We start from the raw sequence: 57671 nt of genomic DNA on the forward strand, positions 1-57671 counted from the left end.
CCGGGGGCTTTTCGGCCGGCGGCCGTGGAACGAGTCCGGTCCGTGATCGGTGGGTTGTTGTCTGGGCGGGGTGTTGGCGGCAGACTGCCCGTCACAAGATTGGTCCAGACCATCGGCGGACGGAAGGACTTCGGGGGACATGGGGTCGGACGGGTGGGGTGCGCCCGCGGGGGTGCGGCGGGCGGGCAGCACGGGGTGGTGCTGGGGGCCGCGGCGGTCACGGTGCTGGTGGCGGTGGCGGTGCTGACCGCGCTGACGGCGTTGACGGGGAGTTCGGTGACGCAGGGGATGCGGCACCGGCTGGTGGCGGATCCGCGGCTGTCGGTGTCGTTGTCCGGGCGGTACGTCGAGGGCGGGGACACGGCCGCGGACGCGCAGATGCGGGCGGCGTTGCACCGGGCGCTGCCGGGGATGCGGGCGGAGATCGACCAGGTGCTGCACGGGTCGATGCCGTTGCGGACGCCGTTGCCGAAGGCGGCGGGGGCGGAGGCGTCCTCGTTGGGGCTGGCGGTGGTGCCGCTGGCGGTGACGGAGCCGCAGCGGGTCGCGGAGCTGGCGCAGGGGGCCTGGCCGACGGGGCTGGAGCAGGTGGCGCTGTCGGAGTCGGCGGCGCGTTGGCTGGCGGTGTCGCCGGGGGCGAAGGTGCCGTTGGCGCTGTCCGCGGGTGGGGTGCTGTCGGTGACGGTGAGCGGCGTGTATCGGGAGTTGCCGGGTGCGGAGCGGTTGTGGCGGGCGTGGGGCGCGACGTCCTCGGTGGACTCGCCGGCGGGGTTGGTGCTGGCCTCGCAGGAGTTGCTGCGGACGCATCCGCTGCTGCGCGACCAGGTGGACGTGGAGTGGACGGCGGTGCCGGAGCCGGGGCAGTTGCGGCCGGAGTGGCTGGGGCTGCTGCGGGAGCGGGTGGAGCGGCTGACGGGGGGTGACGCGTCCCGCGCGGTGTTCCGGGGTGCGGAGCCGTCGTTGCAGGGGGTGCGGGCGGCGAGCGATCTGCCGGCGGCGTTGAACGATCTGCGGACGCCGATGATGGTGGCGCGGTCGGGGATGCTGGTGCCGGTGACGCTGCTGGGGGTGCTGTCGGCGGTGACGATGGTGCTGACGGCGCGTCAACTGACGGACTTCCGACGGGCGGAGCTGCTGTTGCAGCTGGCCCGGGGTGCGGGCCGGGCGAGGTTGCTGGGTGGTGCGGCGTTGGAGTGGGCGCTGTGCACGGTGCCGGCGGCGCTGCTGGGGGTGTGGGTCGCGGGGCCGTTGCTGCGGTTGCTGGAGCGGCTGGGGCTGCCGGTGGAGGGCGCGGCCGCGGAGGCGGCGGGTGCGGCGGCGTGGGCGGTGGCCGGGGTGGCGCTGGTGCTGCACGGGTGTGCGGCGCTGCTGCCGGTGGCGTGGACGGCGGACGGCGGCGAGCGGGAGACGCCGTCGCGCAGTCCGCGGCGGGCGGTGGCGCAGCGGGCCGGGGCGGATCTGGTGCTGGCGGCGGTGGCGGTCCTGGCGTATCTGCAACTGCGGCAGTACGAGGGCCTGTTGAGTCCGGCGTCGAGTGCGGTGGGGTTCGATCCGGTGCTGGTGGCGGCTCCGGTGGTGATGACGGTGGCGGCGGCGTTGCTGCTGCTCAGGCTGTTGCCGCCGGTGGGGCGGGCGTTGGAGTCCTTGGCGCGTCGCGGCCGGGGTCTGGTGGCGCCGTTGAGCGGCTGGCAGGTGAGTCGTGGCCGGGCGGGTCAGGCGGCGCCGGTGCTGTTGATGGCGTTGGCGCTGGCGGTGGGGGCGTTGACGACGACGGCGATCGCGGGTGAGGGGACGAGCGATCGGGACCGGGCGGCGTTCGCTCTGGGTGCGGATCTGCGGGTGACGGGCGGCGAGTTGCCGTCGGGGGTGCGGCGGGCGGCGCTGGCCGGGATTCCGGGGGTGGCGGGGGTGACTCCGGTGGCCTCGGTGGCGGGTCAGGTGCAGGGTGTGCAGACGTCGGTGCTGGCGGTGGATTCGGCGGCGGTGCAGCCGTTGGCGACCTCGGAGCGGATGGCGTCGGGGGCGTGGGTGCATGCGGTGCCGGCCGTCCGGTCGGATCTCGAACAGGGTTCGCTGGCGGGCCAGTTGGCGTCGCTGCGGGAGGAGCTGCCGGTGCACGGGATGCCCTTGCAGGGGCGTCCTTCGGAGGTGCGGGTGCGGTTGGCGGTGTCGGCGGCGGACCGGGTGGGTCCGGTGTGGCTGGCGGCGCAGGTGGAGGATGCGAGCGGCCTGGTGACGGAGGTTCAGGCGGAGCTGACGGCGGACGGGGCGGCGCGGACGGTGTCGCTTCCGTTGGCGTCCGGGTCGCTGAACTACCCGTTGCAGATCACGCAGTTGAGGTTGCGGACGGCGGCGCGGGGCTTTCCGCGGGCGACCTTCCGGCTGACGGTGTCGGCGGTCGAGGGAGCGACGGTGCCGGCCGGGGCGCGCTGGGTGAACGTGACGCGCGGGGACGTCCGGGTGGGCGGCCTGGGGTGTCCGGGGGCGCCGGGCGGGGAGCAGGAGTCGCGGCGGATCGACGCCGGGGTGTGCGAGGTGTCGCAGCCGTCGGAGGGTCTGCTGTCGGCGGTGGTGCGCGGGGCGGACCCGACGCAGGGCGAGGCGGTGGACGGGGTGGCCTTCGGGCTGGTGCCGCCGGGGACGCCGAAGCGGGTGCAGGGCATGCCGGTGGCGGGTTACGCGGTGCCGGCGCTGGTGAACGAGGCGTTCGCGCGGAAGGTCCGGTTCGGGATCGGCGGCGAGGTGCGGCTGACGGCCGGTGCGGAGGACCAGTTCGGGCTGCGGATCGTCGGTGTGCTGCCGGAGTTGCCGGGCGGTGGCGACCGGGAGCAGGCGCAGATGCTGGTGGATCTGCCGGCGCTGTCGGCGGCGCGGGCCGGGATGGGGCTGCCGCCGGTGTCGGACGAGGCGTGGCTGCTCGCTGCGGGGTCGAAGTCCGGGATGGCGCAGGCGGAGCGGGCCATCGCGGCGGATCCGCGGCTGGGTCGGGTGGAGAGTGTCGGGTCGCGGGCGGCGGCGATGGCCGAGGATCCGTTCCGCTCGGGTCGGCGCAGTGCGCTGGTGCTGTCGTTGGCGTTGTCGCCGGTGTTCGCGGTGGCCGGGTTCACGGTGCACGCGGTGGGTTCGGCGCGGTCGCGGCGGCGGGAGTTCGCGGTGCTGCGGGCGATCGGGGTGCGGCGCCGGCAGTTGGCCGGGGTGCTGCGGCTGGAGCAGTTGGCGGTGGTGGGTTTCTCGGTGTTGCTGGGTGGGGCGCTGGGGGTGGCGTTGGCGGCGGTGGTGCTGCCGTTGATCATGGTCGACGGCGGTGGCCGGGCGGTGTTCCCGGCGCTGGAGTTGACGGTGGGTTGGGGGTGGACGGCGCTGGTGGTGCTGGCGACCGGCCTCGGGGTCGGCACGGTGGTGCTGGTGCTGTCGCGGATGTTGGCGCGGGTCGATCTGGCGCGTGAGCTGCGGGCGGGGGAGAACGGATGAACGGGCGGGGCGGGTTCGGGGGTTGGCGTCCGGCGCTGCGGGAGGCCCGGACGGGGTGGCCGGTGCTGGTGGTGCTGGCGGTCCTGTCGGTGGTGCTGACGATGGCGACGCTGCTGTGGCCGCCGGTGTTCGACACCCTGTCGACGAAGGAGCTGGGCCGCCGGCTGACGGCGGCGCAGGCGGACGGTCCGCTGGTGACGGCGCGGGCGACGCTGAAGGCGCCGCGGGACTTCTGGGGGGCGTCCACGGCACCGCAGTTCGGGACGATGGACAGCGACCTGTCGCGGGTCGGGGAGGAGCTGCGGCAGGGTGCGTCGGGGGAGTTGGCGCGGGCCCTGGTGCGGGTGTCGGGCTGGGCGGAGTCCGGCGGCCTGGAGCTGTCGGGGGCGGGCGTGGCCCGGCCGCACGGCAACGCCGCGTCGCTGTCGCTGGCGTACGCGCAGGACGCCGCGGACCGGGTGCGGTGGGTGGCGGGCCGGGCGCCGGGCCGGCCGGACGCGGCGAAGGAGGCGCCGGTCGAGGTGGCGCTGTCCCGTGCGGGAATGGAGCAGTTCGGGCTGAGGGTGGGACAGCAGGTGCTGCTGTCCGGGCCGACGGGCGCCACCGGGGCGCTGGTGGTCGGCGAGTTCGCGCCGCTCGACGGCGCGGACGACCTGTGGCGTCAACTCCCTTTGCTGAACGAGCCGATGGACGCGGCGGTGCCGAGCGGGTACGTCCGCTACGGGCAGGCGATGGTGGCGCCGGCGGGGCTGGAGGCGCTGGAGGCGCGCGGCTCGCTGTCGGTGTCGGCGACCTGGACGTTCGGGGTGGCGGAGCAGCCGTGGGGGAACGGCGGCACGGCCGCGGGCGTGCGGGAGTTGGCGGCCGGGGCGCGGGGCTTCACCCGGGCGGCGGTGGACAAGGTGTGCGGCGAGATCGTGTCGGACGCGATGCCGTGTTCGGCGGGGGTGCGGACGGTGACGCCGCCGCAGGTGCAGCAGCGGCTGTCGGCGGTGGTGGACCGGTTCGCGGAGCAGCGGGCCCGGACGGTGTCGCTGCAGTCGTTCGCGCTGGCCGGGCTGTTGGCGATCGGGGTGTCAACGGCGGTGGCGGCGGCCCGGCTCGGGGCGCGGCGCCGGGAGGGGGCGCTGGCGCTCCAGCGGGCGCGCGGGGCGGGTGAGCCCGCGCTCGCGGCGGTGCGGCTGCTGGAGGCCGTTCCGGTCGTCCTGGCGGGGGTGCTGGCGGGTCGGCTGCTGTCCGGATCGCTGGTCGGGGAGCGGCCGTTGGGCGGTTGGTGGCCGGCGGTGGCGGCGGCCGTGCTGGTGGCGGGCGCGCCGGCGGCGGCGGTGTGGTGGCTGGGCCGGGCGGCCCGCCGGGCGGGCCGGGAGCCGGTGCGACGGCGGGGTGTGAAGCGGGTGTTGGGCCTGTCCGGGCGGGCGGTGCTGGAGGGCGGGGTGCTGCTGCTGGCGGGTGCGGGCGTGCTGCAGTTGCGGCTGCGCGGTGCGGTGCCGCCGGGGACGGCCGAGCCGGATCCCCAACTGGCGCTGGTGCCGGTGCTGTTGGGCCTGGCAGCGGTGGTGGTGGTGCTGCGGGTGTATCCGGTGCCGCTGCGGCTGCTGACGGGGTGGGCGCGGCGCGGGCGCGGCACGGTGGCGCTGGTCGGCCTGGCGCAGGCCGGGCGGCGGTCCGCGGCGGCGGCGACGGCGCTGCTGGTGCTGGTGCCCGCGCTGTCCTGCGCGGTGTTCGGCGCGCTGGTGTCGGGGACGGTGCGGCACGGCCGGGTGGAGGCCGCCGAGTGGCGCACCGGCGGTGACGCGGTCGTCCTGGGGCCGTCGCAACGGCCGCTTCCGCTGGAGGAGTTGGCGAAGGTGTCGGGGGTCGGCGGGGTGCTTCCGGTGCGCGGCGGCGTGGCGGCGCTGACCTCGGACGAGGACGGCGCGGTGGTCAAGGGGGTGGGTCTGGTCGGGGTCGACCAGGCGGTGCTGGCCGGGCTGGAGCCGGGCTCCCCGGTGGCGGCGGCGCTGTCCGCGGCGGGCCTGTCGGCGCCGCTGGTGGCGGGCGCGGAACTGCCCGCGCTGGCCGACGCGCGGACCGCGGCGCGGTTCCCGGACGGGTCGTTCGACGCGGACGCCGGGGCGACCCGGTTCCGGGTCCGGATCGTCGGGGTGCTGCCCGCGGGGGCGGAACGGGACCGGGCGATCGGGCCGGTGGTCGGCGAGGTCGGCGGCGGTCCGCTGCTGGTGTTCGGCGGTCCCGCCGCGGAACGGCTGCCCAAGCAGACCGGGCAGCGCAACGCGGCCGTGCTGTTCGCCGCGCCCGGGCAGCCGGGCTCGGCGGCCGGTGCGCAGCGGATCGACGGGGCGCGGCTGCGGGCCGTGGTGGCGGCCTCGGCGGCGACCGCGGGCGCGGGCGGGGCGGGCGCGGCCGGCGGTGCGGTGCTGCGCGGCGCGCCGGTCGAAGTGCGGGATCTGACGGGGGAGTTGGCGGAGTCCGCGGACGACGGCCTGGTCGCCGCGCTGGAGCTGGCGTTCCGGGCGGCGGCGGCGATCGGCCTGCTGCTGGGGCTCGCCGCGGTGGTGCTGGAGCTGCTGCTCGGCTCCGCCGAACGCGGCCGGATGCTGGCGTACCTGCGCACGCTGGGGCTGGGGGCGCGGGCCGCGGCCGGCGTCCAACTGGTGCAGCTGCTCCCGGTGATGGCGGCGGCGGTGATCGGCGGGACGGTGCTCGGCCTGGGCCTGCCGTGGCTGCTGGGCCCGGCGCTGGAGCTGCGCGCGTTCACGGCGGGTCCGGGCGCGCCGGCGTTCGCGCCGGACTGGGTGTCGATCGCCGTCGCGGCCCTGGCGCTGCTGGTCCTGGTGCCGTGCGCGGCGGCCCTGGAGGGGGTGACGGGGCGTCGGCGGGTGCCGCAGCTGCTGCGCCTCGGCGAGGGCGCGCAGTAGAGGGGTGTGGGCACCGGCGGGGCCGTGCGGCGGTTCGCACGGTCCCGCCGTGCGTGCGGAACGGCCCCGCCGTGTCGGTCGGGCGGAGTACCTTTCCTCGCGGCGGTGTGTCCTGATTGCGGGTGAGGTGTCCGGTGCAGCTGGCGCAGGTGGAGGGGGTCCTGGAGCGGATCACGTACGCCAACGAGGAGACGGGGTACACGGTCGCGCGGGTGGACACCGGCCGGGGCGCGAACGACCTGCTGACGGTGGTGGGGGCGCTGCTCGGGGCGCAGGTGGGGGAGAGCCTGCGGCTGTTCGGCCGGTGGGGCTCGCACCCGCAGTACGGGCGGCAGTTCACGGTGGAGAACTACACGACGGTGCTGCCGGCCACCGTGCAGGGCATCCAGCGGTACCTGGGCTCGGGACTGATCAAGGGGATCGGGCCGCGGTTCGCGGAGCGGATCGTGGAGCGCTTCGGGGTGGAGACCCTGGAGGTGATCGAGAACGAGCCGAAGCGGCTGATCGAGGTGCCGGGCCTCGGGCCGAAGCGGACGAAGATGATCGCCGCGGCGTGGGAGGAGCAGAAGTCCATCAAGGAGGTGATGGTCTTCCTGCAGAGCGTCGGGGTGTCGACCTCGCTGGCGGTGCGGATCTACAAGCAGTACGCGGACGCGTCGATCGGGGTGGTGAAGAACCAGCCGTACCGGCTGGCGGCGGACGTGTGGGGCATCGGGTTCCTGACGGCGGACCGGATCGCGCAGGCGGTGGGGATCCCGCACGACTCGCCGGAGCGGGTGAAGGCCGGCCTGCAGTACGCGCTGTCGCAGTCCACCGACCAGGGGCACTGCTACCTGCCGGAGGAGCGGCTGATCGCGGACGGCGTGAAGCTGCTGCAGGTGGACGTCGGGCTGGTGATCGACTGCCTGGCCGAGCTGGTCGCGGCGGAGGGGGTGGTGCGCGAGCGGCTGCCGGGCGGGGACGGGCAGGAGGTCACGGCGGTGTACCTGGTGCCGTTCCACCGGGCGGAGATCTCGCTGGCGGGCCAGCTGCTGCGGCTGCTGCGGGCGGACGAGGACCGGCTGCCGTGGTTCCGGGGCGTGGACTGGCCGGCCGCGCTGGGCTGGTTGGCGAAGCGCACCGGGGCCGAACTCGCCCCGGAGCAGGAGCAGTCGGTGCGGCTCGCGCTGACCGAGAAGGTCGCGGTGCTGACCGGCGGGCCGGGCTGCGGCAAGTCGTTCACGGTGAAGTCGATCGTGCAGCTGGCGCTGGCGAAGCGGGCGAAGGTGGTGCTGGCGGCGCCGACCGGCCGGGCGGCGAAGCGGCTGGCGGAGCTGACCGGCGCGGAGGCGTGCACGGTGCACCGGCTGCTGGAGCTGAAGCCCGGCGGGGACGCCGCGTACGACCGGGACCGGCCGCTGGACGCGGACCTGGTGGTGGTCGACGAGGCCTCGATGCTGGACCTGATCCTGGCGAACAAGCTGGTCAAGGCGGTCGCGCCGGGCGCGCACCTGCTGTTCGTGGGGGACGTGGACCAGCTGCCGTCGGTGGGCGCGGGCGAGGTGCTGCGCGACCTGCTGTCGGCCGGCAGCCCGATCCCGTCGGTGCGGCTGACCCGGATCTTCCGGCAGGCCCAGCAGTCGGGCGTGGTGGTGAACGCGCACCGGATCAACGAGGGCCTGCCGCCGCTGACCGACGGCCTGCCGGACTTCTTCCTGTTCGCGGAGGACGACGCGGAGCGCGCGGCCGGCCTGACGGTGGACGTGGTGGCCCGCCGCATCCCGCAGCGCTTCGGGCTGGACGCGCGCCGCGACGTCCAGGTGCTGGCCCCGATGAACCGCGGCCCGGCGGGCGCGGGGGCGCTGAACACGCTGCTCCAGTCGGCCGTCACCCCGGCCCGCGAGGGCCTGCCCGAACGCCGCTTCGGCGGGCGGACGTTCCGGGTCGGCGACAAGGTGACGCAGATCCGCAACAACTACGAGAAGGGGCGCAGCGGCGTCTTCAACGGCACGGTGGGCGTCGTGACCTCGCTCAGTGTGGACGACCAGCGACTGACGGTGATGACGGACGAGGACGAGGAGGTGCCGTACGACTTCGACGAGCTGGACGAGCTGGCGCACGCGTACGCGGTGACGATCCACCGCTCCCAGGGCAGCGAGTACCCGGCCGTGGTGATTCCCGTCACGACCTCGGCGTGGACGATGCTCCAGCGCAACCTGCTGTACACGGCGGTGACACGGGCGAAGAAGCTGGTGGTGCTGGTGGGATCCAGGAAGGCGATCGGGCAGGCGGTGCGGGCGGTGAGCGCCGGTCGGCGGCACTCCGCGCTGGACCACAGATTGGCTGCCGGGCGTGGTTCAGGGGGTACGGTACGTCCAGAGGTTGTCTTGACGTGAAGAGATTTAGGGCGGAACCTGGTCTGGTGCCGATCTTGTCCGGTTCGCACCGGCTGCGGCAGCAGAGTTTGTAGGCCCTGGTCCTTTCCGGGGTCACCCCCGGTGCGCGGCCGTCCTTCGGGTGGGGGATCGTTGAGACAGTCAGGGCAGTCGGATGAGGATCAAATTTCGTCGGTGAGGAAGACGTGAGCGACAAATCGGTAGTACTGCGGTACCAGGACGGCGAGTACGAGTACCCCGTCGTCGAGAGCACTGCGGGCAACGCCGGCTTCGACATCTCGAAGCTGCTTCCGCAGACCGGCCTGGTCACCCTGGACAACGGTTTCGGCAACACCGCCGCCAACAAGTCCGCGATCACCTTCATTGACGGTGACGCCGGAATCCTGCGCTACCGCGGCTACCCGATCGAGCAGCTGGCCGGCGAGGCCAACTTCATCGAGACCGCCTACCTGCTGATCAACGGTGAGCTGCCGAACGCGGAGCAGCTGTCGGCGTTCAGCACCGAGATCACCCAGCACACCCTGCTGCACGAGGACGTCAAGCGCTTCTTCCAGGGCTTCCCGCGGGACGCGCACCCGATGGCGATGCTGTCCTCGGTGGTCGGCGCGCTCTCCACCTTCTACCCGGAGAGCCACAACCCGTTCGACGCGGCCCAGCGCCACCTGTCGACGGTCCGCCTGCTGGCGAAGCTGCCGACGATCGCGGCGTACGCGTACAAGAAGGCGGTCGGCCAGCCCTTCGTCTACCCGCGCAACGACCTCGGCTACGTCGAGAACTTCCTGCGGATGACCTTCGCCGTCCCGGCCGAGGACTACGAGCTGAACCCGGTCGTGGTCAACGCCCTGGACAAGCTGCTCATCCTGCACGCGGACCACGAGCAGAACTGCTCCACCTCGACGGTGCGTCTGGTCGGCTCCTCGCACGCCAACCTGTTCGCCTCGATCTCGGCGGGCATCTCGGCGCTCTGGGGCCCGCTGCACGGCGGCGCCAACCAGGCCGTGCTGGAGATGCTGGAGCAGATCAAGAACGACGGCGGCGACGTCGACGCCTTCATCCGCAAGGTGAAGAACCGCGAGGACGGCGTCAAGCTGATGGGCTTCGGCCACCGCGTCTACAAGGCGTTCGACCCGCGCGCCGCGCAGGTCAAGGTGCTCGCCCACGAGGTGCTCGGCCAGCTCGGCAAGTCCGACGAGCTGCTCGACATCGCCCTCAAGCTGGAGGAGCACGCGCTCAAGGACGACTTCTTCGTCTCGCGCAAGCTGTACCCGAACGTGGACTTCTACACGGGTCTGATCTACCGCGCGATGGGCTTCCCGACCAGCATGTTCACCGTGCTGTTCGCGCTCGGCCGGCTCCCCGGCTGGATCGCCCACTGGCACGAGATGATCAAGGACCCGACCAGCCGGATCGGCCGCCCGCGCCAGATCTACACCGGCGTGGAGATCCGCGACTACGTGCCGCTCGACGCCCGCTGAGCGAACCGCAGCAGCACGAAGGGGCCCGGCCCCGCCACCCGATGAGGGGGCGGGGGCCGGGCCCCTCCGCGTATGACGAGGTGGGGCGCACGGCGCCCGGGACGATCCCGGGCGGGGAACGGCCGCTCAAAGCATCCCCGGGCTCCCGGATCCGGCCCGGCGCCGTGCGCGAGGACCGTCGACGAATCGACGACCCGTCGGGGCCCGCCGGAGCCCCGCTCTACAAAAGGTAAGACGTATCAGGGGGCGCAGAGTTACGCCAGGGGGGTGTGAGTTGCCTCTCTCCACTCTCCGTGTGCATCCGCGCACCCGGACGGCGGAGCGCATATCACACCGCACGCCGGGTGTGCGGCGTCACCCACCCCGCAGAGACCGCAACCCAGCGTGATAGGAATCGTGGCAATCCGGTACGGACCGCCTGCCATCCGCTGAGCGGTGAACGGTCAGGGAGGGAGCGCGCTATGGCCAGGAACGTCGTCGTCACCGGTGGAGGCACCGGCATCGGCCTTGAGGTGGCCCGGCGCTTCGCCGAGGACGGCGAGCGGGTGGTGATCGTCGGCCGCCGCCCCGGCGTCCTCGACCACGCCGCCGCGGAACTCGGACCCAACGTCACCCCGCTGGTGTGCGACCTCGCCGACCCGGACGCCGTGGAGGCCGCGCTGGACGCGCTGCCCGCCCGGATCGACGTGCTGGTCAACAACGCCGGCAGCCGGGAGACCGTGTTCGGCGCCGGCCCGCACGCCGTGCTGGCCCGCTGGCGCGGCGACTTCGAGCGCAACGTGCTGACCGCCGTGCTGCTCACCGAGTCCGTCCGCGACCGGCTCACCCCCGGCTCCGGCCGGGTCATCACCGTCTCCTCGATCGCCGCCCTGCGCGGGCCGGCTCCTACGGGGCGGCGAAGGCCTCGCTGCACGCCTGGAACCACTTCCTGGCGGCCCAGCTCGGCCCGTCCGGCATCACCGCCAACATCGTCGCGCCCGGCACCGTGGCGGGCACCGAGTTCTTCGGGCCGCGACTGGACGAGGCGGAGGTGGCCCGCCGCTCGGCGCGCACCCTGCTCGGCCGGATCGGCGAGTCCGGGGAGGTCGCCGCCGCCGTGTGCTTCCTCGCCTCCGCGGAGGCCGGGTTCATCACCGGCGAGATCCTGCACTGCAACGGCGGCGAACTGCTCGGCCGCTGACGGTCCGTCGCCGACGGCCCGTCAGGACGGCTGGAAGCCGCGCAGCCGCAGGCTGTGGGTGACCACGAAGACCGAGGAGAAGGCCATCGCCGCGCCGGCGATCATCGGGTTGAGCAGGCCGGCGGCGGCCAGCGGGATCGCGGCGACGTTGTAGGCGAAGGCCCAGAACAGGTTGCCCTTGATGGTGGCCAGGGTCCGGCGCGAGAGCCGGATCGCGTCGGCGGCGGAGCGCAGGTCGCCGCGGACCAGGGTCAGGTCGGCGGCCTCGATCGCCGCGTCGGTGCCGGTGCCGATCGCCAGGCCCAGGTCGGCCTGGGCGAGGGCGGCCGCGTCGTTGACGCCGTCGCCGACCATCGCCACGGTGCGGCCCTCGGCCTGGAGCCGCTGCACGGTGGCGACCTTGTCCTCCGGCAGCACCTCGGCGATCACGTCCTCGGCGGGGATCCCGACCTCGGCCGCCACCGACTCCGCCACCAGCCGGTTGTCGCCGGTCAGCAGCACCGGCCGCAGGCCCAGCGCCCGCAGCTCGGCGATCGCCTCCGCACTGGTCGGCTTCACCGCGTCCGCCACCTCCAGCACGGCCCGCGCCTGGCCGTCCCAGGCGACGGTGACGGCGGTGCGGCCGGCCCGCTCGGCGGCGGCGCCGACGGCGGCCAGGGCCGGCGGCACGGGCGGGCCGGCGAGCAGCGCGGCGCGGCCGGCCAGCACCCGGCGGCCGTCCACGGTGCCGCGGACGCCGAGGCCCGGGATGCTGCGGAAGCCGGTGACGGCGGGCAGCCCGCCGAGGCGCTCCTGCGCGGCGTCGGCCACGGCCCGGGCGATCGGGTGCTCGGAGGCGTGCTCCAGCGCGCCGGCCAGCCGCAGCGCCTCGTCCTCGGTGGTGCCGTCGGCGGTGTGCACGCCGACCAGCGTCATCCGGCCGGTGGTCACGGTGCCGGTCTTGTCGAGGAGGACGGTGTCGGCCCGGCGGGTGTTCTCCAGCACCTCGGGGCCCTTGATCAGGATGCCGAGCTGGGCGCCGCGGCCGGTGCCGACCAGCAGGGCGGTCGGGGTGGCCAGGCCGAGGGCGCAGGGGCAGGCGATGATCAGCACCGCGACGGCGGCGGTGAACGCCTCGGCGGGGTTGCCGGAGAGCGCCAGCCAGGCGGCCAGGGTGCCGAGGGCGATCAGCACGACGGCCGGCACGAAGACGGCGGAGATCCGGTCGGCGAGGCGCTGGGCGGCGGCCTTGCCGTTCTGGGCGTCCGCGACCAGCTTCGCCAGCTGCGCGAGCCGGGTGTCGCCGCCGACCCGGGTGGCCTCGACCACCAGTCGGCCGCCCGCGTTGACGGTGGCGCCGGTGACGGGGTCGCCGACGGACACCTCGACCGGCACGGACTCGCCGGTGAGCATGGAGGCGTCCACGGCGGAGCCGCCCTCGACCACGGTGCCGTCGGTGGCGATCTTCTCGCCCGGGCGGACCACGAACCGGTCCCCGACGGCGAGTTGCCCGACCGGGACGCGGACCTCGCGGCCGTCGCGCAGCACCGCCACGTCCTTCGCGCCGAGGTCGAGCAGGGCGTGCAGGGCGGCGCCCGCGCGGCGCTTGGAGCGGTCCTCCAGCCGGCGGCCGAGCAGGATCAGCGTGGTGACGCCGGCCGCGGTCTCCAGGTACAGGGCGGAGGAGGCGTCGGCCGGGCCGACGGTGAAGGCGAAGGAGTGCCGCATGCCCGGCATCCCGGCGTCCCCCAGGAACAGCGCCCACACGGACCAGCCGAAGGCGGCCAGGGTGCCGAGCGAGACCAGGGTGTCCATGGTGGCGGCGCCGTGCCGGGCGTTGGTCCAGGCGGCGCGGTGGAACGGCAGGCCGCCGTACACCACGACGGGGCCGGTGAGGGCGAAGGCCAGCCACTGCCAGTCGTCGAACTGCAGGGCCGGGACCATCGAGAGCAGCACCACGGGGACGCTGAGCGCGGCGCTGATCAGCAGCCGGTCGCGCAGCGGGTCGGGTGCGGGCGCGGGCCGGGCTCCGGCGCGGCGGGCTCGGGCGGGAGTTCGGCGGTGTAGCCGGTCCGTTCGACGGCGGCGATCAGCTCGGCGACGGTGGTGCCGGGGCCGAAGTCCACCCGGGCCTTCCCGGTGGCGAAGTTGACGCCGGCCGCGACGCCGTCGAGCCGGTTGAGCTTCTTCTCGATGCGGGCGGCGCAGGACGCGCAGGTCATGCCGCCGATCGTCAGCTCGACGCGGTCCCGGCGCCCGGCCGGGGCGGTGGGATCGGTGCTGGTGCTCATCGGCTCGTTCTTCCTGCCGGCGGTGCTGGGCGCCGGGGCGGCCGGGCCGCCCCGGCGGGCGGGTCAGGCGGCCCGGCCGACCAGTTCGTAGCCGGCCTCGTCGACGGCGGCGGCGATCTGCTCGTCGCTGAGCGCGGGCTCGGCGGTCACGGTGACGGTGCCGGCCTTGGCGTCCGAGGAGACCGCGGTGACGCCCGGCAGGGCGGAGACCTCGCCGTTGATCGCCTTCTCGCAGTGGCCGCAGCTCATGCCGGTGACGGTGTAGGTGACGGTGCTGGACATGGGGACCTCCGGGACGCTCGCTGCTGGTACCGACAGGGAACACCATACCCCCCTGGGGTATTCCGTCCAGGGGTGGGGGCGTTCCGCCGGCACGGACCGGGACTCCACCCCGAGCCTAGTCCGGACGGGGCGGAGCCGATGAACGTCCGATATGTTCGAAACATGGCCTTCTGGCGCCGGGACCGTGCGGCGGACACCGGGGACGGCGCACTGTCGCCCACCCGCCGCCGGAACGCGCTGCTCACCGCCGACCTGCAGGACCTCTCCCCGCTGCGCCGCGCCGCACCCTCGCTGCTGGCCATCGCCGCGGTGATCATGGCCGACGTCCTGGCCGGGCCGAACACCTACCTCGCGCCGCTCATGGTGGTCGTGCCGTCCATCGCCGCGCTCACCCTCAGGCCCCGCGAACTGCTGCTGGCCTGCCTGCTCGGCCTGATGGTGATGCTCGGCCTCAACCGCTACTACGACCGGGTCGGCGACCCGTCCGACAGCCGCTTCCTGTTCGGCGCGACGGTCAGCTACATCGTGGTGAGCGCGTTCAGCGCCTGGGTCGCCGAGCTGCGGATGCGCCGCGCCGAGGCGTTCGCCGCCGTCAGCTCCGTCGCCGAGGCCGCCCAGCGGGCGCTGCTGAGCCATCCCGCGCCGGCCGTCGGGCCGCTGCGGCTCGCCGTGCGCTACGTCTCCGCCGCGGACGCCGCCCGGATCGGCGGCGACCTGTACTCCGTCCTGGACACCCCGCACGGCACCCGGGTGCTGGTCGGCGACGTCCGCGGCAAGGGCCTCGGCGCGGTGCACACCGCCGCCGTCGTGCTCGGCGCGTTCCGGGAGGCCGCCTACGACGAGACGGGGCTGCCCGCCGTCGCCGCCCGGATCGAGGCCAGCATGCACCGGCACGTTGCCGACGGGGAGTTCACCACCGCGCTGCTCGCCGAGTTCCGCGACCCCGGCCACATCGACCTGCTGCACCTCGGCCACGTCCCGCCGCTGCGGGTCCGCGCCGACGGCCGCACCGAACTGCTGGAGGCCGCCGACCCGTGGCTGCCGCTCGGCCTCGCCGACCTCGCCGCCGGCGAGCCCCGGGCCGGCAGCGTCCCGTTCGGCCCGCGGGACGTGCTGGTGCTGTGCACCGACGGCGTCGTCGAGGCCAAGGGCCGCCGCGACGGCGCGTTCTACCCGCTCGCCGACCGCGCCGGACCGCTGGTCAAGGACGGCTGGCGGTCACCCGCCGAGCTGGAGGCCGCCGTCGGCGGGCTCTACGCCGACCTGCTGCTGCACACCGGCGGCGAACTCGGCGACGACGCCCTGCTGCTGCTCATCACCCGGCCCGGCGACCTGGTGCCGGACGGTCACTTCGCGTCGCCGTAGCAGTCCACCACGGCGGTGCTGAGCGGGAAGCGGACCGGGGTGTCGCCGAAGACCAGGGCGGTCGCCTCCTCGGCGGAATCGGCGACGGCGGCGGCGACCGCGTCGGCCAGGTCGGCGGGCGTGTGGACCACCACCTCGTCGTGCTGGAAGAACACCAGGTGCGGCCGGTCCGCGCCGGAGTGCAGCGCGGTCAGCCGGCGGCGCAGCGCGGCCAGCAGGGCCAGCGCCCAGTCGGCGCCGCTGCCCTGGATGACGAAGTTGCGGGTGAACCGGCCGCGGGCGCGGGCCGAGCGGCCGGCCGCCTCGCCGGACTCCGGGGCCTCGGTGAGGTCCAGCCAGTCCGCCGACGGCGGCGGGCAGACCCGGCCCAGCCGGGAGGAGACCACGCCGCCGTCCTCGCCGGTGCGGGCCGCGGCCTCCACGTAGCCCATCGCGTCCGGGTAGCGGCGGCGCAGCGTGTTCAGCAGCGGGCCGATGCCGCCGCCGGTCTGGCCGTACATCGCGCCCAGCAGGCCCAGCTTGGCCTTCTCCCGGTCGCCCTGGAAGGCGCTGGCGGCGAGCGCGGCGTACAGGTCGCCGTCGGCGGCGGTGCGGGCCAGGCCGCGGTCGCCGGACAGCGCGGCCAGCACCCGCGGCTCCAGCTGCGCGGCGTCCGCGACCACCAGCAGCCAGCCCGGGTCGGCGACCACGGCCCGGCGCAGCGTCCGCGGGATCTGCAGCGCGCCGCCGCCGCGGGACGCCCAGCGGCCGGTGACCACGCCGCCGACCACGTACTCCGGGCGGAACCGGCCGCCGCGCGCCCACTGCGCCTGCCAGGCCCAGCCGTGCGCGGCGTGCAGCCGGGACAGCTCCTTGTACCGGACCATCAGGGCCGCCGCCGGGTGGTCGACGGCCTTCAACTCCCAGGAGCGGGTGGAGGACAGCTGGACGCCGCGGTCGGCGAACGCCCGGATCACCTGCGTATGCGAGTCCAGGTTGAACGGCCGGGCGCCCAGCGCCTGCTGCACCTCCACCGCGAGTTCGGACAGCCGCGAGGGCAGGGTGCCCGGAATGGCCGGGCGCGGGCCGAGCAGCTCGGTCAGCAGTGCGTCGTGCACGTCCGCGCGCCACGGCAGCCCGTCGTGCGCCATCTCGCAGGCCAGCAGCGCACCCGCCGACTCGGCCGCCACCAGCAGCCGGAACCGGGACCGGGCCGCCGGGTCGGAGATCGCCGCGAGCCGCCGCAACTGCTCCGCGTGGACGGCCACGGCGGCCTCCAACGGGTCTGCGCCGGGCGGCAGTTGGAGCCGGTCCGGGGCGAACAGGCCGTCCTCGTCGGGCAGCGCGCCCTCCGGCAGGTCGGCCGGCACCGGAAGCCCGCGCAGCCGCGCCCAGGCCGCACCCAGCGAGCGCGGCGCCCCGAACCGGCCCTCCCGGCCGAGCAGCAGCGCCTCGGTCAGCCGCAGGTCGTGGCAGCGCGCCACCCGCTCGGGCAGCGCGCCCAGCAGCGGGCCGTACGCGGTGTCGGCCGTCGGCCACACCCAGCGCGGCGCGTGCCGGGCCTCCACCGCGGCCACCGCCTCGGCCAGCCGGGGCACCTGCTCGGCCGGGCCGAGCGGCGCGCCGTCCTCGGCGAGCGGGCGCAGCCGGCCGCCCGGGCCGTGCGGATCGGGCACCAGGGCGTAGCGCACGGGCGGCGGTTCCTCTCGGGTTCGATGCGAGGTGGCGGACCTTCCGACGGTAGCCGGTGCCTCCGACAGGTGCGGCCGCGGCGGTCCGGCGCAGGTGGGGATTCGGTGTTTCGCGCGGGCCCGGCGCCCCGTAGGGTCGGCGGACATGAGCGACAATCCCTTCTTCGCGCCCAGCACCCTGGCGTACGAGCTCCCGCCCTTCGCCGAGATCCGGGAAGAGCACTACCGTCCGGCGTTCGAGCGGGGCATGGCCGACCAGCTCGCCGAGGTCGCCGCGATCGTCGCCGACCCGGAGCCGCCGACCTTCGCCAACACCGTGGTCGCGCTGGAGCGTTCCGGCGCGGTGCTGCGCCGGGTGACCGTGGTGTTCGAGAACCAGGACGCCTCCGACACCACCCCCGGCGTCCAGGAGCTCGACGCGGAGATCAGCCCGCTGCTGGCCGCGCACTCCGACGCCATCCACCTCGACGCGGGCCTGTTCGCCCGCCTCGACGCGCTGTACCGCACCCGCCACGAACTCGGCCTGGACGCCGAGTCGCTGCGCCTGCTGGAGCGCCGCCACACCGCCTTCGTCCGGGCCGGCGCCCGCCTCGACGAGGCCGGCCAGCAGCGGCTGCGCGAGATCAACACCCGGCTCGCCGCCGACGCCGCCGCGTTCCGCAGGAACACCCACGAGGCCTCGCTGGCCGGCGCGATCACCGTGGACAGCGCCGACGCCCTGGACGGGCTGCCCGCCACCGCGATCGCCGCCGCCGCCGACAACGCCCGCGCGCTCGGCCAGGACGGCCGCTGGGTGCTCAGCCTGAAGAACTTCTCCAACCAGACCGAGCTCGCCCAGCTCACCGACCGCGCCCTGCGCGAGCGCCTGCTCACCGCCTCGCTGCGGCGCGGCCTGGACACCAACGGTCCGCTCGCCGCCCGGATGGCCGCGCTGCGCGCCGAACGCGCCGCGCTGCTCGGCTACGACAGCCACGCCGCGTACGTGGTCGCCGACGAGACCGCCGGCACCGTCGACGCGGTCGGCGCGATGCTCGGCCGCCTGGTCGGCCCCGCCGTCGCCAACGCCGAGCGCGAGGCCGCCGAGCTGGCCGCCGCCGCGGCCGCCGACGGCGTCGCCGAACTCGCCGCGCACGACTGGGCGTTCTACGCCGAGAAGGTCCGCGCCGAGCGCTACGACGTGGACACCGCGGCGCTGCGCCCCTACTTCGAACTGGAGCGGGTGCTCCAGGACGGCGTGTTCTTCGCGGCCGGCCTGGCGTACGGGCTGCGGTTCACCGAGCGCCCGGAGCTGACGGCCTATCACGCCGACGCCCGGGTGTTCGAGGTGACGGACGCGGACGGCTCCGCGCTGGGCCTGTTCATCGGCGACTTCTACGCCCGCGAGTCCAAGCGCGGCGGCGCGTGGATGAACGAACTGGTCTCGCAGTCCCGCCTGCTGGGCCGCAGGCCGGTGGTGGTCAACAACCTGAACATCGCCCGCCCGGCGGCCGGGGAGCCGGCGCTGCTCAGCTGGGACGAGGTCCGGACCCTCTTCCACGAGTTCGGGCACGCGCTGCACGGCCTGTTCTCGGACGTCGAGTACCCGTCGTTCGCGGGCACCGAGGTGCCCCGCGACTTCGTCGAATTCCCGTCCCAGGTCAACGAGATGTGGATGGTCCGGCCCGAGGTGCTGGCGAACTACGCCCGCCACCACGTCACCGGGGAGCCGCTGGACGCCGAGCTGGTGGAGCGGATGCTGGCCGCCGAGAACTACGGGCAGGGCTTCCGCACCGTCGAGTACCTGGCCGCGGCGCTGCTCGACCGGGCCTGGCACTCGCTGCCCGCCGGGACGGTCGTGGACGACGCGGAGGCGTTCGAGGCGCGGGCGCTCGCCGAGGCGGGCGTGGCGATGGCGACGGTGCCGCCGCGCTACCGGACCGGGTACTTCAACCACGTGTTCTCGAACGGGTACAGCGCCGGGTACTACGCGTACATCTGGTCCGAGGTGCTGGACGCCGAGACGGTGGAGTGGTTCGGCGGCAACGGGCGCGCGGTGCGGGACAGCGGCGAGCTGTTCCGGGCCGAGCTGCTGTCGCGGGGCGGGAGCCGGGACGCGATGGAGTGCGTGCGCGCGGTGCTGGGGCGGGAGCCCTCGATCGAGCCGCTGCTGGTGCGCCGCGGCCTGGAGTAGGGAGCGGCCGCGCGCAGCGGCCCCGCGCGGGGCCGCTGCGCGCGGCGGGACTATCCGGCGAACACCGGGCCGTAGCCGGGCGCGGGGGCGCCGGTGGGGGTGAGGGCGCAGTAGCCGCCGTTGCCGCGGCACCAGTACCACATGGTCCAGGCGGCGGCGAAGCCGTTCATCGCAGCGACCTGACGGCGGATCAGCTCGGCGTTGCCGGGGGTGGCGGCGCTGGGCGGGCCCCACTCGCCGACCAGCACCGGCAGGCGGTTCGCGCGGGGGTAGGCGGCGATGGCGTCCGTGTAGGCCTCGACGAAGCCGCCCGACGGGTCCCAGTCCCGGCCGGCCTCGACGGCGGTGTCGTAGAAGTGCGGGGCGTAGCCGATCCGGTCGGCGCCGGGTCGGGGGTCGGCGAAGGCGGGGAGCCGGGTGGGCACGCCCTGGCCGACCAGCACGGTCGGTTCGACGAACAGCCAGGCGTCGCGGTCGGCCTGCCGGACCGCCGCGATCAGCCGGCGGTACATGGCGGGCAACCGGCCCTGTTCGAGGGCGGCGGCGGAGGCGGCCAGGACCGCCGGGTCGGCGGGGTCGCCGTCCACCGGGCCGAACGGCTCGTTGAACAGGTCGTAGCCCAGCAGGGCGCGGTGGCCGCGCAGTTCGCGGGCGACGGTGGTGTACAGCGCGGCCTGGGCGCGCTGCAGGTCGCGGTCGTCGTACAGGTGGCGGAAGGCGGCCTGGACGGCGGGCTGGAAGTAGCCGGCGAACCAGTCGTCCGGGTCGGGCGTGAACGGCAGGCCGTCGTCGCGGGTGGCCCAGGAGGGGGCGCCGCCGGTGCCGCCGCCGAAGTACTGCCCGTAGACGTCCTGGTGGAAGTCGACGACGGCGTACAGGCGGTACTTCTCGGCCCAGTCCAGGATCCGGTGCAGGCGGGCGAGCTGGGCCCGGTCGTAGCGGCCGGGGGCGGGTTCGAGGCGGGCCCAGGAGACGGCGACCCGGATCAGGCCGAAGCCGTGCGCGGCGAGGTCGCGCAGGTCGGCCTCGGTGGTCTCGTCGTACTTGTCGAGGTTGAAGCCGCGCAGGTCGAGGACCCGGCCGTGCCGGTCGGTGAAGGCGGTGCGGCCGTCGGCGAGGGTGGTCGAGGAGACCTTCCGGGCGTCGAACGGGCCGCGGTCGGCGGGCAGGCCGGCCGAGACGGTGCCGAGGACGGCGGCGACGGTGAGCAGCAGGGCGGCGGCGGAGCGGCGGACGCGCACGGGGCACCTCGCGGCGGGGTGGAGGGTGGGGTGGGCCGATCCTGCCGGAGCCGCCCCCGCCGCACAAGAGGTGAGACCTGCTCATGTTTGACGGCGGGTCAGGTCGTCACGCCTCCGGGCGGGCCTCCGGGGCGGCCAGCATCGGCGGCAGGTCGGCGGCGGCCGAGAGCCGGCCCCAGAGCAGGTCGGCGAGGGCCTGCACCATCCGGGCCCGCGGGCACGGCCGGGTCTCCAGCCACCAGTCGCCCGCGGCCAGCACCATGCCGGTGATCGAGCGTCCCCAGGTCTCGGAGAGCAGCGGCCCGTCCTGGCCGAGGTCGATCTGCTGCTGGATGGCCCGGGTGATCTCCTCCGCGATCTGCCGCAGCGCGGGCGCCAGCGCGTTGCCCGCGCCGGTCGGATCGCCGGGCTCCGGGTGGGTGAGCAGCCGGTACACCTGCGGGCGGGCCTCGATCGCCGCCAGGTAGATGTCGAGGACGTGCTCGACCCGGTCGCGCCGCTCCAGCGGCTCGTTGAGGGCCGCCCGGACGGCCGCCAGCAGGCCGGAGGTGTGACGGGCCGTCAGGGCGCCGATCAGGCCGTTCCGGTCGCCGAAGTGCCGGTACAGGATGGGCTTGGTGATGCCCGCCTCGGCGGCGATGGCGTTCATGCTGGCGCCCGGGCCCTCGCGCTGGACCACCCGGTCGGCGGCGTTGAGCAGTTGTTCGCGGCGGGGTTCGGTGGTCATGCGCTGCTCCTCGTGCGGCGATGTGCGGCGGATCCGGGAGGGTCCGGGACGGGCGTTGACACCGGTTACCTATCGGTAGCAGACTCCCCACCATGTTACCGGAGGTAACAGCGCAGTGGCGCGGACGCTCCGGCCCGCATCCCCGTCTCCTGGAGGCCGACCATGACCACCTTCTCGCTCGACCCCGGGCCGGACCAGATCGCCGTCCGCGACTGGCTGCACGGCTTCGCCGCCGACGTGATCCGCCCCGCCGCGGCCGAATGGGACGAGCGCGAGGAGACCCCCTGGCCGATCATCCAGGAGGCCGCCAAGCTCGGCATCTACTCGCTCGACTTCTACGCCCAGCAGTTCTTCGACCCGTCCGGCGTCGGCATCCCGATCGCCATGGAGGAACTGTTCTGGGGCGACGCCGGCATCGGCCTCGCCATCACCGGCACCACCCTGGCCGCCGTCGCGGTCCTCGCCAACGGCACCGACGAGCAGATCGGCACCTGGGCGCCGCAGATGTTCGGCACCCCCGACGACGTCAAGGTCGCCGCGTTCTGCTCCTCCGAGCCCGACGCCGGCTCCGACGTCTCCGCGCTGCGCACCCGCGCCGTCTACGACCAGGCCAAGGACGAGTGGGTGCTCAACGGCACCAAGACCTGGGCCACCAACGGCGGCATCGCGCACGTCCACGTCGTCGTCGCCACCGTCGACCCCGAACTCGGCGCCCGCGGCCAGGCCTCCTTCCTGATCCCGCCCGGCACCAAGGGCCTCAGCCAGGGACAGAAGTTCAAGAAGCACGGCATCCGCGCCTCGCACACCGCCGAGGTCGTCCTCGACGACGTCCGGATCCCCGGCCACTGCCTGCTCGGCGGCAAGGAGAAGCTCGACGCCCGCCTCGCCCGCGCTCGCGAAGGCACCAAGGGCGGCGGCAAGAACGCCGCGATGGCCACCTTCGAGGCCTCCCGCCCCGCCGTCGGCGCCCAGGCCATCGGCATCGCGCGGGCCGCGTACGAGGTCGCCCTCGACTACGCCAAGACCCGCGTCCAGTTCGGCCGGCCGATCATCGAGAACCAGGGCGTCGCCTTCCAGTTCGCCGACATGAAGACCCGCATCGACGCCTCCCGGCTGCTGGTCTGGCGGGCCTCCTGGATGGCCGTCAACAACCAGCCCTTCACCAACGCCGAAGGCTCGATGTCCAAGCTGTACGCCGGCGAGACCGCCAAGTTCGTCACCGCCCAGGCCATGCAGATCCTCGGCGGCAACGGCTTCACCCGCGAGTACCCCGTCGAGCGGATGCACCGCGACAGCGCCATCTACACCGTCTTCGAGGGCACCAGCGAGATCCAGCGCCTGGTCATCGCCCGCGCCATCTCGGGCGCCCCCATCCGCTGACGCCCCGCCGGCGGGCACCCGATCGGCCCGTCGGCGGCGGCCACCCACCAGTGCAGCCGCCGCCGACGGGCTTCCCGTCAGAACCTCGGCTCGCGGCGTTCCAGGAAGGCCGCCAGGCCCTCGCGGACGTCCGGGGCGGTGCGGGAGGCGCGCTCCCAGGGGGCGATGGCGGCGGGGGCGGCGGCCGGGGGACGGAGAGGGCGGCCTTGACGGCGCCGATGGTCTGCGGGGAGCGGCGGGCCAGGAGGCGGGCGAACTCGCGGGCGCGGGCGTCGAGTTCGGCCGGCGGGAGGACCTCGTCGAGGAGGCCGTAGCGTTCCGCGCGGGGGGCCGGGACCAACTCGCCGGAGAAGAGCAGGTACTTGGCGCGGGCGGGCCCGACCAGGGCGGCCAGGCGGAGGGTCGGGACGGCCGGGTAGACCACGCCGAGCTTGGCCGGCGTGATGCCGAGGCGGGCGTCCGCCGCGGCGAAGCGCAGGTCGCAGGCGACGGCCAGCTGGCAGCCGCCGCCCACGCAGGCGCCCCGGATCACGGCGAGGGTCGGCCGGGGGAAGGCCGCCAGCGCCTCCTCGGCGGCCACGTTCTGCGCGTGGTAGGCGTCCGCGGAGGCCGGATCGGCGTACACCTCGGCGAGTTCGGCGATGTCCGCGCCCGCCGAGAAGGCGCCCTCCGCGCCCGTCAGCAGCAGCGCCCGCACGTCGGGGCGCCCGCCGAGCCCGGCCAGCAGGCCCGGCAGCGCCCGCCACATCGCGCCGGTCACCGCGTTGCGGCGCTCCGGCCGGTCCAGCAGCACCGTCGCCACCCGGTCCTCGCCCACCCAGCAGCGCAGGCCGTCCGCACCGGTCGGCAGTTCGACGTCCCCGGGGCCCGGGCGGTCGAGCGGACGGGTGCTCGCGGACATCACGGCCTCCGGGAGTGGGAGAGGGGACGGAGCGTCAGCCTTCCACAGCGCGCCGGGCGTTCACCATGTGACGCGGATCAAGCGGAGGCGCGCAGCTCCCGCCACTCCGGCGCGAGCATCGACCAGACCTCCAGGTCCAGCCGCTCGCCGTGGTGCTCGGTCGCCCGGCGCATCGTCCCGTCCAGCGTCATGCCCAGGCGCCGGGCCACGGCACGGCTGGCCGGGTTGACCGTGGAGTTCCACCACTCGGCGCGGTACAGGCCGCGCTCGACCAGCGCGTAGTCCAGCAGGCGCCCGGCCGCGGCGGTGACCAGACCGCGGCCCCGGCCGGCCGGCTCCGTCCAGGCGCCGATCTCGCACACCCCGTCCCGGGTGTCGAAGCGGACGTACATCACGCCGCCGACCAGGGTGCCGCCCAGCCGGATCCCGTAGATCCGGCCGGTGTCGGTGGCCTGCTTGTCGGCGTACCGCTGCAGGGTGTTGCGGGCCGAGTCCAGGTCCGTGCTGATGCCCGCCCACGGGATGAACGGGTCGACGGTGGCCCGGGCCCGGTCCATGTGCGCGAGGAACTCCTCGGCCTGCCACGGCTCCAGCGGGCCGAGCTCGGCGTCCTCGGCGAGTGCGACGGTGTACATGGGCGGCCCCTCCGGCGTCACGACATACATAACAAACGTTTGGTAGGTACCCTAGCGCGCATGACACCACCCGCCCGCGGAGACCACGAAGCACGACGCAGGGACGTCTCCGAAGCGGTCTGGCGGGTGCTCGCCGCCCGCGGCTTCGGCGGCCTCACGCTGCGCGCCGTCGCCGCCGAACTCGGCGCCTCCACCGGCCTGCTCACCCACTACTTCCCCCACAAGCGGGCCCTGGTCGCGCACGCGCTGGACGTCCTCGACCGGCAGGCCGCCGACCGGCACCGCCCCGCCACCGAGGCCGCCACCGCCGAAGCGGCCACCGCCCGCGGCCTGCCCGTGCTGCGCGCCGCCCTGCTCGACATCCTGCCGCTCGACGGGGAGGGCGCGGCCGGCAACCGGATCTGGGTCGGCTCCTGGGACGCCGCGCTCACCGACCCCGGACTGACCGAGGAACACGCCGAGCGCTACCGCCGGGCCCGCCGGCGGATGGCCGAACTCTGCGCCGACGCGCAGGAACTGGGCGAGCTCCCGGCCGACCGGCCGGCCGCGGACCTCGCCGCGCTGGCCCAGTCCTTCACGCTCGGGCTGGTGGTGCAGGCGCTGTTCGCACCCGCGGAGTTCCCGCCGGAGCGCCAGCGTGCACTGCTCGACGACTTCCTGGCCGGACTGGCGGCGGGGGAGCGGTAGGCGCGGGGCGGCAGCGAAGGGGCGAGACGGCTTCCCGCCGGGCGGCTTCCCGCGAGGCGGCTTCCCACAGGGCGGTTTCCCACGGGCGGGGAACGGCCGGGGCGGGGAGGGGGGCTCCTCGACGGGCCGACCGGTCGGAGCCTGCTGTGTGCCCCCAGCAGGATTCGAACCTGCGACCTACCGCTTAGAAGGCGGGTGCTCTATCCGCTGAGCTATGGGGGCCGGGGTGTGACCTCGGCCCGCTTGCCGGGCCTGGGCCGGGACGGGATGTTCCGGGACAGGATACGGGTGTTCAGTTCCGCCACCTGGACTTCGAAGACCGAACCGGGGTGTGTCGGCCTCCACGGGGCGGTCCGATAATCGCAGGTAGCGTCCTGGTGCGCAGCGCTCTGTGGGGTCCTGGAGCCGGACGTTGTGCACTCGTTACGGGGCTGTCGCCCCACCCGTTATGCATTCGGCGCGGCAATCCCCCGGTTCGGCCCGCGGGTGGGGGCATGTTTAGGGGTTCCTGCCGCCGGATGACATGGACGGGGCGAGTTGACGCCCACCCGTTCGGGGTTTCGTCGGTGGCGCCGAGGTGTCCTACGGGTGAGGTGCGGGGGCGGGGGCTCTGGCGTGCAGGTTCTTGTCGTGGACACGCCTCCCAAGTGGGCGGTTCCGGCCCGGAAATCGACGGCATTCACCCTCACGAGTTATCCGGGTTTTCCACAGGGCCGGGTTTTCCACAGGAATGGCGAAGCCGCTGGCCCTGATTTCCCGCCGGGCGCAGGATCTGCTCGCGACGGAAATTCCGTCGGTGAAAGGCGGACCGGCCGTCCGGCGGCCGGAGAGCGGAGGCGGAAATGGACGGCGCGCTGGTGACGATGGTCGGCAATGCGGCCTCGAATGTGACGTACCGGGAGACGACCGGCGGGGTGGCCGTCGCGAGCTTCCGGCTGGCCGCGACGGAACGGCGCTACGACCGGGAGCGCGGCGACTGGGCGGACGGCGAGACCACCTGGGTGACGGTGGTGGCCTGGCGGCGGCTCGCGGTCAATCTGGTCGGTTCGGTCAACAAAGGGGATCCGGTGGTGGTGAGCGGGCGGCTGCGGGTGCGCGAATGGGGAGAGGAGGCGAGCCGGCGCACCGAGGTCGAGATCGACGCCCGAGCGGTCGGCCACGATCTGACGCGCGGCACCTCCACCTTCCGGCGTGCGGTGGAGGCCCGCCCGGCGGACGCCAAAGCGGCGGCGGCGCAGGGCAGTTCGCCGGGCGAGTGGCCGGTCGCGGCGGCCGGCGGCGCGGGAAGGGGCGGATCCCGGGCGGTGTGCCTGGTGGAGGAGGCGGTGCCGGAGTGGATCGTCCGGGCAGTGGCGGCCCGCCGGGAAGCCGAGGCGACGGCCGGCGCGACGGCCCCGGCGGCGGGTGCGGCCGCGGCCCGGCGGGTGGCGCGGGCGGTGGGGCGGCCGGGGCTGCGGGGCCGGGAGGCTCGGATGTGACGGAGGAGGTTCTGAACTGACGGATTCTGGGCACGAGAGGCCCCGGGGAGTGCAATCCTGATTGCCCGCGCGGCGTGCCGTGACTTTATGTCGACTCATCAACTCCCGCTGACCGTCGGCTCCTTGATAACGAAACAGCCACGATATCGTCCTGATTTGCTACGGGCCCCGAGGGCTCCGATCGCGTCAATAGGATGCGTCTGGTCCACACACGTGCAGCGGTGCCACAGGGGGTGCCGCTTTGCAGGGGGCGGGTTGCCATCGGCACGTCGTCGCCCGGAGGGATCGCACATGTTCCACAAGCAGGGGCGGGCTGTCTCCCGCATCGTTTCTGTCATGCTCGCGTCCGGTCTGGTCGTCGGCTCCGGCCTGCTGGCCGCCGGCAGCGCCGCGGCGGCCGACGGCACGTCGGGCGTGACCGCGAAGCTGCAGGGCGGTGTCCGCTACGGCGAGCAGATCGAGCACGAGGTGAGCCCGGGCCACTGGCTGTCCATCCCCGCCGGGCAGTTCACCCTCGGCGTGGTCGGCACCGAGTCCACGCTGGACGTGTACTGCATCGACCTGCTCAACGACACGCTCAAGAACGCCACTTACCACGAGACCGACTGGGCCTCCACGTCGCTCTCGCAGCCGGAGAAGGTCAAGGCCAAGGCCGGCCCGAAGATCCAGTGGATCCTGGAGCACTCCTTCCCGAACCTCGACGAGGCCGCGCTCTCCAAGGCCTCCGGGATCGACGGCCTGAGCAAGGACGACGCCGCCGCCGCCACCCAGGTCGCGATCTGGCACTTCTCCGACCCGAACGTCGCCACCAAGCAGAGCGACAAGTACCCGAAGGCCAAGCAGCTCACCGCCTGGCTGATCGCCCAGGCCGACGCCAAGGGCGGCGCCGAGGAGCCCAAGCCCTCGCTGGCCCTCAACCCCGGCTCGGTCGCGGGCAAGAGCGGCGAGACGCTCGGCCCGATCACCGTCACCACTGGCGGCGGCGCCGCCGACGTGACGGTCGCCCTCGACAAGAAGGGCACCGACGCCGGCGTCACCCTGGTGGACAAGAGCGGCGCCGCGGTGAAGACCGCCAAGAACGGCGACCAGCTCTTCGCCAAGGTCCCGGCCGGCGCCAACGCCGGCACCGCGAGCATCACCGCCGACGCCACCGCCACCATCAAGCTCGGCCGCGCGTTCGTCGGCGCCGAGGACGGCAAGCACAGCCAGACGCTGATCCTGGCCGGCAGCAACAAGGTCAAGGTCAACGCGCTCGCCACCCTGGCCTGGGCGCCCACCGGCCCGATCCCGTCCGCCACCGCCAAGGTCGACTGCACCCAGGGCGCGCTGGTCCTCACCGTCGGCAACAAGGGCGACCAGGACTGGAAGTTCACCGTCGGCGGCAAGAACGTCACCGTGAAGCCCGGCACCACCCAGGACGTCACCCTGCCGGTCGCCGAGGACACCGCCTACAACTTCACCGTCACCGGCCCGGGCGGCTTCTCGCAGACCTTCAGCGGCGTGCTGAACTGCAAGACCGACAGCAACACCCTGCCGCCGGCCACCCCGACCGCCACCCCGTCGCCCAGCCCGAGCGGCCCTGAGCTGGCCACCACCGGTGGCGGCATGGGCACCGGCATCACCGCCGGCATCGCCGGCGCGCTGGTCGTCGCCGGCGCCGCCGCGGTCTACGCCCTGCGCCGCCGCGGCCGCCACAGCCGCGCCTGACACCCGCGCTGAACCCTCCCGGGCACCCCGCCGGTGAGGGGGACGGCCCCGCCCCCGTACCGACGGGAGCGGGGCCGTTCGCGTCACGGGCCGCCCGCAGCCGCGGCCCGGCCGTCCGCCGTGCGCCCCGAAGGGCGTTCGGGGCGGCACCGGCCTTACGGCACAATGGAACGCTGCAAGCCGATTAACTCGACGACGACGCCGGAGCGATCTCACGTGGCGGAATACATCTACACCATGCGCAAGGTGCGCAAGGCACACGGCGACAAGGTCATCCTTGACGACGTGACGCTCTCCTTCCTCCCCGGGGCGAAGATCGGCGTCGTCGGCCCCAACGGCGCCGGTAAGTCCACCGTCCTGCGGATGATGGCCGGCCTGGACCAGCCCTCCAACGGCGACGCCTTCCTCTCGCCGGGCTTCACCGTCGGCATGCTCCAGCAGGAGCCGCCGCTGGACGAGACGAAGACCGTGCTGGAGAACGTCCAGGACGGCGTCAAGGAGACCAAGGGCAAGCTCGACCGGTTCAACGAGATCGCCGAGCTGATGGCGACCGACTACTCGGACGCGCTGCTCGAGGAGATGGGCAAGCTCCAGGAGGACCTGGACCACGCCAACGCCTGGGACCTCGACGCCCAGCTGGAGCAGGCCATGGACGCGCTGGGCTGCCCGCCCGGCGACTGGCCGGTCACCAAGCTCTCCGGTGGCGAGAAGCGCCGCGTGGCGCTCTGCAAGCTGCTGCTGGAGCAGCCCGACCTGCTGCTCCTCGACGAGCCCACCAACCACCTGGACGCCGAGTCGGTGAACTGGCTGGAGCAGCACCTGGAGAAGTACCCCGGAACCGTCGTCGCCGTCACCCACGACCGGTACTTCCTGGACAACGTCGCCGAGTGGATCCTCGAACTCGACCGCGGCCGCGCCTACCCGTACGAGGGCAACTACTCCACCTACCTGGAGACCAAGCAGACCCGTCTCAAGGTCGAGGGCCAGAAGGACGCCAAGCGCGCCAAGCGGCTCAAGGAAGAGCTGGAGTGGGTCCGCTCCAACGCCAAGGGCCGCCAGGCCAAGTCCAAGGCCCGCCTCGCCCGTTACGAGGAGATGGCGGCCGAGGCCGACAAGATGCGGAAGCTGGACTTCGAGGAGATCCAGATCCCGCCGGGCCCGCGCCTGGGCAGCGTCGTCATCGAGGTCGAGCACCTCAACAAGGCCTTCGGCGAGAAGGTCCTGATCGACGACCTGAGCTTCACCCTGCCGCGCAACGGCATCGTCGGCATCATCGGCCCGAACGGCGCCGGCAAGACCACCCTGTTCAAGATGCTCCAGGACCTGGAGACCCCGGACAGCGGCAAGGTCAAGGTCGGCGAGACCGTCAAGATCAGCTACGTCGACCAGACCCGCTCCAACATCGACCCGAAGAAGACCCTCTGGGAGGTCGTCTCCGACGGTCTGGACTGGATCAACGTCGGCCAGGTCGAGATGCCGTCCCGCGCCTACGTGTCGGCGTTCGGCTTCAAGGGCCCGGACCAGCAGAAGCCGGCCGGCGTGCTGTCCGGCGGTGAGCGCAACCGCCTCAACCTGGCGCTCACCCTCAAGCAGGGCGGCAACCTGCTGCTCCTCGACGAGCCGACCAACGACCTCGACGTCGAGACGCTGTCCTCGCTGGAGAACGCGCTGCTGGAGTTCCCCGGCTGCGCCGTGGTCATCTCCCACGACCGCTGGTTCCTGGACCGAGTGGCCACCCACATCCTCGCCTACGAGGGCGACAGCAAGTGGTTCTGGTTCGAGGGCAACTTCGAGTCCTACGAGAAGAACAAGATCGAGCGCCTGGGCGCCGATGCGGCCCGCCCGCACCGCGCGACCTACAAGAAGCTGACCCGCGGCTGACCCGCGGTCGCACGGACGGCCCGGCAGTCCACCCTCGGGCGGACTGCCGGGCCGCGGCCCGTAGGCTTCCTGCGGGTCCACCTGAGCTTGAGGAGTACACCGTGGCACGTCACATCTACGCCTGCCCCCTGCGGTGGTCGGACATGGACGCCTTCGGTCACGTCAACAACGTGGTCTTCCTGCGCTACCTGGAGGAGGCCCGGATCGACTTCATGTTCACCCAGGCCGCCGAGGCCGGCGCCGGGGAGTTCGCGGGCGGGTCCGTGGTCGCGCGCCACGAGATCGACTACAAGCGGCCGCTGGTGCACCGCCCGGAGCCGGTGACCATCGAGACCTGGGTGACGAAGATCGGCGGCGCCTCGCTGACCGTCTCCTACGAGATCAAGGACGTCGCCGAGGACGGCACCGAGACGGTGTACGTCACGGCCTCCACCGTGGTCGTCCCCTACAACCTCGCCGAGGGCCGGCCGCGCCGGATCAGCGCCGTGGAGCGCGAGTTCCTCGGCCGCTTCATGGACGAGCAGCCGGCCGGCTGCGCCGCCTGACGGACCGTCGGCCCGCGCCGCCCCGAGCCCGCCGCACCGACAGGACCGACCCGGACCGGTACGCACCGACGTGCCGGGACGCACTGACGAATCGAGCTGAACCCCCGGTGACCGCGCAGCCCCGCCTCGACCTCGCCGACCAGGGGGAGGCCGCCGACCTGGCCGCCTTCCTGGGCCGGCTGATCCGCTTCGACCGGGCCGCCGCAGTCCGGCTGCAGGCGGTGCCGGCGGCGGAGGGCGGCGGGGTGCTGGCGGTGTTCGGGCGGCTGCCGCTGGGCGGTTCGGCGGTGCTCGCGCTGCGCACCGTGCGGCTCACCGGCCGGGTGGCGGACGCCGATCTCACCGTCTCCGCCGGGCAGTTGCTGGAGTCCGTGGACGAGCCGGCCGCCACGGTCGCGCTGCCCGCCCCGGTCACCGGCCCGTCCTGGGCGGGCCTGCTGCCGCCGCGCTCCGGCTGGCAGCCGCTCGGGCAGCCGCCGGTGGACCGGGTGATGGACGAAGTGCGGACCGCCGTCGCCGAGTTCAAGCAGCGCACCGCCGAGGTGCCGGAGCACCACCGGAGCCGGCAGGCGGTGGACGCGATAGCGGACGAGATCTGGTCCCGGCCGCTGGTCGCCGTCGAGGGCCTGCCGCTGCGGGCCGCGCACGCCGCCTACGCGATCGGCTTCCTGCGGCCCGGCACCCCGCTGCGGGCGCACCGGGCCGGGGCCTGGCTGCGGCTGGACGCCCCGGCGGGCTCGGTCGCGCTGCGGGCGGGCGGCGCGCCCGGTGCGGGCCTGGGGCTCAGCCCGCTGCGGTAACGGGCCGGTCAGCCGGCCGTGTTGATCATCGAGGCGGCGGCGTACGTCAGGTAGTGCCAGAGTTCGCGGTCGTCCTCGGCGGGCAGCGCGAGCTGGTCGAGGGCGGTGCGCATGTGCCGCAGCCAGGCGTCGTGCGCGGCCCGGTCGACCCGGAACGGGACGTGGCGCATCCGCAGCCGGGGGTGGCCGCGGTGCTCGCTGTAGGTGCGCGGGCCGCCCCAGTACTGCATCAGGAACAGCGCGAAGCGCTCCTCGGCGGGGCCGAGGTCCTCCTCCGGGTACATCGGGCGCAGCAACTCGTCCTGGGCGACGCCCTGGTAGAAGAGGTGGACCAGCCGGCGGAACGTCTGCTCGCCGCCGACGCGGTCGTAGAAGCTCTCCTCCGCCGCCGTCTGCTGCACGGTCTCCTCGTGTGCGGTGTCGCGCCCGGTGTCAGTCACCCGTCCATGGTCGCAGACGCCGACAGGGGTCGTACACCGGGACTTTCGGTGTACGACCCCTGCCGCGGGGCGGGCGGGAGCTACGCGTCGTCCCAGTTGAAGAAGCGCCAGGCGACGGCGCACAGGACCGCGGTGAAGGCCAGCAGGATGCCCATGGAGGGCAGTGCGTCGGCGATGCCGCCGCCCTGGCTGAGGACCGACTTGGCGGGGTTGATCAGGTAGCGCAGCGGCAGCACCTTGGAGACGTCCTGCAGCCAGCCGGGCGCGAAGTCCAGCGGGATGAACGCGCCGCCGAGGAAGGACATCGGCAGGATGATCAGCTGGTTCATGCCGTTCGCCGACTCCTCGGACTTCGCCAGCGAGCCGGTGACCAGGCCGATCGCCATGAAGGCGAGGGTGGCGCAGATCACCAGCGGGATCACCAGCCACCAGTTGCCGGTGAGCTTGAGGCCGAAGTAGTCGAGCTGTGCGACGGCGAGGAACAGCGCGGTCTGGGCGAGCGCCACCACCACGCTGATCAGCACCCGGGCGCCGACGATGGTGCCCGCCGAGATGGGCGCCAGCCGCAGGCGGCGCAGCACCCGCTTCTTGCGCCAGGTGACCAGGGTGAAGGAGGCGCCGTAGACGGCGCCCATGGCGATGGCGTAGGCGAGCAGGCCGGGCGTCAGGTACTGGATCGGCTTGGTGGAGTCGTCCTCGACCTTGGAGGCGTCCAGGGTGAACGCCGGGGCGGCGTGCGAGGCCTCCTGGTTGGCGGTCTGCACCAGGGAGTTCATGATGCCCTGGACGGTGCCGGCCTTGACCTGGTCGGCCTGGCTGAAGCGGAGCACCAGCCTGCCGTCGGCGCCCTCGGACACCATGCCGTCCAGGTCGCCCTTCTTGACCTTGGCGAGCGCGGCGTTCTCGTCGGTGTAGGTGGTGATCTCCAGGACGGACAGCGGGCCGTCCTTCTGGTCCTTCAGCGCGTCCAGCAGCTTGACCTGGCCGACCTCGGCGACCTTGACGTGCGAGGTGCCGCCGCCCTTGTAGAGGACGCCGAACAGCACCAGGAACATCAGCGGCAGGGCGAGGGTGAAGAACAGGGTGCCCTTGTCCCGGACGAAGCCGAGCAGCATGACCCGGGACAGGCCGACGAAGGCGTTGGCCTTCTCCGGTCCGCCGGCGGAGGCGGGCGCGGGGGCGGTACGGGGCTGGTCGTCGGTGGCGGTCATGCCCGGTACTCCCGTCCGGTCAGCTGGAGGAAGACGTCCTCCAGGGTGGCGCCGCGGACCTCGAGCCCGCGCAGCGCGTTCTGCTCGGCCAGCATGGAGAGCACCGGTCCGGGCGCGTCGGTGGAGAGGGCCAGCGTGACGCCGTCGTCCTCCAGGTTGGTGAACACCGCGCCTGCGGCGGTGAGCAGTTCACGGGCGCGGTCGGCGGTCAGCAGTCCGGATTCCACCCGGATCCGGACGGTGTCGTCGATCTCGCGGACCAGGGCGGCGGGGGCGCCGGTCCGCAGCACCTTGCCGTGGTCCATCACCGAGACGCGGTCGCAGAGGATCTCCGCCTCGTCCAGGTAGTGGGTGGTGAGGACCACGGTGCGGCCCTCGGCGTTGATGTCGCGCAGCAGGTCCCACAGGTTGCGGCGGGCCTGCGGGTCGAGGCCGGTGGTCGGCTCGTCGAGGAACACCAGCTCCGGGTCGTGCACCAGGGCGCACGCGATGGACAGGCGCTGGGCCTGGCCGCCGGACATCTTGTCGGTCAGCGCGCCCGCGGACTCGGTCAGGCCGACCCGCTCCAGCATCGCGTCGGCGGCCTTCGGGCCGATGCCGTAGAAGGAGGCGAAGGTGCGGATGGTCTCGCGCGCGGTCAGCTTGTTGAAGAACGCCGACGCCTGGAACTGCACGCCGATCCGCGGCAGCAGCTTGGCGTTGCGCGGCCACGGCGACAGGCCGAGCAGCTCGACCCGGCCCTCGTCGGCCTCCCGGATGCCCTCCAGGATCTCCAGCGTGGTGGTCTTGCCGGCCCCGTTCGGCCCGAGCAGGCCGTAGAACTCGCCAGTCCTGACGGAGAGTGACACTCCGTCGACGGCCTGGACATCCCCGTACCGCTTCCGGATCCCGTCCGCGGTTATTGCTTCAGTCATGGGGCGAAGCGTAGGGGGTGCACGCGCCCTCACGAGCGCATTTGTATGAATTTTGCTTGTTCGGTGACGGTCCGGTGGCCGCACCCCGCCGGCAGGGAGATCAACTGCCCTGCCGGCGGGGAGCGGTGACACTACGTCAGCGCACGAACCGGATGACGGTCCGTCAGGCCCGGTGCACCGTGATGGTGGTCCAGGCGCCGACGTGGATGCGGTCGCCGTCGCTCAGCGGGACCGCAGTGTGCGGCGGCAGGGTGTCCGCGCCGCCGTTGAGGGTGGTGCCGTTGGTGGAGTCCTGGTCGACCACCACCCAGCTGCCGTCCGGCTGCTCGGCCAGCAGCGCGTGCTGGTGCGAGGCGCCCGGGTCCTCCGGGGACACCGACAGGTCGATCTCCGGCACGGTGCCGCGCTGCTGACTGCGCCGCCCGATCCGCAGCTGGCCGCGCCCGGTCAGCGGGACCCGCCGCTCCGGGGTGTACGGCGGGAAGTACAGGCCGGCCGCCTCCGGGCCGCTGCGGGTCATCATGTCGGTGAAGTAGTCGTGGTCGGCGGCCACCACGGCGAACCAGGTGGCGCGCTGCGGCGGCGCGGCCGGCGGCTGCCCCTGCCCCTGGCCCTGCTGCCCGGGCGGGGTCAGCCGGAACGAGGTGCCGTAGTCGTCGCCGCCCTGCTGCTGGTGCCCCTGCTGCGGGCCCGACGGCTCGGCGTACACCGGGCCGGTGCGCTCGTAGTCGCCGTCCGGGAAGGCCGCCGGCGGGCGCTTGTCGAACGAGGACGGGGCCGGCGGGGCGGCCGGCGCGCCCGGTGCGGACGGGTAGCCGGCCGGCGGCGCGGCCTGGCCCGGCGCGGGCTGCTGGTAGCCGGGCCGCTCGTACGGCGACTGCGGCTCGAACGGCTGCTGCGGACGCTCGTACGGCGCCTGCCGGTCGAAGCCGCCGGGCGCGGGCGCGGCCGGCTCGAAGGCGGACGGCTCGAAACCGGCGGGCGCGGCCGGCGGCTGCGGGGACGGCGGCGGGAAGCCGTAGCCGTGCTGCGCGGACTGCGGCGGCTGCGGGGCGCGGCCCGGCTCGGGGTGGCCGTGCGGAGCGCCGGCGGGCTGCGGCTGGTGCCCGGCCGGGGCGGGACCGCCCGGCGGGCGGGCCGAGGTGGCCAGGTTGTAGTCGTAGCCGCACTCCTCGCAGTACCGGCCGGTCTGCGGGGTGCGGCAGATCGGGCAGGTGGCGGGCGGCGCGGCGGGGGCCTGCGGCGGGGCGCCGTACGGGCCGGGGGAGCCGGGCATGCCGGGGGCGCCGGCGGCGGGGCCGGTGGGCGTGCCGCCGGGCGGGGTGGCGGGCCGGCGGGGCTCGAAGTAGCCGCCGCCCCCGGCCGGGGTGCCGGACGGCGGGGTGCCGCCCGGGCCGGCCGGCGGGTACCCGCCGTACGGGGCCTGCGGGGCCTGCGGGGCGGCGGGCGCGGCGGGCCGCCGGGCTGGGCCGGGCGGCCGGGAAGCCGGGGATGGCCAGGCCGGGCGGCGGGGTCATCGGGAACCCGCAGTAGTCGCACCAGTCCTCGGCCTGCGACTCGTGTCCCCTAGGGCAGATCGGCATCAGGTCCCCCACATTTCGGCAGGATCGGTCCGGCGGCTGTCCGGCTCACTTCTTCACGCGCACGGTCTTGGTCGATCGGGTCTCGAGTGTCATCGAGTCGGCCTCGCTCACGTTCTTACGGAACCGAACGGTACCCTCCCTCGCGTCGACCACGTCCACCACCTTCCGCAGCAGCTTGAGGGTCCCCTCGTTGCCGCCGGCGTGGGCGAGGCGGACGGCGGCGCCCAGCTTCGCGGTGGCGCGGTCCAGGTCGCCCGCCCGGTGGGCCTCCAGGCCGTCGCGGATGGAGTCGGCGAGTTCGGCCTGGCCGGTGTAGTGCGCGACCTGGGCGTTGATCCGGGTCGAGGAGGCCAGGTCGTCGGTCCACACGGCGCGCACCAGGCCCTGGCCGAGCACCTCGGCGGTGCCGTCGGGCTGCGGCAGCACCAGGCTGATCCGGGCCGCCAGCATCTCGTTGCCGACGGCGGCGGCCGGGACCTCCACGCACACGTGGTAGTCGCGGGACTCGTCGCCCCAGGACCCGGTCGGGTAGTCCCCGGCCCGGGTTCCCGCCTCGGTGCGGCGGTCGGAGAGGTCCTCGACGGCGGGCGCGACCTGCTTGACGAACTTCACCCGGGCGTTGGCGGGCGTCCACACCCGCAGCGCCACGTCGGCGACCTGCTTGCCCATGGCGGCGGCCATCATGGCGCGGAAGTCGTCGGCCAGGCCGGACGGTTCGGCGACGATGTCGACGGTGCCGAGCAGCGCGGAGGAGATCTTCCGCAGTTCGGCGACCTCCCAGTCGGTGCCGACGCCGCGGCAGTCGGCGGTGAAGGCGCCGGTCGCCGCGTCCAGGGCGCGCTGCAGGTCGGCGGGCTGCTCGTGCTCGTTGCGGCCGTCGGTGAGCAGCACGGCGTGCCGGATCGAGGCCTGCGGGTGCGAGTCGAACAGCTGCCGGGCCTTGGTGATCCAGGTGCCGATGGCGGTGCCGCCGGCCGGCTTGAGGCGGCGCAGCGCCTCCTTGGCGTGGCCGCGGGTGTAGGTGTCGACGACGGCGAGGCGGCCGTTGCCGGGGAAGACGTCCACGGCCTCGTGGGTGCCGGCCACCACGGCGAACGCGACGCCCTCGCGCAGGGTGTCGATGGCGGCGGCGGTGGCCTCGCGGGCGTGCCGCATCTTGGTGCCGGGGTGCTCCATCGAGCCGGAGCAGTCGATCACCAGCACCACGGCGGCGCCCGGCCCGGCCGCGGAGAGCGGCCGTCCGCCGGAGGTGCCGCCGCCGGTCGCGGTGACGGTGACGATCGCGTTGACCTCCCGGGCGCCCTGGGCGAGGTACTCGTTCTGGAAGACGTCGACGTCGAATCTGGGCGCGCCGGGCTTGGACAACGAGGCCATGCGGTGGGCTCCTGTCGGAGAGTCGGAAGAGGTCAGTTCCCGGCCGGTTCGACGGCCCGGCGCAGCGGCACGGTGGCGTCCGGGTCGGCGGCGCGCGGCAGCGGGACGTCGAGCAGGGTGGCGTCGTGGACGGCCGGCGCGGTGGGCGGGTCGATCGGCAGCACCGCGACGGTGATGTTGTCGTGCCCGCCGCGTTCGACGGCGAACCGCACCAGCGCGCGGGCCGCGGCCAGCGGTTCGGCGCGGGCGTCGGCGCGGACGAAGAACGCCAGGTCGGTGGCGGCCTCGGCGTAGTTCCACAGGCCGTCGGTGCAGATCAGCAGCACGCCGGGGACGTGCGGGGTGAAGCTGACGGTGTGCGGGTCCAGCTCCTCGGCGTCGGCGCCGAGCCAGCCGGTGATGGCGTGGGCGCGCGGGTCGGCGTACGCCTCGGCCTCGTCCATCAGCTCGGCGGCGACCATCCGGGCCGCCCAGGAGTCGTCCTCGGTGAGGCGGTACGGCTCGGCGGACTCGCGGTCGTCCGGGATCCAGTAGGCGCGGGTGTCGCCGACCCAGCCGATGGTGACCAGGCCGCCGGTGCTGACCGCGCTGACGTAGGTGCAGGCGGGCGCGTTGTTGTGGCGGCCCGGCTCGGCGGGGGTGCCGTCGTGGGCGAGCGCGGTGACGGCCCGGTTGGCGGCGCCGATCGCCTCGTGCATGGCCTGCCCGGGGTCGCGGCCGGCGGCCAGCGCGCCGAGCAGCGAGTCGGTGGCGGCGCCGACGGCGGTGGCGGACGCCTCGTCGGGGCGGGCCGAGGAGGAGACGCCGTCGCAGACCACGGCGACCACGGCGGGCGTGCCGTCGGGGCCCTCGGTGGCGGCGACTCCGAACGCGTCCTCGTTGCGGTGGTGGCGCAGGCCGCGGTCGGAGACCGCGGCGACGCCGGTCACCTCGTGCTCCTGGTGGTCGCGCTCGCGGGGCTGGGCGTGCCCGCAGCGCTGGCACCAGCCGTCGGCGAGCTCGGTGGAGCCGCAGTTCGGGCAGCTGGGCACGACCGGCAGGTCGCGCAGGGTCGGCGGCCCGGTCAGGGCAGTGCCGCAGGCCCCGCAGAAGGCGTCCTGGGGCCCCAGCGGTTCGGCACAGGTCGGGCACTCGGTCTGCTGCGGCATGTTCACACCCACGTCCGGGGGCGGGCCCGGTTGGCCCGTTCCACCCACTCGATCCTCTTCTCGGCGCGGTCGGTCAACCGCGCCAACACCCGGTAGGAGTGTTCCAGGGCGAGCCGCAGTTCCCGTTCCGCGGCGGGATGTCCCAGCACGCTGAGCGTGGCGGGCTTCCCGGCGGCCCCGGCGAGCACCCAGGAGAGCGCCGTCTCCAGCACTTCGACGGCGAGTTCCTCGCGCCGCCGGGCGTCCAGCGAGAGCGCCGTCAGCTGGGCGGAGCTGTCGGCGAGTTCGCCCGCCAGCGGGTCGGTGGCGGCGCGGCCGCGCAGCCGGGCGCGGACCGCGCCGATCCGGGCCGCGGTGTGGTGCGTGGAGCTCTCCGGCACGGACAGCAGCGCGGCGACCGCGCCCGGCCGGTCGTCGGCCAGCAGCCGGACCCGGGCCAGGCCGAACGCGGCGCCGACGAACGACCGGTCGGTGCCACCGACCAGCGCGTAGTGGGCGGCGGCGTCCTCGGCGTCGCCGAGCAGCTCGGCGCAGACCGCGAGCGCCAGCTTGGGCGCGGCCTCGCCCGGGAAGGCGTCGTACACGGCGTCGAAGGACTCGGCCGCGGCCTCGGCCCGGCCCGCGGCGAGCGCGGCCAGCGCCCGGTACCAGACCACCCGCCAGTCGCCGGGGTGCTGCTCCTCCAGCGCGGCCAGCGCCTGGGCGGCGGTGTCGTCGTCGGCGAGCTCCAGATGGGCGCGGACCACCCGCAGGCGCAGCTCGGGGGAGTCGGCGCCGGCCGCGCGCAGCGCGGTGAGCGCCTCGGCGGGGTCGGTGGCGGGCAGCGCGGACAGGAAGCCCGCGTTCGGGTCGGACGGGTCGACCAGCGGCGCGGGCAGGGCCAGCGCGGCGGCCCGCGGGTCCGGCGGCTGCCCGCCGAACTCGGGGTCGACGACGCGCAGTTCCGGGCCGAACAGGGTGGAGACGGCGGGCCGCGCCCGGCCGTCCTGGAGGCTGAGCACCTCGCGCAGCACGCCGGTGAGCTGGCCGGCCATCTCCTCGGCGGAGGCGAACCGGCGGGCCGGGTCGGGGTCGGTGGCGCGCAGCAGGAAGCGGTGGAAGGACTCGTAGCGGGCGAACACCTCGACCTCGTCCGGGCCGGGGAGTTCGTGCCGGCGGCGGTCGGTCCAGCCGTGGAAGTCGAAGGTCAGCACGGCCAGCGTGCGGCCCACCGTGTACAGGTCGGAGGCGGGGGAGGGCCCGTCGGTGGCGATCTCCGGCGCCTGGTAGCCGACGGTGCCGTAGATCGGCCCGTCGTCGTCGTGCCGGCGGACGGCGCCCAGGTCGATCAGCTTGAGCGTGTCGTCCGACTGGATCACGTTGTCCAGCTTGAAGTCGCAGTACACCAGCCCGCGGGCGTGCAGGTAGCCGAGCGCGGGCAGCGCCTCCAGCGCGTACGCGATGGCCTGCTCGACCGGCATCGGCGCCCGGCGCCCGTCGGGCGTGCGGCGCTCGCCCGCGATGTCCTTCAGCGACTTGCCGCCGACGTACTCCATCACGATGTAGCCGTCGGCGGTGGTGGTGCGGGCGTCGGGGTGCTCGACGAAGTTGATGATCCGGACGATGTTCGGATGGTCGACCTCGGCCAGGAAGCGCCGCTCGGCGATCGCCACCGCCAGCGCGTCCTCGTCGCCGGTGTCCAGCAGGCCCTTCAGCACCACCCAGCGGTCGTTGACCCGGCGGTCCACCGCCAGGTAGATCCAGCCGAGGCCGCCGTGCGCCAGACAGCCCATCACCTCGTACTGGCCGCCGACCAGATCGCCGCGCACCAACTTCGGGGTGAACGAGTACGGGGTGCCGCACTTGGTGCAGAAACCCTCCGGGCGGCCCGGGACGCCGTTCTTCTCGCGGCCCACCGGGTGGTCGCAGCGCGAGCAGAACCGCTTGCTCTCCGGCACCTGGGGGTCCGTCAGCACCGCCTTCGACGGGTCCGCGGCCGGCACCGGCGGCACCGCGACCAGACCGGCGCCCAGGTTGCCGCGCCGGCCGGTGCCGCTGCTGCCCCGGGAGCTGCGCACCGAGACCGACCGGCCCGAGGAGGTCCGGGAGGAGCGCAGCGAACGCGAACGCCCCGAGGAGGTCCGGGCCGGGCCGGACCACGCGGAGGTCGACGCCGGGGCCGAGACGGGCGCCGAGACGGCGGCCGAGGCGGAGGTGACGGGTTCGGCGGCCAGCCCGCAGTCGTCGCAGTAGCCGTCGGGGTCGATGGTGCCGCCGCAGTCGGTGCGCCCGCACGGCTCGCCGGGGCGGGGGCGGGGGCTGCGGCCTTGCGCGGGGCCGGGACGGAGACGCCGGTGGCCGGGGCGAGGCCGCATTCGCCGCAGAAGCCGTCCTCGTCGATCTCCCCGTCGCAGCCGGGGCGGCCGCAGGGCCGGGCGGCGGTCGCGGACGGGCTCTGGGCGCCGGTGCCGCCCACGGTGCTCGCGGCGCCGGTCGTGCCCGTGGTGCTGGTGCCGGCCGGGGCGAGGCCGCACTCGGTGCAGTAGCCGTCCGGGTCGATCTCGCCGTCGCAGTCCGGACGGGCGCACGCCTCAGCCATCGGTCTCCTCCCCCTGGGCCGGGTCCTCGGTCTGTGCTGGTTCGGGTTGTCGTTCCGGGGCGCGCAGCGCGCGCTGGAAGCGGGCCACGGCCTCGGCGCCGGCCCGCAGGTCGCACGGGGCGCTCCAGAGCAGCCAGCGGGCCTTCTCGAAGCGTTCGACCACCTCGGGGTCCTCGGCGAGGCCGAGCCGGGCGGCCATCGCCTTGTACGCCTCCAGCCGGCCGCGCAGTTCGGCGCGGACGGCGAGCGGCTGGGCGACCTCGGTGAGCGCCTGCCGGGCCCGGCCGAGTTCCTTGGCGGCGGCGTTCTCCAGGGCGTCCAGCAGCGGGCCGAGGCGGTGCCACTGGCCGGTCTGCTGGAAGTCGACGGCCTGCGCGATGGCCTCGCGCAGCGCGGCGGGCGGGCGCGGGACGGCGGGCACCTCGGTGGCGGCGATCTTCGCCAGCACCTCGCCGCGGGCCCGGCGTGCCTCGGCGAGCGTCAGGTCGGCGCGCTGGAGCAGGTCGGCGACCTGCTGGAGGCGCTCGTGGGACTCGTCGCGCAGCCGCAGCAGCCCCTCCAGCTCGACCCGGACGTCGTCCAGGGCGCGGCCCATCCGGTCGTAGCCGCTGGTGTCGACGGCGCCGGCGGGGAGGACCAGGCGGCGGCCTCAGAGCCGCGGCCGGCCTGTGCGGGCACCCGGGCGGGCCGCCACAGGGCGAGCGGGTCGGCGACCACCTCGGACCGCAGGGCCGTCAACCGGTCGGCGAGTTCGGCGAGTTCGTCGGCCAGCGGGTGGCTGCCGGGGCGGACGCCGACGGAGAGGGCGAGCATCTGCACCCGGCCGAGTTCGGCGAGCAGCAGGTCGATCCGGGCGGGCAGCGCCGACCAGACCGCGTCGACGGCGCTGACCACCTCGACCACGACGGCGTACCAGCCGTTCATCCGCTCCAGCAGTTCGGCGAGCGTGACCCGCTCCACCAGCCGGGCGGGCGAGCCGAGTTGGCCGGCCGCCTCGGGGAGCCGGCCGCCGGACACGGTGACGGCGCGGCCGGAGAGCAGTTCGCCGAGCTCGGCGAGTTCGGCGGCGGTGGGCCGGGTGCGGCGGGAGCGCACCGCGCGGGCCGAGGCCAGCGCCTCCGCGTAGCGGTCGAACAGCGCCCACAGCAGGGCCACGCCGCCCTCGGCGACCGCCCAGCGCTCCCGGGTGCGCCCGGTCAGTTCGGCGCCGGTCAGCAGCCGCAGCCCGGGGTGGTCCTGGAGTGCCAGCAGCGCCGCCTCGATCGCGTCGCGTTCGGCGCCCAGCCGGGCGAGCGCGCGGTCGACCTCCTCACGGTTCATCACCGGGCGGGTTCCTCCGGCCATCGCGGTTCCTCCTCTCGGCCACGCTCGTGGTGACGGGGCGTCGGCCCCGGGACGGGGCCGGGCGGCGGCCCGTCGGCGGCAAGTCTCCCCGACGCCCGGCGCGGGGCGGACGGCGGTCCCCCGCCGGGCGGTCACGGCAGGTACGGGTCGGGGGCCCCCATGGTGTCGCGCAGCCAGGTGTCGTACGAGGCGCGCCAGCCGCCGCCGGAGCGCCAGTCGGCCAGCACCTGGTTGACCCAGGCGATCAGGTCGGTGTCGTTCTGGTTCATCGCGACGCCCATGAACGCGGGCAGGAACGGCTCGCCGACGAGTTCCACCATCGGGTCCTGGGCGACCTGCGCGGCGGCCAGCTCACTGTCCGTCAGGGTGGCTTCCACCTCGCCGAGTTGCATCCGCACCAGGCAGTCCAGCTGGTTCTCCAGGGCGACCACCGAGACGGTGCCGTGCGGGTTGCGCTTCAGCTCGGCCTCCGAGGAGGAGGTCTGCGCGACGCACGCCCGCTTGCCCTTCAGCGCCTCGTCCAGGGTCCTGGCGTGGGCGGCCTTCGGCGCCACCACCCGCTGGGCGACCCGGAAGTACGGGACGGAGAAGGCGATCTCCTTCTTGCGTTCGCAGGTGATGCTCATGGTGCGGGTGATCAGGTCGACCTCGCCGTTCTTCACCGCCTCGACCCGGCGGGCGGTGGGCACGGTCTTCAGGGTGACCTTGTCGGGGTCGCCGAGCACCGACTTGGCGATGGCGTGCGCCAGGTCGATGTCGAAGCCCTCGATCCGGCCGGTCTGCGGGTTGCGGAAGCCCCAGTGGTAGCTGTTCTGGTCGACGCCGACCACCAGGGTGCCGCGCTCGCGGATCTTGGCGATCTTCGCGCCGGCCGACTGGCGGGGCGGCAGCGAGTCCGTCGGGTCGCAGGTGTCCGCCGGGGCCTGTGGCGCCGCCTGCGGCGCGGCGAGCGGGGCGGCTCCGCCCGCGCCGTCGGCGCTGCCGGTGCCGAGCAGTCCGGCGGCCAGCACCGTGACCGCCACCAGGATCCTTGACCTTGCCGTGCGCATCCTCGTCCCCCTCCTACCGGTACTCGGCCAGTCGGCGGCCGATGCCGCGCAGGGCGGCGGCCGCGGCCAGTGCGGACAGCACGCCGGCGGCCACCGCCTGCCCGGCGAGCACCCCGTCCACGCCGCCCGTGGCGCGGGCGAACGCGTCCCGCTCGGCCTGCGCGGCGAGCGCCCACCCGGCGTCGGCGGCGCGGAACGCGGCGTCCGCGGTGGCGTCGGTGCCGCGCGGCGTCAGCGTGGCCCGCAGCGCGGCCTCGTAGTCGCCGGCCGAGTCCTTCGCGGCGGCGTCCTTGTGCCGCTCCTGCCACTGGCGGTAGGCGCTCTCGGCGTCGGCCAGCGGGCCCTTCGCCGGCTCCGGTCCGCCGGCCAGCAGCCGGCTGACCGAGCCGGGCGAGCGCGGGCTCTCGTCGAGCTGCTTGGCCAGGTCGTCCCACTGCTTGGCGTACTTGGTGCTGGCGCCGCGGGCCACCAGGTTGAGGTTCTCCGCGGTGTGCGCCTGCAGCGCCTCGATCCGCACCCGGTCCAGGTCGCGCAGCGGGCCGGTGCCGCCGAGGCGCCCGTCCGCCAGGTCGCCGGAGGCGGTCGCGGTTCCCGCCAGCAGCCACACCACGGCGGTCAGCACCGCGAGCGAGGCGCCCAGCAGGCCCGGGTTGAACACCCGGTTGGTGCGCCGGAACAGCAGCACCTGGTAGCGGCCCAGCGCGGCCAGCGCGAGGACGCCGAGGGCCAGCGCCGTCCACGGGACCGCCCCGGCGGTGCGGTAGTCGGCGTCCAGGCCGGCCGATTCGGCGTCGGCCAGCTTCTGCGCCTCCGGCAGGACGGTGCCCTGCATCAGGTCGGAGGCGTACCGCAGGTAGGCGCCGCCGAGCGGCAGGCCCTGCCGGTTGATCGCCCGCGCGGTCTCCACCAGGCCCGCGTAGCGCGGAAGTTGGCGGTTGAGCTCGGTCAGCGAGTGCTGCGCCCCGGCCGAGCCGCCGCTGCGGCCGGCCGCCTCGGCGAGCAGCCGGGAGGCGGTGTCCAGGTCGTCCTGGTAGCGGGCGCGGACCTCGGCGGGCTCCTCGCCGGCCAGCAGGAACCCGGCGGCGGCGGTCGCGTCGGCGTCCGCCAGCCGGCGGTAGATCTCGGCGGCGTCCTGGCTGAGCGGGCCGCTGCCCGTCACCACCTGCCCGGCCGCCCGGGAGCGGTGCGCGGACTGCCACACCGCGACCGCGCCGAACAGCAGCACCAGGGCTGCCAGTACCGCGCCCGCCGCGCGCAGCCGCCCCGGCGGGGTGGCCGCCGCCCGGCGCAGCCGCGCCACCGGCCCGGTCCGCGGGCCGCGGCCGGTGCGACCGCGCCCGCCTGCGCCTGTGCCACTGCCGGTGCTGCCACCGTCCGCCCTCCCCGTCCGACGTCCCCCGCCATCCCGCAGTATGGCGGCCCGCGCCGCCCATCACACCCGACTTGAGCGGGAGTTGATCTCTTCGTGCCCGTCCGGGGCACTCGGGTCCGCGCCCGCTGCGACGCCGGGGGCGGCCTCCGCGGTTCCGGTTCCTCGTAAGCTTTCGGTCATGCGCCTGATCGGAACCGTCACCCCCGACCGCCCCCTGCTCGTCCTCGCGCTGCCCGAGGAGGCCGCGCACCTGGACGCCGGACTGCCGGTGCTGCTGACCGGCATGGGGAAGGTCAACGCGGCGGCCGCGCTGGCCACCGTGCTGGCGGGCGGCGCGAAGCCGTCCGAGGTGGTCAACCTGGGCACCGCCGGGGCGCTGCGGCCCGGCCTGGCCGGCACCCACGAGATCGGCCGGGTGCTCCAGCACGACCTGGACACGGCGCTGCTGGAGCAGCTCACCGGCCGCCCGCTGGACGGCCCGATCGACCTCGGCGCGACCGGCCCGGTGCTCGCCACCGGCGACCGCTTCGTGTCCTCGGACGCGGACCGCGACCGGCTGGCCCGCACCGCCGACCTGGTCGACATGGAGGGCTACGCGCTCGCCACCGTCGCCCGCCGCGCGCAGCTGCCCGTCCGCCTGGTCAAGCACGTCAGCGACGGGGCCGGCGACGGCGCGGAGCTCAGCTGGCAGGCGTCGGTGGACGGCTGCGCCCGGCTGCTCGCCGAGTGGGCCGCCGCGCACCTGCGCTGACCGGCCGTCACGCGCCGAGGCGCCCGCCCGGACCCCGGGCGGGCGCCTCGGCGGCGGATCAGGCCTGGTACGGGTTGGCCACCGGCTGGGCCTGCGGCGGGACGGCCGGGCCGCCGCCGAACAGGCCGTTGACGAAGGTGTCCAGCTCGTTGCGCCAGTAGCGGCCGATGTTCAGCCGGGTCGGCTTCGGCTCGCCCGGGAACTGGAACTTCAGCGAGCTCCACAGGGTGGCCCGGTTGACGTCGGTGATCGCGGCGCGCGCCTGGTCCAGCGGGACGACGTGCACGAGCTCCTGCGGACGGTTGCTCATCCGGGAGGCGCGGTGCACCGTGACGACCCGGTGGGTCAGGGTGACGAAGTAGTACTTCACGAACAGCTGGCCGATCAGGCCGAGCTGGCTCATCAGCCACGGGCTCGGGCCCGAAATGGTGTGGAAGGTCACCACCGGGCGGTCGTTCGGCTCGATCGCGGCGATCGCCGCGGCGACCTGCTCCTGCATGGTGGACTTACGGATCGCCATCTGGCGTCGGCTCCCGGTCTCCCCGCGCACCCCCGTCGGACACGCTGTGAGTGCGCGACGCTAGCGGGCGCGGACCGTGCCGTTCAACGGACAGAACGGGGCATCCTGCGCACCGCGCCGAGATTTTCCCCAATCGAGATCCGTACCGGGAACTTGTCGGCCCGGTGACGTACCGTCACCTCCGCGGCGCGGTCCGGCACGGGGCGTCAGGCCCGGCGGGCCGTCGGAGGCGGCAGTGCGTTCGGCGAGCTTCCCGCCGACGGGCCGGGGCTGGTGCCGGGCCGCGGCGCCGGCAACGAACCCGGCCCCGCCCGCAGCCCGCAGCCCGTCGACGCCCGCCGGGCCGCCGGCTTCGGCCGCCGCTGTGCGAATGCCCTCGGCGAGCTGCCGGCCGTCCCCGTCGAACTGCTCCCCGGGCGGCCACACCGGGAACACCGGCCGCCCGCCCGGAGGGGATCCTCCTCCGCCCTGACGGCAGGTCAGGCCGCTGCGTCCGCCGTCACGTCCGCGATCGCGCAGGCGATGTTGTCCGGGCCGCCTGCCCGGTTGGCGAGGGCGATCAGCTGCTGCACCGCCTGCTCGGGCGCCGCGATGGTGCTCAGTGCGGTGTGCAGGGCGTCGTCGGAGACGCACCGGGACAGGCCGTCCGAGCAGAGCAGGTAGCGGTCGCCGGGGCGGGCGGTGTGCAGCGAGACGTCCGGACGGTTGTCGCCGGAGCCGGTCAACGCCCGTACCAGCAGGGTGCGTTGGGGGTGCGAGGCGGCCTCGGCGAGGGTCAGCCGGCCGTCGTCGACCATCGACTGGACCAGGGTGTGGTCGTGGGTGATCAGGAACAGCTCGCCGCCGCGCAGCAGGTACGCCCGGGAGTCGCCGATGTGCACCAGGGCGAGCTGCGCGTCCGACCAGAGCATCGCCGTCAGCGTCGTTCCGGTGTCCGGGAGTCCGGAGGCCGCGCCGACCCGGCCGTCGATCCGGGCCACCGCATCCTCCAGCACGTTCAGCAACTCCCCGGCGGGCAGCTCCAGTTCCTTCAGTGCCTCGATCGCGGCGGCGCTGGCCAGCCCGCCGCCGCCCTGCGGCCCCATGCCGTCGGCGACCGCGACCAGCCCGGCGCCCGCGTACGCGGCGTCGTCGTTGCGCTCGCGGACCAGGCCGGTGTCCGTGCGGGCGGCGTAGCGGATCCGCAGCGCGCCCGTGGGGGTGTCCGTCATGGTGGTGTCCTTCCCCGAGAGGTGATCGACGAGGAGGGCGGCGAGCTCCCGGCGGGCCTCGGTCTCGGCCCGCACCGACTCCCAGTAGCGGGCGACCTCCTCGGCCGCCCGGGCGGGTTCCAGGCCGAGCAGCAGCCGGATCCGGGCCAGCGGCATGCCGAGCCGGCGCAGCCACAGCACCAGCCGGGCCTGCTCCAACTGGCCGGGCGCGTACCGCCGGTAGCCGGTCGCCGGGTCCACCTCGGCGGGCCGCAGCAGCCCCAGTTCGTCGTACAGCCGCAGCGCCTTCGGCGACAGCCGGGCGGCCCGGGCGAACGCCCCGATGGTGAGCAGCTCCATTCCCGCCTCCTCGTGCCGGACCGGTGTCCGGCGCCACCGATGCTGGGCCTTCCCCGAAGGTGAAGGTCAAGTCCCGATCCTCGCACCGGGCCGGAACGCGGGACGCCGCCGGCGGGAGCGGGTGAGGGGTGCGGTCCCTCGGTGCTCCCGCCGGCGGCGGGTCTGCGGGGTGACGGCCGGTCAGGCCGCCATCGAGTGCGCGGTCGGGTACGCCTCGCGCAGGCGGCGGTGGACGGCGTCGTCCGCGCCGAGGTGGTCGAGGCCGAGCAGTGCCGCGCCGAGGACCGGCGGGGCGACCACGACCCGCGGCTCGGCGAGCGGCGCGGCGGCCGCCAGCCGGGCGGTCAGGTTGTCGAGCAGCAGCGGGTGCCGGGAGGCGAGCACGCCGCCGCCGAGGACCACCGGGACCGGCTGGTCGATCAGGTCGAGGCGGGTGAGCGCGATGGTCGCGAACCGGGTGATCTCGTCGGCCTGCCGGTCGACCAGGGACAGCGCGGTCGCGTCGCCGGCCTCGGCGGCGGCGAACAGCACCTGGGAGACCTCGTGCAGCCGGGCCCGGTCGAGCTGCCCGAGGTGCATCGCCTCGGCGACCGCGTTGGCCCCGGCCAGGCCGAAGTGCGCGCCGATCATGGGGGAGAGCAGGGTGGGACCGCCGCGGCCGTCCTCGGCCCGGGCGGCGTGCCACATGGAGGCCTCGGCGAGCCCGCCGCCGCCGCCCCAGTCGCCGGTGAGCCGGCCGAGCGCGGGCCAGCGGGCGGTGCGCCCGTCGGGCCGCAGGCCGACGCAGTTGGTGCCCGCGCCGCACACCACGGCCACGCCGAGCGGCCCGTCGGTGCCGGCCCGCAGCAGGCCGAAGGTGTCGTTGGCGACGTGCACCGACGGCGCCCAGCCGTGCGCGGTGATCGCCTCGTGCAGGCGCTGCTCCTCCACCGGCAGGTCGGCGTTGGCCAGGCAGGCGCTGACGTGGCTGGTCAGCGGCCGCCCGCCGGGCCGCAGCGGGACGCCGGCCTGCCGGGCGAGGTCCTCGACCAGCGGGGCGAGCGCGGCGACGGCGGCCTCGAAGCCGGTGTTCTGCGGCTGGAAGCCGCCGCCGCGGGCGGTGGCGAGGACCCGGCCGTCGGCGCCGACCAGGGCGAGGTCGGTCTTGCTGTTGCCGGCGTCCACGGCGAGGACGCCGGGCAGGTGTGCGGCGTGGCTCATCGGCCGGTCCCTCCGTGGTGGTGCCTGGTGGTGGTGCGGTGGAGCGTGCTCGGACGGGCTGTTCTCATGGGCGGGTCACGCCCAGCTCAGGTGGTCGCGGTTGTGGGCGAGCAGCCGGTCGGTGAGCTGCTCGGCGAGGTCCAGCTGGCCGACCAGCGGGTGGGCGAGCAGCGCGTCGAAGACCCGGTCGCGGCCGCCGCGCAGCGCCGCGTCCAGCGCCAGGTGCTCGTACGCGGTGACGTTGGCGATCAGGCCGGCGTACAGCGGCTCTACGGGGCGCTGCGGCAGCGGGCGGACGCCGGTGGCGTCGACCTCGGCGGGGACCTCGATCACCGCGTCGTCGGGCAGGAACGGCAGCACCCCGTCGTTGCGGGTGTTGACGACCTGGACGGTGGTGCGGCCGTCGGTGCCGAGCAGCGAGGCGATCAGCTGGACGGCGGCCTCGGAGTAGAACGCGCCGCCGCGCTTGCCGAGCAGCTCGGGCTTGGTGTCGAGTGCCGGGTCGGCGTACATCTCCAGCAGCTGCCGCTCGATGGCGGCGACCTCGGCGGCCCGCGAGCCCTTGACCTTGAGCTCCTCCACCACCAGGTCGTGCTGGTAGAAGTAGCGCAGGTAGTAGGACGGGACGACGCCGAGGCGGCGTATCACCGGCTCGGGCAGGTGCAGGTCGGCGGCGATCGCCGTGCCGTGCTCGGCGAGCAGCTGCGGCAGCACCTCGCGGCCGCCGGCGGCGCCCGGGGCGTCGAGCAGGGTGACGCCGCGCTCCCAGGTGAGGTGGTTGAGGCCGACGTGGTCGAGGCGGACCAGCTCGGGGTCGACGCCGAGGTGGGCGGCGAACTTGCGCTGGAAGCCGATCGCCACGTTGCACAGGCCGACGGCCTTGTGGCCGGCGGTCTGCAGGGCGCGGGTGACGATGCCGACCGGGTTGGTGAAGTCGACGATCCAGGCGTCCGGGTTGGTGCGGCGGACCTGCTCGGCGATGTCCAGCACCACGGGGACGGTGCGCAGCGCCTTGGCGAGGCCGCCGGCGCCGGTGGTCTCCTGGCCGACGCAGCCGCACTCCAGCGGCCAGGTCTCGTCCTGGTTGCGGGCCGCCTGCCCGCCGACCCGCAGCTGGAGCAGCACCGCGTCGGCGCCCTGCACGCCGGCGGCGACGTCGGTGGCGGTGGTGACGACGGCGCCGTGGCCCTGCTTGGCGAAGATCCGGCGGGCGAGTGCGGCGATCAGCTCCAGGCGTTCCACGGCCGGGTCGATCAGCACGAGTTCGCCGATCGGCAGGGTGTCGCGCAGCCGCGCGAACCCGTCGATCAACTCCGGCGTGTAGGTGGAACCGCCGCCGACGATTGCCAACTTCAGTGCGGACATCAGCCCTTGACCCCTGTCAGTGTGACGCCTTCGACGAAGGCGCGTTGCGCGAAGAAGAACAGAACGATCACCGGTGCCAGCACCAGCAGCGTGGCCGCCATGGTGAGGTTCCAGTTGGTGTGGTGGGAGCCCTTGAAGGACTCCAGGCCGTAACTCAGCGTCCAGGCGCCGGGGTTCTCGCTGGCGTAGATCTGCGGGCCGAAGTAGTCGTTCCAGCAGTAGAAGAACTGGAACAGCGCGACGGCGGCGACGGCGGGCTTCGCCATCGGCAGCACCACCCGCAGCAGGGTGCGCAGTTCGCCGCAGCCGTCGATCCGGGCGGCCTCGACGTACTCCTGGGGGATGGTCAGCAGGAACTGGCGCAGCAGGAAGATCGAGAACGCGTCCCCGAACGCCATCGGGATGATCAGCGGCCAGAGCGACCCGGTCAGGTGCAGCTGCTTGGCCCAGAACAGGTACATCGGGATCACCGTGACCTGAGGCGGCAGCATCATCATCGACACCACCGCCATCAGGGCCAGGTTGCGGCCCCGGAAGCGGAACTTGGCGAGCGCGTACGCCACCGGCAGGCTGGAGGCGACGGTCAGCGCGGTGCCGGCGGCGGCGTACAGCAGGGTGTTGCGCCACCAGGTGAGGAAGCCGGGGGTGTTCCAGACCTTGGCGAAGTTCGACCACTGCCAGTGGTGCGGCCACAGGTCGGAGGTGAGGGCCTGATGGTCCGTCATCACCGAGGTGAGGAAGACGAACACGAACGGCAGCACGAAGAACAGCGCGGCGGCGATCGCCAGGGCGTGCACGGCCACCCAGTGCAGGGCGGCCCTCCGGCGGGCGGTGCGGGTGGCGGCGGCGGCCGGGGCGGCGGCCTCGCGCGGCAGTGCGGGAGCGAGTGTCATCAGTCCTCCGCCAGGAAGCCGGACCTGCGGCGCAGCAGGAGCGAGGTGAACGCCATCGACAGCGCGAACAGGACCATCGCGACGACGCAGGCGGAGCCGTAGTCGTAGGTCTGGAAACCGAGCCGGTAGACCATCTGCGGCAGCGTCCAGGTCGACCCGGAGGGGTAGCCGGGCTCGAACTGCTGCCCGGAGCCGCCGATCACGCCGGAGGCGACCTTCCCGGCGACGATCGCCTGCGTGTAGTACTGCATGGTCTGGATCACGCCGGTGACCACGGCGAACATCACGATCGGCGAGATGTTCGGCAGGGTGACGTACCGGAAGCGCTGGAACGGCCCGGCGCCGTCGAGTTCGGCGGCCTCGTACTGCTCCTTGGGGACGTCCAGCAGCGCCGCCATGAAGATCACCATCAGGTCGCCGACGCCCCACAGGGCCAGCAGGGTCAGCGCCGGCTTCGACCAGGACGGGTCGGTGAACCAGCCCGGCTGCGGCAGGCCCAGCTCGCCCAGCAGGTGGTTGACCGGGCCGGTGCCCGGGTTCAGCAGGAAGGCGAACGCCATGGTGGCGGCCACCGGCGGGGCCAGGTACGGCAGGTAGAAGGCGGTGCGGAAGAACCCGGCGCCGGACTTCACCTTGGTGATCAGCATGCCGATGCCGAGGCCGAACACCACCCGCAGGCTGACCATCACCACGACCAGCCACAGGGTGTTGCCCAGGCCCTTCCAGAACGCCGGGTACTTGGTGAAGACGAAGTCCCAGTTCTGCAGGCCGGAGAAGACCGGCGGGGTGTACCCGTCGTAGCTCGTGACGGAGAAGTAGGCGGTCGACACCAGCGGGTACAGGAAGAAGAACCCGAACCCGATCAGCCAGGGGGACAGGAACGCCAGCGTCCTGGCCCGCTCCCGCCGGCGCTTGGACCGCAGCGCCGGCGGGACGGGGGAACTCACGAGTGCCATGGCGCGCCCGTCACTTCTTCGCCTGGGCGATCGCGTCGTCGATCTCCTTGGCGGTGGCGGTCAGCCCGGCCTTCAGGTCGGTCTGCTTGCCGGACTCGATCTCGAAGCTGAGGTTCTGCAGCGAGATCTGGTAGGCGCCGCCGTTGACGCTGGCCGGGGTGGTCGAGGAGTTCGGGTTGCGGGCGATGTCCAGGAAGGTCCGGAAGTTCGGGTCGACCTCCAGCTTCGGCGAGTCCAGCGCGGCCAGCGTGCTCGGCACGTTGTGGATGGCGTTGGCGAAGGACACCACCGCATCGGTGTCGGTGGTCAGGTACTTGACGAACTCCCAGGCGGCGGTGCGCTTCTTGGAGCCGTTGGCGACGCCGATGATGGTGCCGGTCTGGTAGCCGCGCCCGTAGGTGGAGGCGAGCTCGTCCGGCACCGGGAACGGCGCGGTCGCCCACTCGAAGGAGGGCTTGTCGTCGGCCAGCGCGGCGGTCCGCCACTCGCCGTCCATGCTCATCGCGACCTGCCCGGTGGTGAACGGGTTCTTGGAGCTGAACTCGTCGCCGAAGCCGGTGCGGTACTTCTCCAGCTTCTCGAACCCGCCGAGCCGGTCGACGAGCTGCTTCTGCCAGGTGAGCGCGGCCGTCACGGTCGGGTCGGTGGCCACGTTCGACTTCCCGTCCGGGCCGAAGTAGCCGGAGCCGTACTGGCCGAGCCAGTGCGCGATCGGCGTCTCGTAGCCGTGGTAGTTCGGCAGGAAGCCCAGCTGCTTGAACGAGTCGCCGTTCGGGATCGTCAGCTTGACGGCATCCTCGGCGAATTCGCTGAAGGTCTTCGGCGGGCCGCTGATCCCGGCGGCGGCGAACGCGGTCTTGTTCCAGTACAGGCCGTAGGCGTCGCCGAGCAGCGGCAGCGAGCACTGGTTGCCCTGGTACTGGCTGTACTTGAGCATCGCGGGCGGGAAGGTCTTCGCCGGGTCGATGCCGTCCTTCTGCATCAGCGGCCCGAGGTCCGCCCACACGTGCGAGGAGCAGAACTTGCCGACGTTGTCGGTGCTGAACGAGGACACCACGTCCGGCGCGCCCGGGCCGCCGGCCCGCAGCGCCTGCTCGCTCTTCTCGTCGGCGATGTCGCCCGTCACCTTGACGTGGATGTTCGGGTGCAGCTTCTCGAACGCGGCGATGTTGGCGTTGATCGCCTTCACCTCGTTGTCCTGGTTCCAGCCGTGCCAGAAGGTGATCGTCACGTCCTGCCCGTTCGCCGAGGCGTCCTCCCCGCCACCGGAGTCGGTGCCGGTGCAGGCGGAGGCCAGCACGGCCGTGCAGAGCGCGGCGGCGAGCGCGGCCAGCGGGCGGCGGGCGCGCGGGGAGCTGCGGGTGGTGTCCACGGGATTGCACTCCTGACGAGGGTCCGGGCGCAGGCCGGCCAGGCCCGGCGCCCATACGGGGGGAGGGGGAGCGGAACGTGCGGATCGGACGTGCGGGGAGAGCGGGTCAGTGCGTGCTGAACAGGGCGTCCCGGGTGGTCGCCAGCGCGCGTTGCAGCGCACCGGCCAGGACGGGCGAACCGGGCAGGGCGGACAGCCGGACCTCCGGCCGGGGGAGCGACATCCGGCCCAGCGCCTCCTGGACCAGCGCCCGCAGGCGCTCGCCGCCCGCGGTCGGCGTGCCGCCGGAGAGCACCACCAGCTCCGGGTCGACCACCGAGGCGATCACCGCCAGTCCGACCGCGAGGCGCTCGGCCAGCTCGGCGAGGAACGCCTCGCCGTCGGGCGCGGTCAGCGCCGCGGCCACCGCCTGCGCCGCGTCGGCGCCGCGCACGCCGTGCCGGCGGGCCAGCGCCAGCACCGCGGGCTCGCCCGCCAGGTCCTGGAAGCCGCCGGAGTGCTTGCGGCGGGCGCTCAGCGACACCGGCGCGCCGGGCACCGGCATGTAGCCGACCTCGCCCGCGCCGCCGGTGAAGCCGCGGTGCAGGCGGCCGGCGAGCACGATCGCCGCGCCGATGCCCTCCTCGGCCCACAGCAGCACGAAGTCCTCGCAGCCGGCCGCCGCGCCCACCGACTGCTCCGCCACCGCGGCCAGGTTCACGTCGTTCTCGATCGACACCGGCGCGCCGATCGCGGCCTCCAACTCCTGCGTCAGGCGCGGCGAGTGCCAGCCCGGCAGGTGCGAGGCGTAGCGCAGCTTGCCGGTCACCGGGTCGGGCGCGCCGCCGATCCCTATCACCGCCTCGCGCAGCGAGCCCGGCGGGAGCTGCGCGAGGCGGACCGTCTCGGCGACCGCCTCCGCGACCCGCTCCACCGTCGCCGCGGCCGGCCAGCCCTTGCAGGACACCTGGTGCTCGGCCAGCGTCACCCCGGTGATGTCGGCGACCGCGACCCGGACCGTGGTGCTGGTGACGTCCAGGCCCGCGACGTGGCCGGCCGCCGGATTCACCTGGTACAGCTGGGCGTTGGGCCCCGGCCCGCCCGCGGTGGTGCCCACCGGCACCACCAGCCCGGCCGCCTCCAGCCGGGCCAGCAGCTGGGACGCGGTCGGCTTCGACAGGCCGGTCAGGCTGCCGATCTGGGTGCGGGACAATGGGCCGTTGGCGAGCAGCAGCTCCAGCGCGGCCCGGTCGTTTATCGCCCGGAGCAGACTGGGCGTGCCGGCCAGCGGGGAACGGGAACTCTTCTGCGTGGTCACGGGCCCGATCCTCCTCTGGTGCGCCCTCGCGGCCAACTGTTAGGAAAGTTTCCAATCGCCGGGCCGCGATGTCAACGGTCGGATGCGTGTTCGTTACCGGCAGGCGAACGGCGGGTCGCCCGTCCGGCCCCGCCCCCGGTGGCTGAGGCTCCGTCAGGCCGGTTGTGCGGCAGGCTCGTTGTCTCGTTCGGGTGAAAACGGAGGGCGCTGTTCCGAAGGTCGGGCGGGACCGCTACCCTCCACCCATCGTGTGTGCCTTTCCGGGGGAGGGGCGCGCGACAGGAGGAGGGGAGAACGTGCAACTCAACAAGAACGGATTCCGGCGCTCCGCCGCGCTCGCGGCGTTACTCGCGGCCGGGATCGCGACGGGCCGGCGGTGTCCGCGCCGGCCGCCACCGCCGACGGTTCGGTGACGGTCCGGGTGGTCCGCGCCGTGGACGAGAGCGGGACGTACAGCCCGGTGCTGAACCCGGGCCTGGCCGGGGTGACGGTCACCCTGACCGGCGAGGACGGCGCGGTGAAGACGGCGGTGACGGCCGCTGACGGTACCGTCACGCTGAAGCCCGCCAAGGCGACCACCAGCGGCAAGTACCGCGTGCAGGTGGTCAATCCGAAGCCCGGTGTGCTGTACCCGGCCTTCGCCGCCCGCGAGGGCCTGACCGGCGCGCCGGACAAGCTCAGCAGCAACGAGGAGTTCGTCGACCTCTCGGCGGGCAAGCAGGCCACGCTCACCACCGGCCTGTGGAACCCGTCCGACTACTGCCAGCAGAACGCCCCGCTGTCCACCGCCTGCCAGCCCTCGGTCGCCGACCCGGCCGGCAAGCGGACCCTGCTGACCTTCCCGTACCAGTCGCGGGGCATGAACAAGGACGTCACCGACATCGGCACGGTCGGCGACACCGGCAACGTCTTCGGCATCGCCTGGAACCGCGACGACCAGCGGCTGTTCAGCTCCGCCCAGGCCAAGCGCGACGCGCCGTACGGCTCCGGCGGACCGGGCGCGATCTACGTCACCGACCCGGCGACCAAGGCCACCAAGCTGTTCGCCACCGTCCCGAACGTCGGCTCCACGCCGCACACCGCGGGCGGCGACGTCGGCTACCTGACCGCCGTCGGCCGGGAGAGCCTCGGCGGGCTGAAGCTCACCGAGGACAACCGCGACCTGTACGTGGTCAACCTCAACGACCGCAAGCTGTACCGCTACGACGCCACCGCGGCCACCGCGGCCAAGCCCAAGGCCGTCTACGCCATCCCGGCCCCTGACTGCCCGTCGGCGGCCGACTGGCGGCCGTACGGCCTCGGCATGCAGGACGGCACCGGCTACGTCGGCGGCGTCTGCTCCGGCGAGTCCACCCAGAAGCTCGCCGACCTGCGGGCGGTCGTCTTCCCGTTCGACCCGGCCACCGGCGAGTTCGGGGCGGCCGTGCTGAACCAGCCGCTCGACCACCGCGGCGCGCCCGCCGCGCCCTGCTCCGGCTACTACTGGTACCCCTGGACCAACACCAAGCCGGGCACCGGGACGTGCTACTACTACGGCCAGCCCGAGCTCGGCGAGATCGGCTTCGAGACCGACGGCTCGATGCTGCTGTCCTTCCGCGACCGCTACTCGGACCAGACCAGCGCGTCCGCCGTGCCGGGCGCCGAGTTCATCGTCTCGGCCGCCTCCGGCGACCTGAACAAGGCCTGCAAGTCCGGCGACTCGTACGTGCTGGACGTCAACCTCGGCTGCGGGATCACCACCCGCGGCAAGGGCTTCTTCAACACCTTCCGGATCGGCCACACCTACGCGACCTTCGCCGGCATGGCGCTGTCCAAGGTCGAGAACTCCATCGCCACCTCCGGCTACGACGTGCTGGAGCACGCCTGGTCGGCCGGCACCCTGTTCACCCTGCGCAACGGAGCGCCCGACCCCGGCATGGGCCAGGAACTCTCCACCGGCGCGGCCAGCTTCGGCAAGGGCGCCTCGATGGCGGACCTGGAGGTGCTCTGCGACCGGGCGCCGCTGCAGATCGGCAACCGGGTCTGGTACGACCCGGAGCGCTCCGGCCTGCAACTGCCGCAGCAGAAGCCGGTGGTGGGCGCGACCGTCAACCTGTACGACGCGGACGGCAAGAAGGTCGGCACCACGAAGACCACCGCGCGCGGCGAGTACTACTTCGACGACACCAACGTGACGGGCGGTCTGAAGCCGAAGACGGCCTACACCATCCGGCTCGACAACGCGGCGGACTACGCCAAGGGCGGCCCGCTGCACCACTGGGTTCCGACCAAGGCGAACGTCGGCGCCGACCGCGCCGTCGACTCGGACGGCACGGTCCCGAAGGGCGGGAAGTACGTCGAGCGGGCGCTGACCACGGGCGGCCCCGGCCAGAACGACCACACCTTCGACTTCGGATTCAGCCGGCAGCAGGGCGAGCTGCGCCTGGTCAAGAACGACCAGGACGGCAAGCCGCTGCCCGGGGCGGTGTTCCAGCTGTGGCGCGAGTCGGGCAAGTCCGACGGCCTCCAGCAGGACGGCGACACGGCGGACGCGAAGGTCGGCGAGCCGTGCACCACCGGCGCGGACGGCACCTGCCGGACCGTCACCGACCAGGGCACGTACTACTGGCAGGAGGTCACCCCGCCCAAGGGCTACCAGACGCCGGAGCAGCCGGTCCTGGGCCCCGTCGTCCTCGACGACGAGCACCTGGAGGCGGGCGTCACCACCACCGCCGTCAACAAGCTCGTCCCCCCGCCGCCGCCCACCACCCCGGCGCCCACCCCGACTCCGACGCCGGCCGCTCCGGCCCCGTCGCAGCCCTCGGGCGGCCTGGCGTTCACCGGCACGGACAGCACCACCCTGAAGTACGCGCTGATCGGCGGCACCGCACTGCTGGTGGCCGGCGCCGGCCTGCTGATCGCCGTCCGCAAGCGGCGCACCGGCTGACGCCATGACACCGGCAACGGGGGCCCGGGAGTTCGCACTCCCGGGCCCCCGTTGCCGCCTGCACCGGCCGGGCTGGTGGCGTGAGCGAAGCCCACCAAGCAGGTCACAACCACCACCGTCCGAGGTCCATGCCGAACCCGGGGCGGTTCAACTCGGGTGTCCCGGGCAGGACGATCAGATGGTAATCAATTTCCGTACCGCGTCGGTCACTTCGGGCAGCTCGCTGGCCGGGGCCCACTGGTACGCGTCGTGTTCGGTGAGGACGACGGGTTCGGCCTTCTCCACGGTCGCGGAGAAGTTGAACTGCCGCGTGGTGCCGCCACGGCTGTTCCGGTAGTCGAAGTGGCCGATGTAGCCGGTGATTTCGCTGATGGTGAGGCCAGTCTCCTCGGCGGTCTCGCGATACACGGCGTCGAGGATGCTCTCGCCGTCCTCGACGGTGCCGGACGGGATCTCCCAGAGGCCGCCCAGGTAGTCGTCCGGGTTGCGCCGGACGAACAGGAACCGGCCCTCGTGGCGGATGACGGCGGCGGCGACGAAGCCGCTGATGCCGGCGGCTTCGGCGTCGGCCGCCAGGCCGGCCACGAACTCGGGGGAGGTGACGGTCACAGCAGCTCCTCGTGATGGTCGCTGATCTTGACGGCCGCGCGGATGTACTGCTCGGCCAGTT

41 protein-coding genes, 1 tRNA gene and 4 pseudogenes (1 of these 46 cut by a window edge) are annotated in these 57671 nt (G+C 74.2%); 18 read left to right on the forward strand and 28 right to left on the reverse strand.

Translation table 11 applies throughout. The features are described 5' to 3' along the window. Window positions 1–42 precede the first annotated feature (42 nt). From KCH_RS46185 to KCH_RS25735, 5 genes and pseudogenes are all read left to right on the forward strand, one after another. Window positions 43–3471, forward strand: a complete 3429-nt coding sequence (locus KCH_RS46185; protein ID WP_157032195.1) for an FtsX-like permease family protein — start codon at window positions 43–45, stop codon at window positions 3469–3471. Continuing rightward, window positions 3468–6389 (forward strand): hypothetical protein, encoded by a 2922-nt coding sequence (locus KCH_RS25720; protein WP_157032196.1) that lies wholly within the window; start codon window positions 3468–3470, stop codon window positions 6387–6389. The genes KCH_RS46185 and KCH_RS25720 overlap by 4 nt, the downstream gene beginning before the upstream one ends. Window positions 6390–6523: 134 nt before the next feature. Continuing rightward, window positions 6524–8764, forward strand: coding sequence for an SF1B family DNA helicase RecD2 (recD2, locus tag KCH_RS25725; RefSeq protein WP_035866886.1), 2241 nt, complete (start codon window positions 6524–6526; stop codon window positions 8762–8764). A 185-nt stretch (window positions 8765–8949) separates the two neighbouring features. Continuing rightward, window positions 8950–10239 (forward strand): citrate synthase, encoded by a 1290-nt coding sequence (locus KCH_RS25730; RefSeq protein WP_035866889.1) that lies wholly within the window; start codon window positions 8950–8952, stop codon window positions 10237–10239. Window positions 10240–10700: 461 nt separating this feature from the next. Continuing rightward, window positions 10701–11419, forward strand: a pseudogene (locus KCH_RS25735) (SDR family NAD(P)-dependent oxidoreductase). A 21-nt stretch (window positions 11420–11440) separates the two neighbouring features. Here the strand turns inward: KCH_RS25735 and KCH_RS25740 are convergent. Then, window positions 11441–13689, reverse strand: a pseudogene (locus KCH_RS25740) (heavy metal translocating P-type ATPase). Window positions 13690–13752: 63 nt separating this feature from the next. Continuing rightward, complete coding sequence (locus KCH_RS25745; protein ID WP_035866891.1) at window positions 13753–13971, reverse strand: heavy-metal-associated domain-containing protein; 219 nt, start codon at window positions 13969–13971, stop codon at window positions 13753–13755. Window positions 13972–14133: 162 nt separating this feature from the next. Here KCH_RS25745 and KCH_RS25750 point away from each other — a divergent pair, with 162 nt between their 5' ends. Beyond that, window positions 14134–15336: a PP2C family protein-serine/threonine phosphatase gene (locus KCH_RS25750; protein ID WP_051653445.1), complete on the forward strand. Its 1203-nt coding sequence runs from the start codon at window positions 14134–14136 to the stop codon at window positions 15334–15336. Here KCH_RS25750 and KCH_RS25755 read toward each other — a convergent pair. Then, window positions 15318–17006, reverse strand: coding sequence for a bifunctional 3'-5' exonuclease/DNA polymerase (locus tag KCH_RS25755; RefSeq protein WP_051653446.1), 1689 nt, complete (start codon window positions 17004–17006; stop codon window positions 15318–15320). The genes KCH_RS25750 and KCH_RS25755 overlap by 19 nt on opposite strands. A 145-nt stretch (window positions 17007–17151) precedes the next feature. Between KCH_RS25755 and KCH_RS25760 the strand changes: the two genes are divergently transcribed. After that, window positions 17152–19176, forward strand: coding sequence for a M3 family metallopeptidase (locus KCH_RS25760; RefSeq protein WP_035866893.1), 2025 nt, complete (start codon window positions 17152–17154; stop codon window positions 19174–19176). Window positions 19177–19226: 50 nt separating this feature from the next. On the opposite strand, the gene KCH_RS25765 is transcribed toward KCH_RS25760, so the two are convergent. Both KCH_RS25765 and KCH_RS25770 read right to left on the reverse strand, forming a co-directional pair. Continuing rightward, window positions 19227–20417, reverse strand: a complete 1191-nt coding sequence (locus KCH_RS25765) for a glycoside hydrolase family 5 protein (protein ID WP_051653447.1) — start codon at window positions 20415–20417, stop codon at window positions 19227–19229. Window positions 20418–20523: 106 nt separating this feature from the next. Continuing rightward, window positions 20524–21144, reverse strand: coding sequence for a TetR/AcrR family transcriptional regulator (locus tag KCH_RS25770; RefSeq protein ID WP_035866896.1), 621 nt, complete (start codon window positions 21142–21144; stop codon window positions 20524–20526). A gap of 162 nt (window positions 21145–21306) precedes the next feature. Between KCH_RS25770 and KCH_RS25775 the strand changes: the two genes are divergently transcribed. Next, window positions 21307–22524, forward strand: a complete 1218-nt coding sequence (locus KCH_RS25775; protein WP_035866898.1) for an acyl-CoA dehydrogenase family protein — start codon at window positions 21307–21309, stop codon at window positions 22522–22524. Between the two features lie 77 nt (window positions 22525–22601). Here KCH_RS25775 and KCH_RS25780 read toward each other — a convergent pair. Together KCH_RS25780 and KCH_RS25785 are read right to left on the reverse strand one after the other, a co-directional pair. Then, window positions 22602–23425: pseudogene (locus KCH_RS25780) on the reverse strand (enoyl-CoA hydratase/isomerase family protein). A 77-nt stretch (window positions 23426–23502) separates the two neighbouring features. Next, a complete protein-coding gene (locus KCH_RS25785) occupies window positions 23503–24060 on the reverse strand; it encodes a GNAT family N-acetyltransferase (protein ID WP_035866900.1) in 558 nt (185 codons plus the stop codon). Window positions 24061–24120: 60 nt separating this feature from the next. On the opposite strand from KCH_RS25785, the gene KCH_RS25790 reads away from it, so the two are divergent. After that, window positions 24121–24747, forward strand: coding sequence for a TetR/AcrR family transcriptional regulator (locus KCH_RS25790; protein WP_035866901.1), 627 nt, complete (start codon window positions 24121–24123; stop codon window positions 24745–24747). A 149-nt stretch (window positions 24748–24896) separates the two neighbouring features. Here the strand turns inward: KCH_RS25790 and KCH_RS25795 are convergent. Beyond that, window positions 24897–24969: transfer RNA gene (locus KCH_RS25795), tRNA-Arg, on the reverse strand. 620 nt (window positions 24970–25589) lie between these two features. Here KCH_RS25795 and KCH_RS25800 point away from each other — a divergent pair. The 5 genes from KCH_RS25800 to KCH_RS25820 all read left to right on the forward strand — a co-directional run bounded on the left by KCH_RS25800 (window position 25590) and on the right by KCH_RS25820 (window position 31158). Next, a complete protein-coding gene (locus KCH_RS25800; protein WP_063750181.1) occupies window positions 25590–26225 on the forward strand; it encodes a single-stranded DNA-binding protein in 636 nt (211 codons plus the stop codon). A gap of 336 nt (window positions 26226–26561) precedes the next feature. Beyond that, window positions 26562–27932: a Cys-Gln thioester bond-forming surface protein gene (locus KCH_RS25805; protein WP_035866905.1), complete on the forward strand. Its 1371-nt coding sequence runs from the start codon at window positions 26562–26564 to the stop codon at window positions 27930–27932. A gap of 216 nt (window positions 27933–28148) precedes the next feature. Next, window positions 28149–29813, forward strand: coding sequence for an energy-dependent translational throttle protein EttA (ettA, locus tag KCH_RS25810; RefSeq protein WP_035866907.1), 1665 nt, complete (start codon window positions 28149–28151; stop codon window positions 29811–29813). A gap of 101 nt (window positions 29814–29914) precedes the next feature. Next, window positions 29915–30358, forward strand: a complete 444-nt coding sequence (locus KCH_RS25815) for an acyl-CoA thioesterase (RefSeq protein ID WP_084223918.1) — start codon at window positions 29915–29917, stop codon at window positions 30356–30358. Window positions 30359–30465: 107 nt separating this feature from the next. Next, window positions 30466–31158, forward strand: coding sequence for a DUF8010 domain-containing protein (locus KCH_RS25820; RefSeq protein ID WP_035866911.1), 693 nt, complete (start codon window positions 30466–30468; stop codon window positions 31156–31158). A gap of 8 nt (window positions 31159–31166) precedes the next feature. On the opposite strand, the gene KCH_RS25825 is transcribed toward KCH_RS25820, so the two are convergent. The 7 genes from KCH_RS25825 to KCH_RS25855 form a co-directional block, all read right to left on the reverse strand. Continuing rightward, window positions 31167–31598, reverse strand: coding sequence for a globin (locus tag KCH_RS25825; RefSeq protein WP_035866914.1), 432 nt, complete (start codon window positions 31596–31598; stop codon window positions 31167–31169). 80 nt (window positions 31599–31678) lie between these two features. Next, on the reverse strand, window positions 31679–32809 hold the full coding sequence (locus tag KCH_RS25830; protein WP_051653448.1) for an ABC transporter permease: 1131 nt from the start codon (window positions 32807–32809) through the stop codon (window positions 31679–31681). Beyond that, on the reverse strand, window positions 32806–33723 hold the full coding sequence (locus tag KCH_RS25835) for an ABC transporter ATP-binding protein (protein WP_035866916.1): 918 nt from the start codon (window positions 33721–33723) through the stop codon (window positions 32806–32808). The genes KCH_RS25830 and KCH_RS25835 overlap by 4 nt, the downstream gene beginning before the upstream one ends. A 163-nt stretch (window positions 33724–33886) precedes the next feature. Next, a complete protein-coding gene (locus KCH_RS25840) occupies window positions 33887–34999 on the reverse strand; it encodes an FHA domain-containing protein (protein WP_051653449.1) in 1113 nt (370 codons plus the stop codon). 352 nt (window positions 35000–35351) lie between these two features. Continuing rightward, entirely contained in the window at window positions 35352–36680 is a 1329-nt protein-coding gene (locus tag KCH_RS25845; protein ID WP_035866917.1) for a vWA domain-containing protein, read from the reverse strand. A gap of 32 nt (window positions 36681–36712) precedes the next feature. Then, on the reverse strand, window positions 36713–37828 hold the full coding sequence (locus KCH_RS25850) for a protein phosphatase 2C domain-containing protein (RefSeq protein WP_063750182.1): 1116 nt from the start codon (window positions 37826–37828) through the stop codon (window positions 36713–36715). Window positions 37829–37830: 2 nt separating this feature from the next. Continuing rightward, the gene (locus KCH_RS25855; protein ID WP_425268823.1) at window positions 37831–39885 is read right to left on the reverse strand and encodes a serine/threonine-protein kinase; all 2055 of its coding nucleotides are present in this window, start codon (window positions 39883–39885) and stop codon (window positions 37831–37833) included. Between KCH_RS25855 and KCH_RS47345 the strand changes: the two genes are divergently transcribed. Continuing rightward, complete coding sequence (locus KCH_RS47345; RefSeq protein ID WP_425268824.1) at window positions 39857–40060, forward strand: hypothetical protein; 204 nt, start codon at window positions 39857–39859, stop codon at window positions 40058–40060. The genes KCH_RS25855 and KCH_RS47345 overlap by 29 nt on opposite strands. Window positions 40061–40161: 101 nt before the next feature. After that, complete coding sequence (locus KCH_RS25860) at window positions 40162–40353, forward strand: hypothetical protein (protein ID WP_035866918.1); 192 nt, start codon at window positions 40162–40164, stop codon at window positions 40351–40353. Between the two features lie 45 nt (window positions 40354–40398). Here the strand turns inward: KCH_RS25860 and KCH_RS47350 are convergent. The 3 genes and pseudogenes from KCH_RS47350 to KCH_RS25875 form a co-directional block, all read right to left on the reverse strand. Then, a pseudogene (locus KCH_RS47350) lies at window positions 40399–41726 on the reverse strand (hypothetical protein). Between the two features lie 155 nt (window positions 41727–41881). After that, window positions 41882–42799: a glutamate ABC transporter substrate-binding protein gene (locus tag KCH_RS25870; protein WP_084223920.1), complete on the reverse strand. Its 918-nt coding sequence runs from the start codon at window positions 42797–42799 to the stop codon at window positions 41882–41884. Between the two features lie 13 nt (window positions 42800–42812). Further along, window positions 42813–44099 (reverse strand): hypothetical protein, encoded by a 1287-nt coding sequence (locus KCH_RS25875; protein WP_035866920.1) that lies wholly within the window; start codon window positions 44097–44099, stop codon window positions 42813–42815. A 250-nt stretch (window positions 44100–44349) separates the two neighbouring features. Here KCH_RS25875 and KCH_RS25880 point away from each other — a divergent pair, with 250 nt between their 5' ends. Beyond that, complete coding sequence (locus tag KCH_RS25880) at window positions 44350–44922, forward strand: nucleosidase (RefSeq protein WP_035866921.1); 573 nt, start codon at window positions 44350–44352, stop codon at window positions 44920–44922. 58 nt (window positions 44923–44980) lie between these two features. Here KCH_RS25880 and KCH_RS25885 read toward each other — a convergent pair whose 3' ends face one another. From KCH_RS25885 to KCH_RS25920, 8 genes are all read right to left on the reverse strand, one after another. Next, window positions 44981–45442, reverse strand: a complete 462-nt coding sequence (locus tag KCH_RS25885; protein ID WP_051653451.1) for a hypothetical protein — start codon at window positions 45440–45442, stop codon at window positions 44981–44983. A gap of 479 nt (window positions 45443–45921) precedes the next feature. Then, entirely contained in the window at window positions 45922–46992 is a 1071-nt protein-coding gene (locus KCH_RS25890) for a MerR family transcriptional regulator (protein WP_035866923.1), read from the reverse strand. Window positions 46993–47172: 180 nt separating this feature from the next. Continuing rightward, entirely contained in the window at window positions 47173–48192 is a 1020-nt protein-coding gene (locus KCH_RS25895) for an N-acetylglucosamine kinase (protein ID WP_035866925.1), read from the reverse strand. Window positions 48193–48267: 75 nt separating this feature from the next. Continuing rightward, the gene (locus tag KCH_RS25900; protein WP_035873682.1) at window positions 48268–49548 is read right to left on the reverse strand and encodes a 6-phospho-beta-glucosidase; all 1281 of its coding nucleotides are present in this window, start codon (window positions 49546–49548) and stop codon (window positions 48268–48270) included. A gap of 8 nt (window positions 49549–49556) precedes the next feature. Beyond that, window positions 49557–50450: a carbohydrate ABC transporter permease gene (locus KCH_RS25905; RefSeq protein WP_051653452.1), complete on the reverse strand. Its 894-nt coding sequence runs from the start codon at window positions 50448–50450 to the stop codon at window positions 49557–49559. Continuing rightward, the gene (locus tag KCH_RS25910; RefSeq protein ID WP_035866927.1) at window positions 50450–51406 is read right to left on the reverse strand and encodes a carbohydrate ABC transporter permease; all 957 of its coding nucleotides are present in this window, start codon (window positions 51404–51406) and stop codon (window positions 50450–50452) included. The genes KCH_RS25905 and KCH_RS25910 overlap by 1 nt, the downstream gene beginning before the upstream one ends. Window positions 51407–51416: 10 nt before the next feature. After that, a complete protein-coding gene (locus tag KCH_RS25915; RefSeq protein WP_035866930.1) occupies window positions 51417–52778 on the reverse strand; it encodes an ABC transporter substrate-binding protein in 1362 nt (453 codons plus the stop codon). Between the two features lie 106 nt (window positions 52779–52884). Beyond that, window positions 52885–54075 carry an ROK family transcriptional regulator gene (locus tag KCH_RS25920; protein WP_051653453.1) on the reverse strand — a complete coding sequence of 397 codons (1191 nt, stop codon included), beginning with the start codon at window positions 54073–54075 and terminating at the stop codon, window positions 52885–52887. Between the two features lie 376 nt (window positions 54076–54451). Between KCH_RS25920 and KCH_RS25925 the strand changes: the two genes are divergently transcribed. Next, a complete protein-coding gene (locus tag KCH_RS25925; protein ID WP_244305435.1) occupies window positions 54452–57001 on the forward strand; it encodes an SdrD B-like domain-containing protein in 2550 nt (849 codons plus the stop codon). 174 nt (window positions 57002–57175) lie between these two features. On the opposite strand, the gene KCH_RS25930 is transcribed toward KCH_RS25925, so the two are convergent. Both KCH_RS25930 and KCH_RS25935 read right to left on the reverse strand, forming a co-directional pair. Next, the gene (locus KCH_RS25930) at window positions 57176–57610 is read right to left on the reverse strand and encodes an NUDIX hydrolase (RefSeq protein ID WP_084223922.1); all 435 of its coding nucleotides are present in this window, start codon (window positions 57608–57610) and stop codon (window positions 57176–57178) included. Further along, window positions 57607–57671, reverse strand: the 3' end of a protein-coding gene (locus KCH_RS25935) for a DegT/DnrJ/EryC1/StrS family aminotransferase (protein WP_035866932.1). Its footprint extends 1189 nt past the window's final position; 65 of the gene's 1254 nt are visible here — the last part of the coding sequence; its start codon lies off the right edge, out of view; it ends in the stop codon at window positions 57607–57609. Before KCH_RS25935 ends, KCH_RS25930 begins: the two co-directional genes overlap by 4 nt.

The organism is Kitasatospora cheerisanensis KCTC 2395 (genome assembly GCF_000696185.1).
Taxonomy (GTDB): domain Bacteria; phylum Actinomycetota; class Actinomycetes; order Streptomycetales; family Streptomycetaceae; genus Kitasatospora; species Kitasatospora cheerisanensis.

What these genes read in the sequence shown, in the direction of transcription:
- KCH_RS25720 (WP_157032196.1), top strand. Translation starts at nt 3,468, where the DNA reads ATGAACGGGCGGGGCGGGTTCGGGGGTTGGCGTCCGGCGCTGCGGGAG.
- KCH_RS25745 (WP_035866891.1), bottom strand. Translation starts at nt 13,971, where the DNA reads ATGTCCAGCACCGTCACCTACACCGTCACCGGCATGAGCTGCGGCCAC.
- KCH_RS25750 (WP_051653445.1), top strand. Translation starts at nt 14,134, where the DNA reads ATGGCCTTCTGGCGCCGGGACCGTGCGGCGGACACCGGGGACGGCGCA.
- KCH_RS25760 (WP_035866893.1), top strand. Translation starts at nt 17,152, where the DNA reads ATGAGCGACAATCCCTTCTTCGCGCCCAGCACCCTGGCGTACGAGCTC.
- KCH_RS25770 (WP_035866896.1), bottom strand. Translation starts at nt 21,144, where the DNA reads ATGACCACCGAACCCCGCCGCGAACAACTGCTCAACGCCGCCGACCGG.
- KCH_RS25775 (WP_035866898.1), top strand. Translation starts at nt 21,307, where the DNA reads ATGACCACCTTCTCGCTCGACCCCGGGCCGGACCAGATCGCCGTCCGC.
- KCH_RS25785 (WP_035866900.1), bottom strand. Translation starts at nt 24,060, where the DNA reads ATGTACACCGTCGCACTCGCCGAGGACGCCGAGCTCGGCCCGCTGGAG.
- KCH_RS25790 (WP_035866901.1), top strand. Translation starts at nt 24,121, where the DNA reads ATGACACCACCCGCCCGCGGAGACCACGAAGCACGACGCAGGGACGTC.
- KCH_RS25800 (WP_063750181.1), top strand. Translation starts at nt 25,590, where the DNA reads ATGGACGGCGCGCTGGTGACGATGGTCGGCAATGCGGCCTCGAATGTG.
- KCH_RS25805 (WP_035866905.1), top strand. Translation starts at nt 26,562, where the DNA reads ATGCTCGCGTCCGGTCTGGTCGTCGGCTCCGGCCTGCTGGCCGCCGGC.
- KCH_RS25830 (WP_051653448.1), bottom strand. Translation starts at nt 32,809, where the DNA reads ATGACCGCCACCGACGACCAGCCCCGTACCGCCCCCGCGCCCGCCTCC.
- KCH_RS25835 (WP_035866916.1), bottom strand. Translation starts at nt 33,723, where the DNA reads ATGACTGAAGCAATAACCGCGGACGGGATCCGGAAGCGGTACGGGGAT.
- KCH_RS25840 (WP_051653449.1), bottom strand. Translation starts at nt 34,999, where the DNA reads ATGCCCGGCTCCCCCGGCCCGTACGGCGCCCCGCCGCAGGCCCCCGCC.
- KCH_RS25845 (WP_035866917.1), bottom strand. Translation starts at nt 36,680, where the DNA reads ATGGCCTCGTTGTCCAAGCCCGGCGCGCCCAGATTCGACGTCGACGTC.
- KCH_RS25850 (WP_063750182.1), bottom strand. Translation starts at nt 37,828, where the DNA reads ATGCCGCAGCAGACCGAGTGCCCGACCTGTGCCGAACCGCTGGGGCCC.
- KCH_RS25870 (WP_084223920.1), bottom strand. Translation starts at nt 42,799, where the DNA reads ATGCGCACGGCAAGGTCAAGGATCCTGGTGGCGGTCACGGTGCTGGCC.
- KCH_RS25880 (WP_035866921.1), top strand. Translation starts at nt 44,350, where the DNA reads ATGCGCCTGATCGGAACCGTCACCCCCGACCGCCCCCTGCTCGTCCTC.
- KCH_RS25885 (WP_051653451.1), bottom strand. Translation starts at nt 45,442, where the DNA reads ATGGCGATCCGTAAGTCCACCATGCAGGAGCAGGTCGCCGCGGCGATC.
- KCH_RS25890 (WP_035866923.1), bottom strand. Translation starts at nt 46,992, where the DNA reads ATGGAGCTGCTCACCATCGGGGCGTTCGCCCGGGCCGCCCGGCTGTCG.
- KCH_RS25895 (WP_035866925.1), bottom strand. Translation starts at nt 48,192, where the DNA reads ATGAGCCACGCCGCACACCTGCCCGGCGTCCTCGCCGTGGACGCCGGC.
- KCH_RS25905 (WP_051653452.1), bottom strand. Translation starts at nt 50,450, where the DNA reads ATGACACTCGCTCCCGCACTGCCGCGCGAGGCCGCCGCCCCGGCCGCC.
- KCH_RS25910 (WP_035866927.1), bottom strand. Translation starts at nt 51,406, where the DNA reads ATGGCACTCGTGAGTTCCCCCGTCCCGCCGGCGCTGCGGTCCAAGCGC.